Origin of the sequence: Xylanibacter ruminicola Ga6B6, assembly GCF_000687715.1 — a bacterium.
Lineage (GTDB): Bacteria > Bacteroidota > Bacteroidia > Bacteroidales > Bacteroidaceae > Prevotella > Prevotella ruminicola_B.
This window is the reverse complement of sequence record NZ_JHXD01000010.1, coordinates 1-57,671: the sequence shown is the minus strand read 5'-3', so window position 1 is coordinate 57,671 and position 57,671 is coordinate 1. Positions and strand designations below refer to the sequence as shown.

At 46.3% G+C, this 57,671-nt stretch carries 44 protein-coding genes and 1 pseudogene (1 of these 45 running past the window's edge); 21 read left to right on the top strand and 24 right to left on the bottom strand.

The features are described from left to right. Together rhaD and T500_RS0107765 are read left to right on the top strand one after the other, a co-directional pair. On the top strand, positions 1-126 hold the final stretch of the coding sequence (rhaD, locus tag T500_RS0107770) for a rhamnulose-1-phosphate aldolase (protein WP_036908833.1). The gene continues 708 nt to the left of window position 1, outside the view; the window shows 126 of its 834 coding nt (coding positions 709-834); its start codon lies beyond the left edge, outside the window; the stop codon is at positions 124-126. Then, a complete protein-coding gene (locus T500_RS0107765) occupies positions 126-2,939 on the top strand; it encodes a lipoprotein (RefSeq protein ID WP_028907643.1) in 2,814 nt (937 codons plus the stop codon). Before rhaD ends, T500_RS0107765 begins: the two co-directional genes overlap by 1 nt. A gap of 98 nt (positions 2,940-3,037) precedes the next feature. Here the strand turns inward: T500_RS0107765 and T500_RS0107760 are convergent, their stop codons facing one another. The 12 genes and pseudogenes from T500_RS0107760 to T500_RS0107705 all read right to left on the bottom strand — a co-directional run. Then, positions 3,038-5,152, bottom strand: coding sequence for a RagB/SusD family nutrient uptake outer membrane protein (locus T500_RS0107760; protein ID WP_028907642.1), 2,115 nt, complete (start codon positions 5,150-5,152; stop codon positions 3,038-3,040). Positions 5,153-5,173: 21 nt separating this feature from the next. Next, positions 5,174-8,194, bottom strand: coding sequence for a SusC/RagA family TonB-linked outer membrane protein (locus T500_RS0107755; RefSeq protein WP_028907641.1), 3,021 nt, complete (start codon positions 8,192-8,194; stop codon positions 5,174-5,176). A gap of 201 nt (positions 8,195-8,395) precedes the next feature. Then, positions 8,396-13,198, bottom strand: a complete 4,803-nt coding sequence (locus T500_RS17445) for a glycoside hydrolase family 88 protein (protein WP_196243487.1) — start codon at positions 13,196-13,198, stop codon at positions 8,396-8,398. 107 nt (positions 13,199-13,305) lie between these two features. After that, positions 13,306-14,082, bottom strand: coding sequence for a tryptophan synthase subunit alpha (gene trpA / locus T500_RS0107745; protein ID WP_028907640.1), 777 nt, complete (start codon positions 14,080-14,082; stop codon positions 13,306-13,308). 28 nt (positions 14,083-14,110) lie between these two features. Beyond that, a complete protein-coding gene (locus T500_RS0107740; protein WP_028907639.1) occupies positions 14,111-14,749 on the bottom strand; it encodes a phosphoribosylanthranilate isomerase in 639 nt (212 codons plus the stop codon). Further along, positions 14,746-15,534, bottom strand: coding sequence for an indole-3-glycerol phosphate synthase TrpC (gene trpC / locus T500_RS0107735; RefSeq protein ID WP_028907638.1), 789 nt, complete (start codon positions 15,532-15,534; stop codon positions 14,746-14,748). The genes T500_RS0107740 and trpC overlap by 4 nt, the downstream gene beginning before the upstream one ends. Before the next feature lie 31 nt (positions 15,535-15,565). Next, entirely contained in the window at positions 15,566-16,564 is a 999-nt protein-coding gene (gene trpD / locus T500_RS0107730; protein WP_028907637.1) for an anthranilate phosphoribosyltransferase, read from the bottom strand. 54 nt (positions 16,565-16,618) lie between these two features. Then, entirely contained in the window at positions 16,619-17,182 is a 564-nt protein-coding gene (locus T500_RS0107725; RefSeq protein ID WP_028907636.1) for an anthranilate synthase component II, read from the bottom strand. A 33-nt stretch (positions 17,183-17,215) separates the two neighbouring features. After that, positions 17,216-18,607 (bottom strand): anthranilate synthase component I family protein, encoded by a 1,392-nt coding sequence (locus T500_RS0107720; protein ID WP_028907635.1) that lies wholly within the window; start codon positions 18,605-18,607, stop codon positions 17,216-17,218. Between the two features lie 16 nt (positions 18,608-18,623). Continuing rightward, on the bottom strand, positions 18,624-19,829 hold the full coding sequence (gene trpB / locus T500_RS0107715) for a tryptophan synthase subunit beta (RefSeq protein ID WP_028907634.1): 1,206 nt from the start codon (positions 19,827-19,829) through the stop codon (positions 18,624-18,626). Between the two features lie 367 nt (positions 19,830-20,196). Next, positions 20,197-23,037 (bottom strand): excinuclease ABC subunit UvrA, encoded by a 2,841-nt coding sequence (uvrA, locus tag T500_RS0107710; protein ID WP_028907633.1) that lies wholly within the window; start codon positions 23,035-23,037, stop codon positions 20,197-20,199. Beyond that, positions 23,021-23,317: pseudogene (locus T500_RS0107705) on the bottom strand (gliding motility-associated C-terminal domain-containing protein); the annotation flags it as partial. The pseudogene T500_RS0107705 and the gene uvrA, both read right to left, overlap by 17 nt. A gap of 244 nt (positions 23,318-23,561) precedes the next feature. On the opposite strand from T500_RS0107705, the gene T500_RS0107700 reads away from it, so the two are divergent. From T500_RS0107700 to T500_RS0107680, 5 genes are read left to right on the top strand one after another with little or no spacing between them, the layout of a single operon-like run. After that, positions 23,562-24,914, top strand: a complete 1,353-nt coding sequence (locus tag T500_RS0107700) for a LysM peptidoglycan-binding domain-containing protein (RefSeq protein WP_028907631.1) — start codon at positions 23,562-23,564, stop codon at positions 24,912-24,914. A gap of 18 nt (positions 24,915-24,932) precedes the next feature. Continuing rightward, positions 24,933-25,742: a porin family protein gene (locus T500_RS0107695; protein ID WP_028907630.1), complete on the top strand. Its 810-nt coding sequence runs from the start codon at positions 24,933-24,935 to the stop codon at positions 25,740-25,742. Between the two features lie 10 nt (positions 25,743-25,752). After that, positions 25,753-27,285 carry a peptide MFS transporter gene (locus tag T500_RS0107690; protein WP_028907629.1) on the top strand — a complete coding sequence of 511 codons (1,533 nt, stop codon included), beginning with the start codon at positions 25,753-25,755 and terminating at the stop codon, positions 27,283-27,285. Beyond that, entirely contained in the window at positions 27,286-28,683 is a 1,398-nt protein-coding gene (locus T500_RS0107685; RefSeq protein WP_028907628.1) for a Na+/H+ antiporter NhaC family protein, read from the top strand. Further along, on the top strand, positions 28,680-29,615 hold the full coding sequence (locus T500_RS0107680) for an endonuclease/exonuclease/phosphatase family protein (RefSeq protein WP_028907627.1): 936 nt from the start codon (positions 28,680-28,682) through the stop codon (positions 29,613-29,615). The genes T500_RS0107685 and T500_RS0107680 overlap by 4 nt, the downstream gene beginning before the upstream one ends. Here T500_RS0107680 and T500_RS0107675 read toward each other — a convergent pair. The 5 genes from T500_RS0107675 to yidC are packed head-to-tail and all read right to left on the bottom strand — an operon-like array spanning position 29,605 to position 38,143. Next, a complete protein-coding gene (locus T500_RS0107675) occupies positions 29,605-30,990 on the bottom strand; it encodes an MFS transporter (protein WP_028907626.1) in 1,386 nt (461 codons plus the stop codon). The two genes, T500_RS0107680 and T500_RS0107675, sit on opposite strands and share 11 nt — an antisense overlap. Then, a complete protein-coding gene (locus T500_RS0107670; RefSeq protein ID WP_028907625.1) occupies positions 30,966-32,429 on the bottom strand; it encodes a DUF1846 domain-containing protein in 1,464 nt (487 codons plus the stop codon). The genes T500_RS0107675 and T500_RS0107670 overlap by 25 nt, the downstream gene beginning before the upstream one ends. Before the next feature lie 2 nt (positions 32,430-32,431). After that, positions 32,432-34,054: an MFS transporter gene (locus T500_RS0107665; protein WP_028907624.1), complete on the bottom strand. Its 1,623-nt coding sequence runs from the start codon at positions 34,052-34,054 to the stop codon at positions 32,432-32,434. Between the two features lie 28 nt (positions 34,055-34,082). Then, on the bottom strand, positions 34,083-36,248 hold the full coding sequence (locus T500_RS0107660) for an alpha/beta hydrolase family protein (protein WP_028907623.1): 2,166 nt from the start codon (positions 36,246-36,248) through the stop codon (positions 34,083-34,085). A 5-nt stretch (positions 36,249-36,253) separates the two neighbouring features. Beyond that, positions 36,254-38,143 carry a membrane protein insertase YidC gene (yidC, locus tag T500_RS0107655; RefSeq protein ID WP_028907622.1) on the bottom strand — a complete coding sequence of 630 codons (1,890 nt, stop codon included), beginning with the start codon at positions 38,141-38,143 and terminating at the stop codon, positions 36,254-36,256. A gap of 232 nt (positions 38,144-38,375) precedes the next feature. Between yidC and T500_RS0107650 the strand changes: the two genes are divergently transcribed. Next, positions 38,376-39,431 (top strand): DUF3078 domain-containing protein, encoded by a 1,056-nt coding sequence (locus T500_RS0107650; protein WP_230580872.1) that lies wholly within the window; start codon positions 38,376-38,378, stop codon positions 39,429-39,431. On the opposite strand, the gene T500_RS0107645 is transcribed toward T500_RS0107650, so the two are convergent. Then, positions 39,428-39,814, bottom strand: a complete 387-nt coding sequence (locus tag T500_RS0107645) for a DUF1573 domain-containing protein (RefSeq protein WP_028907620.1) — start codon at positions 39,812-39,814, stop codon at positions 39,428-39,430. The two genes, T500_RS0107650 and T500_RS0107645, sit on opposite strands and share 4 nt — an antisense overlap. A gap of 140 nt (positions 39,815-39,954) precedes the next feature. Here T500_RS0107645 and aspS point away from each other — a divergent pair, with 140 nt between their 5' ends. The 3 genes from aspS (at position 39,955) to T500_RS15485 (ending at position 42,491) form a co-directional block, all read left to right on the top strand. Further along, positions 39,955-41,715 (top strand): aspartate--tRNA ligase, encoded by a 1,761-nt coding sequence (aspS, locus tag T500_RS0107640; RefSeq protein WP_028907619.1) that lies wholly within the window; start codon positions 39,955-39,957, stop codon positions 41,713-41,715. 120 nt (positions 41,716-41,835) lie between these two features. Then, a complete protein-coding gene (locus T500_RS0107635) occupies positions 41,836-42,144 on the top strand; it encodes a winged helix-turn-helix domain-containing protein (protein ID WP_028907618.1) in 309 nt (102 codons plus the stop codon). A gap of 65 nt (positions 42,145-42,209) precedes the next feature. Beyond that, entirely contained in the window at positions 42,210-42,491 is a 282-nt protein-coding gene (locus T500_RS15485) for a hypothetical protein (RefSeq protein ID WP_013063982.1), read from the top strand. On the opposite strand, the gene T500_RS0107625 is transcribed toward T500_RS15485, so the two are convergent. The 5 genes from T500_RS0107625 to T500_RS0107605 all read right to left on the bottom strand — a co-directional run bounded on the left by T500_RS0107625 (position 42,458) and on the right by T500_RS0107605 (position 47,723). Continuing rightward, positions 42,458-43,600 (bottom strand): glycosyltransferase family 4 protein, encoded by a 1,143-nt coding sequence (locus T500_RS0107625; protein WP_028907617.1) that lies wholly within the window; start codon positions 43,598-43,600, stop codon positions 42,458-42,460. The two genes, T500_RS15485 and T500_RS0107625, sit on opposite strands and share 34 nt — an antisense overlap. Then, positions 43,597-44,187: an acyltransferase gene (locus tag T500_RS0107620; RefSeq protein ID WP_028907616.1), complete on the bottom strand. Its 591-nt coding sequence runs from the start codon at positions 44,185-44,187 to the stop codon at positions 43,597-43,599. Before T500_RS0107620 ends, T500_RS0107625 begins: the two co-directional genes overlap by 4 nt. Further along, positions 44,156-45,355 carry a glycosyltransferase gene (locus T500_RS15480; protein WP_051611950.1) on the bottom strand — a complete coding sequence of 400 codons (1,200 nt, stop codon included), beginning with the start codon at positions 45,353-45,355 and terminating at the stop codon, positions 44,156-44,158. The genes T500_RS0107620 and T500_RS15480 overlap by 32 nt, the downstream gene beginning before the upstream one ends. A gap of 89 nt (positions 45,356-45,444) precedes the next feature. Next, entirely contained in the window at positions 45,445-46,614 is a 1,170-nt protein-coding gene (locus T500_RS0107610; RefSeq protein WP_028907615.1) for a glycosyltransferase, read from the bottom strand. Further along, the gene (locus T500_RS0107605; RefSeq protein ID WP_028907614.1) at positions 46,611-47,723 is read right to left on the bottom strand and encodes a glycosyltransferase; all 1,113 of its coding nucleotides are present in this window, start codon (positions 47,721-47,723) and stop codon (positions 46,611-46,613) included. The genes T500_RS0107610 and T500_RS0107605 overlap by 4 nt, the downstream gene beginning before the upstream one ends. A gap of 140 nt (positions 47,724-47,863) precedes the next feature. Between T500_RS0107605 and T500_RS0107600 the strand changes: the two genes are divergently transcribed. The 10 genes from T500_RS0107600 to T500_RS16385 all read left to right on the top strand — a co-directional run bounded on the left by T500_RS0107600 (position 47,864) and on the right by T500_RS16385 (position 57,245). After that, positions 47,864-49,018, top strand: a complete 1,155-nt coding sequence (locus tag T500_RS0107600) for a glycosyltransferase family 4 protein (protein WP_051611955.1) — start codon at positions 47,864-47,866, stop codon at positions 49,016-49,018. After that, the gene (locus T500_RS0107595; protein WP_036908823.1) at positions 49,018-50,046 is read left to right on the top strand and encodes a glycosyltransferase family 2 protein; all 1,029 of its coding nucleotides are present in this window, start codon (positions 49,018-49,020) and stop codon (positions 50,044-50,046) included. The genes T500_RS0107600 and T500_RS0107595 overlap by 1 nt, the downstream gene beginning before the upstream one ends. Before the next feature lie 68 nt (positions 50,047-50,114). After that, complete coding sequence (locus T500_RS0107590; protein WP_028907611.1) at positions 50,115-50,915, top strand: HipA family kinase; 801 nt, start codon at positions 50,115-50,117, stop codon at positions 50,913-50,915. After that, positions 50,908-51,258: a hypothetical protein gene (locus tag T500_RS0107585; protein WP_028907610.1), complete on the top strand. Its 351-nt coding sequence runs from the start codon at positions 50,908-50,910 to the stop codon at positions 51,256-51,258. Before T500_RS0107590 ends, T500_RS0107585 begins: the two co-directional genes overlap by 8 nt. Before the next feature lie 5 nt (positions 51,259-51,263). Continuing rightward, positions 51,264-52,121, top strand: coding sequence for a glycosyltransferase family 2 protein (locus T500_RS0107580; RefSeq protein ID WP_028907609.1), 858 nt, complete (start codon positions 51,264-51,266; stop codon positions 52,119-52,121). Beyond that, positions 52,118-53,239, top strand: coding sequence for a glycosyltransferase family 4 protein (locus T500_RS16390; protein ID WP_051611949.1), 1,122 nt, complete (start codon positions 52,118-52,120; stop codon positions 53,237-53,239). The genes T500_RS0107580 and T500_RS16390 overlap by 4 nt, the downstream gene beginning before the upstream one ends. 82 nt (positions 53,240-53,321) lie before the next feature. Continuing rightward, complete coding sequence (locus tag T500_RS0107570) at positions 53,322-54,083, top strand: glycosyltransferase family 32 protein (protein WP_028907608.1); 762 nt, start codon at positions 53,322-53,324, stop codon at positions 54,081-54,083. A gap of 9 nt (positions 54,084-54,092) precedes the next feature. Continuing rightward, the gene (locus tag T500_RS0107565; RefSeq protein WP_028907607.1) at positions 54,093-55,247 is read left to right on the top strand and encodes a glycosyltransferase family 4 protein; all 1,155 of its coding nucleotides are present in this window, start codon (positions 54,093-54,095) and stop codon (positions 55,245-55,247) included. 7 nt (positions 55,248-55,254) lie between these two features. Further along, positions 55,255-56,223 carry a glycosyltransferase gene (locus T500_RS0107560; RefSeq protein WP_028907606.1) on the top strand — a complete coding sequence of 323 codons (969 nt, stop codon included), beginning with the start codon at positions 55,255-55,257 and terminating at the stop codon, positions 56,221-56,223. Further along, positions 56,217-57,245, top strand: coding sequence for a glycosyltransferase family 2 protein (locus T500_RS16385; protein ID WP_028907605.1), 1,029 nt, complete (start codon positions 56,217-56,219; stop codon positions 57,243-57,245). Before T500_RS0107560 ends, T500_RS16385 begins: the two co-directional genes overlap by 7 nt. 252 nt (positions 57,246-57,497) lie before the next feature. On the opposite strand, the gene T500_RS16660 is transcribed toward T500_RS16385, so the two are convergent. Then, a partial coding sequence (locus tag T500_RS16660) for an ATP-binding protein (RefSeq protein WP_196243486.1) occupies positions 57,498-57,671 on the bottom strand: 174 nt, incomplete at its 5' end.

The window sequence follows — 57,671 nt, the reverse complement described above, 5'->3', positions numbered from 1 at the left end:
CTCTGTAAGGCAGCCAACATCTATATGTGTGCCAAGTCGATGGGTTCGGAGCCCGATGGCATGACCGACGCACAGATGAAGGAAGTGCAGGACGCATTCAATCTGCCCAAGAAGCGCCCCTGCTAATGAATAAGCTACAGATAGCTATAGTCGGACTAGTGGGCATGGTCCCGCTATCCGCTATGTGCCAAACCCATGGCACACCCGCTCCTCGCACCTTGCAATACCAGCCAGGTGCGGGGGGCGCTTTTGTTTGTACAGATGGTAACAACCGTTACACGCGTGCTCTCTACGGCAGTCATACCGATTGGCGCCTGGAAACCAGCGACCGCCCTATCTTTGCCGTGGTAAAGAAAGGCTATCATCGCAACATACGACTAGTGGCTCAGGTGGATGGCATCGACTATCCGCTGGAGCAGGTGAGTCCTTGTACGGCCAGCTATGTAGATGGTCAGCGCACCTATCAGTTTACGGGCTGGGGTGGGGCGCAGCTAACTATCCGTGTCATTGCCTTGCCCGATAGCGAGGCGGCCATCTGGCAGTTCTCGTCACCCGCATTGGCTGGCAGGTCTCGTATCAAGGCATTGGTGTGCGAGATTGCACAGCCTAAGCTCAGTCGCAATGGCGATATCGGTGCCGATAAGCCAGGCGTGCTGGAACCCAAAGGCGAGGTGCTGCAAACTGCCGAAGTGGCGCTGGATGGCAACACGGCTTACATGCTGGTGGATGTGAACGTGATGAAACCGCTGGCGGCTGCCGATGGTGCCAAGCAGTTTGCCGCTGCCCAGCAGTATTACGAGCAGTTGGCTGCGCGCATACAGTTTACTACCCCCGATGCCTACATCAATACCTTAGGTGGTGCCCTGGTGCTGGCTGCTGATGGCGATTGGGACGGACAAACATGGTTGCATGGTTGCATAGGTTGGCGTATGCCGCTGGCTGGTTGGCGTGCCGGTTACTTGGGCGATGTGTTAGGTTGGCAGGATAGGGCGGTGAGTCATTTCGATGCCTACGCCAAGAGTCAGGTAACCAATGTGCCTGCCACCATCCCGCATCCCTCGCAGGATTCAACGTTAAACATGGCGCGTGCTGAGAAGCGTTGGGGCACGCAGATGTACAGCGATGGCTACATCTGCCGAAACCCTGAACGTAATGATCAGATGCACCATTACGATATGAACCTGAACTATATCGACGAACTGCTGTGGCACTTCCAATACGATGCCGACACCGCTTATATGCGTAAGATGTGGCCTGTACTCAAGTCGCATCTGGCATGGGAGAAACGCAACTACGATGCCGATGGCGACCATCTGTACGATGCTTACTGCTGCATCTGGGCCAGCGATGCACTCTACTATAGTGGTGGTGCCGTTACACATAGTTCGGCCTACAACTATCGCGGCAACAAGTTGGCTGCCCGTATCGCTGAAATCATCGGCGAGGATGCGCAGCCCTATCGTGATGAGGCCGAAGCTATCCTGCAGGCCATGAACCAGCGTTTGTGGCTGTCGAAAGCAGGTGTGTGGGCCGAGTATCAGGATGGCATGGGCTTGAAACGCACCCACGACAATCCTGCCGTGTGGAGCATCTATACCCCCATCGATTGTGGTGCCTGCACCCCCGAACAGGCTTACCAGGCTACCGACTGGGTAACCCGTAACATTCCGCACATCCCCGTGGAGCAGTCGGGTTTGCAAACGATAGCCACCAGCAACTGGATGCCCTACAGCTGGAGTATTAATAACGTGGCTGCTGCCGAGGTGATGCACACGGCGTTGGCTTACTTTGAGGCTGGACGTGCCGACGAGGGTTATCAGCTGATGAAGGCCAACATCATGGATCAGATGTATTACGGACAGAGTCCTGCTAACTTCGGTCAGATTAGTCATTACGATGCGGCCCGTGGTGAGTGTTATCGCGACTTTGGTGATTGCATCGGCATCAGCAGTCGTACGCTGTTGCAGGGCTTGTTTGGCATCATCCCCCAGGCGCTTGATGACAAGTGCATCATCCGTCCAGGATTCCCTGCTGAGTGGGATAGTGCCAGCGTAAAAACGCCCTACCTGTCGTACAAGTACACGCGTAAGAATGGTAAGGTGCGTGTAGAAATCACCCAGAACTTCCGTCAGCCCCTGCAAATCATCATCCGTCAGAACTTAGGTGGTGGCGTGTTCAAGGATGTGGTTGGTTCAACAGCCAAAACGCAGGTTCTTGAATATGATGTGGAGTTGAATCCCGTTAAGCTTGCGAAGTATTACAATGCCAATGTAACTGATATCTTCAAGAACCAATATCTCAGTCCGCGTCCTCAAACCACCACGTTGCAGATACCCGTTCAGGGCATTGGCGAGTGGTGCCATCCTAAGAAGACAGCCGAGATTAACGACTCGGTGTTCCGTACCAAAATCGTGAACGGTGTGTTTAACATGGCTGGCTTCCCCTTCAGTACCCCGCAAAAGGGACAGAATATCATCTACACCAGTTTGTGGGATAACTACCCCGATGCCGTTACCATCCCTTTGAAGGGCAAGGCTCAGAAGGCTTATCTGCTGATGGCTGGTTCTACCAACCACATGCAGAGCAGGATTGACAACGGCTTGGTGATTGTGACCTATACCGACGGTACGGCCGACACGCTCGCCTTGCGCAACCCAGATAACTGGTGCCCCATCGAGCAGGATTACTATGTGGACGGCATGGCGTTTAATGCGCCGCAGCCCCGTCCGTATCGTGTCTGTTTCAGCACGGGCGATGTAAGTCGTAACTTAGGTAGCATCATCCAACTTGGTGGTGAGTACGGTAGAGAAATCCCCGGTGGTGCTGGTCAGATGTTAGAGATGCCGCTCAATGCGCAGAAACGCTTGCAGTCGCTCACCATCCGTACGCTATCCAACGATGTGGTCATCGGCTTGATGGCCGTAACCCTGCAGCCCTGAAAAGTAACTTTTTGATCAGTAAAAAGTAACTTATTGATAAACGAAAAGTAGCTTCCCGATGTTCGGAAAGCTACTTTTTATTTGAGGGTTATTATGGATTAATAACCTGGGTTCTGCCACATGGTTTCCTGTGTTGCGCTGTACTGCAGTACGCCGTTAGCGTCCTGTGTTACAGCTACATCGCCACGGTTGGTAACCGACTCCAACTCAGAGAGTGGGATAGGACGGTAGTAGTGCTTCAGGGCAATGTTGCCACTGGCCTGGGCATTGTACTTCTTCACGTGGTCGATCAGGGTGTGAGTACGCTTCAGGTCGAACCAGCGCTGGTACTCACCGCACAGCTCGATGGCGCGCTCCTTCAGGATAGTCTCGATAGTAACGGTACCGCTGATGGTATTGTCCTTGCCAGCGATGGCGCGGGCTGCGCGCAGCTGGTTGATGGTCTTCAGGGCATCGCCGCCTGTTGCCAGCTCAGCCTCGGCCTTAATCAGGTACATCTCGGCTAAGCGCAGTACCATGATGTCGCGGTGTGAGATATCGAAGGTAGGATAATCCTCTTCGTACTGATCATCAAGGAACTTCTTGATGCCAGGGAACGAGCGGCGACCCTCAATCTTCTCGCTCTTGTAGCGGGCGTCGCCATATACATCGCTCTTAGCCTTTCCACCCTCGGTAGGCAGGGCTGTAGCAGGATCGCCAGAGGTGTAAACAGGAATGTCGCCACCGAATGCGAACTGCAAGCGATACTTGTCCTTGGCCTCGGCCTGCAGAGCCTGACCCTCGGCTGAGTTACCATCCATCAGGGCGTACTGGATACCAATCACACCCCCGTTGAAGTAGTTACCATCCTCAGCGTAAGCCTCGTCGTAGGTCTTGTAAGTCTGATCGGCCATCTTAGGATAGTTGGCAGCATTGCCAGCCAGGTCGGGATGTACGCGATATTCGGTGAGCAGGGTGCCATTGTAACGCTGGTCGGTACCCTTGATCTCATCCAGAATCTGCCAGAGATAGAGTGAAGGCAGGTAGCGGGTGAAGCCACGGCCGTAAGGAGAGTAGTACTTACCTACCTCAACATCCTTACCTGTGCTCTTGCTCTTGATGGTGGTCTTACCGGCTGCCATACGGAAGAAGATAGAGTTGTTCTTCTGTCCGTTAGGACCGATATCGTCGCAACCGTTGTTCCAGAGTGATACGAACATCAGCAGTGAGGCACTACCACCGTTACGACCATAACCGGTACGGGTGATGAGTGAGTTGAAGTTGCCTGTGCCACCGCTTGAGAAACGGTAAGGTACGCAGTTGTCGCGACCGGCGTTCAGGTCGTTAGAGTAGTGAACGGCAAAGAGGTTCTCGGTATTGGTGGTTGCCTCTTCATTGTTCATATTCCAAGTGTCGCTGAAACGGCTGTAGAACTTCGCGCCAGAGTTGTTGATCACATCATTGGCAGCATTCAGAGCCTCGGTATAGAGATTGCCATAACCGCTGACGGCATTGGCACCCAACCAAGATGCAGCGTAGAGGGCTACGCGGGCATAGAGGGCCTCGGCAGAATAGTAGTAGGCACGACCATCGGCAGTGGCCGACTTGCCATCCATGATGTTTGCCTTCTTATAGTTGTCCATGGCCTGCTTCAGGTCGGCCAGGATGTTGCCATAAACCTCAGCCTCGGGCACACGAACAGGATTGTTGTTAATCGCGTTGATAGGCTCGGCATTGTAAGGGATTGGGCCCCACATGGCTACCATCTGTGAGTAGTAGAGTGCGCGCAGGAAGTAGGCATCGGCCAGGTAGGCAGCCTTCTTGTTGTCATCGATCACGCTGCACTCGGGCACATACTTCAGGGCGTTGTTACATACATCCACGCCAGCGTAGAACATCTCCCAGTACTCGTCCAAGCAGGGGTTGTCGGCTACGTTGCTACCAAGAGCCTCGGCAGAGATATCGTATTTCAGCATCGACTTCTGCTTGTTGTCGTAGCCAAAGTAGAACAGGTCTGAGCCCATTTCTGCAAGACCCAGTGATGGCTCCTTACCCCACCAACCGTGTGTGTAGGTATAAGCCGACTGGATGAGTCCGTCGATACCCGAAACGGTGTTGTAGGCCAGGTCGGCAGTCTCACCGGTCTTGTTGTCCTCGTCCAGGAAGTCGGAGCAGGAGGTTGCGCCGAAGCTGATGGCAGCGGCAGCAAATAACATACTATATATCTTTTTCATATCGATAATCAATTATTTGATTTAGAAAGTTACGTTAAGACCTACTACAACCTGCTTCATCAGTGGGAAGTTGACTGAACCGCCACGCTCTGGGTCGTAGTTGTCGAAGTGACTGAATGTGAAGTAGTTCTTGAGTGAACCGTAAATGCGAACATTGCTCATGTAAACCTTCTTGATGAGGTTCTTGGGAAGGTTGTACGACAGGGTGATGTCCTTAATCTTGAAGTAGTCGGCCTTCTGAATCTCAATGGCGCTCTTGTAGAATGTAGGCGTAGTGCCTGCACATCCTGGTGATGGGATGTCGGCCCCCTGGTTGTCAGGTGTCCAGTAGCTCAGGTCGCCCCAGTTGGCGTTGTCGTACAGGTAGAGGCCATAGCCGCTGTAGCTCAGGTAACCACCCAAGCGAGCCATGGTCTGAACGCTCAGTGAGAAGTCCTTGTAAGTGAAGGTGGTGTTCAAACCAAGAATAGCCTTGGGCGAGCGGTTGTAGATAATCTTATCGCCATCATCAATCTTGTCATCACCATTCACGTCGATAACCTTTGGCGTACCAGGATCACCGAAGTCACTATAAGGTTTCTCGAAGTTGGGGTGAGCAGCCAGATACTTGTCGAACTCGCCAATGCCCCAGCAGCCGTCCATGTCGTAGCTGTAGAAAGCTGAAACAGGCTCGCCAACCTTCAGGATGCTGGTGCCATCTACTACCTGCTGGATACCGTCGGCCAACTCAGAAACCTCGTCGCGGGCAAAGGTAGCCGATGCGCTCAGATCCCAAGTAAAGTCGTCGGTCTTAACGGGTACTGCACCGAGTGAAATCTCGAGACCGTGGCCCTTGGTCTTACCAACATTAGAGATAGTGCTGGTGAATACCGATGAGGCAGGAGCGGTCTTGTAGTACAACAGATCGTAGGTCTTGCTGTTATAGTAGTCGATGCTACCATAGATACGACCATTCAGGAATGAGAAGTCGAGACCGAAGTCGAGGGCGGCGGTCTTCTCCCATGTCAGGTTAGGATTAGCCATGGTCATAGGAGCCTTGTCGGTAGAGTTAGGCACGATGCTCTGGATGGTGGCCAGTGTCTGGTAGGCAGAGATGGCTGAGTTGCCAGAGAGACCCCAAGATACGCGGAACTTCAGGTTGTCGAGCCATGACTTGGTGCCCTGCATGAACTTCTCCTCGGAGATACGCCAACCGGCACTTACTGATGGGAAGTAACCCCACTTGTGACCTTCGGCGAGTACTGAAGAACCATCGGCACGAACCGATGCCTGCAACAGGTACTTGCCATCGTATGAGTAGTTGGCACGGGCAAAGAATGAAAGCATAGAGCTCTTGGTGTAGCCTGTGCTTACAAGAGGTGACAGAATCTTGCTGACATCGTAGAAGCCGCTCTTCTTGTAGCTCTCAGAACCGGCAACACCAGAGATGCTGCTGCTCTCAGATACGTACTGCGACATCTCATGACCCAGCAGGAAGGTCATATCGTGCTTAGCAATGGTCTTGTTGTAGTTAGCAGTGTTCTGCCATACATACTTGGTACCAGTGCTGCGGTCGTTGGCAATATAAGTAGTGGTAGGCGACTGATAGCGTGCCTGGCTGTGGTAGTCCTGATAGGTACCTGTGCGCGAGGTGCTGCGGTCGAGTGTGAACTGCGACTTCACGATCAGACCCTTGATAGGATTGAGCTGCAGATAACCACTGCCGAAGAAACGGCTGCTCTCGATATTGCGCTGGTAAGCGCCATCCTCGTCGAGCAGAGGTGAGCAGTGAGCTGCATACCATGGGTTAGGAGTAGCGTTGATAGAACCGTCATTCAGATAGGCGTGAGTGATGGTGGTCATCTTCTGAGCCTGGTTATAAACACCGCCGTTACGCTTGTCGTTGCTCTTGTAAGCGTAAGAGAGGCTGGCGCCAATCTTCACGATGCGGTTGATATTGTGATCCAGGTTGATGCGGCCGGTGTAGCGGTTGAACTCATCACCCTTCATCAAACCTTTATCATCCATAGCGGCCATTGACACATTGAAGTTGGTCTTCTCGTTACCACCCTGAACAGATACTTCATAGTTCTGAGATACGCTGTTGTCAAGAATCATATCGAGCCAGTCGGTATATGACTTGTCATTGTAGATAGACAGGGTCTCTGTACCATCATCCAGTTTGAAGGTCAGCACGTCGGCAGCAGTAGCTGTGTTGCTGAAGCTCCAGCCATTGGCAGCAGCAGTCTCGTAGTTCTTCTTGTCAATCAGGCGCTGTACTTCCTTGTCGCCATACATAGGCTTAACAATACCTGTAGCACCATTGAATGAGAGGTAGCCATTGAAGCTAACCTTGGTCTTACCGGCCGAACCACGCTTGGTGGTAATCAGGATAACACCGTTAGCACCCTTGGTACCATAGATAGCTGTTGAAGCAGCATCCTTCAGAATATCCATCGACTCGATGTCGCTGGCTGGAATGTCGAGGGTAGAACCATACTCTACACCATCCACGATAACCAGTGGTCCGTTACCTGCCAACAGTGAACGGTTACCACGCAGGGTCATGCTCACACCGGCACCAGCCTCACCACCGCCACTCTGCTGGAGGTCAACTCCAGGCACCTTGGCTTGCATAGCCGAAAGGGCGTTGGCACCTGCCACCTTAGCCAGATCCTCGGTCTTAACCGAAGCAACCGAACCGGTCAGGTCCTTCTTCTTCATCGTACCATAACCTACTACTACCACCTCGTCGAGTGCAGCAGCATCTTCCTGCATGGTAACGTTAAAACTGTTCTTACCGGCTACAGAAATCTTCTGCTCCTTGAAACCGATGTAAGAAATCTTCAGGACGGCTTTTTCAGATACGTTCTGAATGGTGAAATTACCGTCGAAGTCGGTTACACCACCGATAGTGGTACCATCGACAACTACGCTTACACCAATCATAGGTTCACCTGATGCATCCTTTACTGTACCTGTGATAGTCTTCTGGGCATAGGCCACGAAGCAGAACACAGACAAAAGCAAAGCCATAGAGGCTCTTTTGATTTGATGATTCATACGAACGTTAGTTTTAGTTGTACTTAATATTATTATAGAGTTAAATATTTAGCGTTTTAAGCTCACCGAAGAACTTTCGGGTGCAAAAGTATTATTAATTGTGAAACAATGTATACTTTTTTATAAGAAATCCCCTGCAAACGTTTACGTTATGCAGGGGTGTTATCGCACACAGCAAAATAGGGCTGTCAAAATACGCAATTATTGCATTTTTTGTAGTCCTTCCCAACGTACGTTCCAATGGCCATCTTGGGGGAATCCAGGGTTTAGCGGCTGACTGCATCCATCCCATCCGGCGCACATCATGGCCACGGCTGTAAGCAGGGCACCATTGCCTGGCAGGTAGATACGCAGACGGTCGGCGGTCTGGAAATTATGACCGCTAGGCAGATAGGTATTCTTCTGGGTATCGATGAGCAGGGCCTTGAGGGCTGTCTCGGGTTCGCCTAAGCGGGCGGCGGTCATGGCTATCATACCGTAATCCCATCCCCAGGTGGTTTGCCAGTTCCAGTTCTGCATCACCCAGTTGAGTGTGCGCTGCATCTGCTCCTTATTATATAAAGAGGTGTATGGCAGCATGCCGCAGGCACCCAGCACGGCAGGGTGATCGTTACGGCACTTATCGGCAAAGGTCTCAACTTTCTTGCTGGTAGCATCAAAGGGGTCGAATGCCTCGTGGTTCTTGTCGCTGCCTATCTGTATGCCAGCGGTATAGATGCCATCGGTGGCGGGCAGGGGCGACAGCTTGGCAATGATATCATCCCATTTGGCGATACGTGCCTTGCCTTGACGTTCGCGCCACTGCTGGGCTACCTTCAAGCCGTACTGCCAGTAGGCTAACTCAAAGGGCTGGTTATACGAGATGTCCTTGGTCATGCACTCCTGCATGGCGGTGGCACCTTTCAGGATGTAACGCTTCTGCTGGGCATCGTAGGTAACGTAATCGGCCATAAACTCGGCGGTGGCTTCTACCTGCTCGCCGTAGGTTTTCAGTGTCTCGGCTGTAGGATTGGCGCGATACATCTCCTCGGCCAGATAGATGTAGTGTGGTTGCTGCCAGATCAGGAACGAGCCGGTGTTAGATGGAGCCTCGCCAGCCCATGGATCGGTCATTTTCATCCAGCGCACACCCTTAAAGCCTTGTCGCTCGGCAATCTGTCGGGCCACGGGATAGGCCACCGTGTTGTACCACTGCAGCATCTGTGCAACCACCTCCGGACGGTTCCAAAGAGTAAAATCTACGGCATGCCACCAAGTCATCTCTAAGTGTGGGCGACCGAACCAAGAGTTGTAGGTAAGTCCTGTTTCCTGTGGCGGCATGTTGTTGGCACAGTTAATCTGGGTGAGGTATTGCGAGAGTACCACGCGGCGCTCCAACTCCTTGGCACGTGCATCGGTACACTGCGAGAAATCCACGATGGCACCTACCTTCCACCAGGCGTTCCAATGGCGCAACGTGGCTTTATGATACTGATCGTACTCAAAGCTGGATGAACTAGATATGCTAGATGGGCAAGGTGCTTTCGGCAGATATTCTGCCGAAACGGTAAGTACATCGTCCTGTGCTGATAGCTCAAGCTCGTGGGCATCGCATTGGCTCAGTGTAGCTTTTCCTTCCCACTGCAACAGTACGTAATAGGTGGTAGCATCGAGGGTGCGCTTAATCAAGGCTTTCTGTGCACCTTGCTCTATAATCTCCGACTGGTGCTTCTCGGGCTTGGTCCAGTCGCTGGCATCATCGGCATGCTTACCGGTGGGGTAGGGAAAGCGCAAGCGGATGGTGGCACGCTGGTTCTTGAGCAACTGACTGACGATACGGGCATACACCGCATCCTTAGCTGGATGAACACCTGTAGTCACCTCAACCTTCTGACCATCGGCTGTAAACACCGATTCAATCTCGCCATCCAGGAGTTTCTGCTCCTGACGGATGCTGGTAAGCTGCTGCAGGGGGATAGGGTTGCCGCTGCCATCGGTGAGATGCAATCCCAGTGCGCCTAAGTTTAAGCGGTGGGGGTTAATACGAAAAAAATCGGTTGCCTCTTTGTGGCGACCGTCCTCTGCTTTCTTGTATTCTACGGCATATACCTCAGGATGCCCATGCCCAAAGTCGAAGGCTTTCTCCGACTCCGATGGTTTCAAACCTTTGGTGTTTGGAAACTGGTGCCAGCCCCAATCGCTCATGGCGCAGAGGGGCACGCCCTGTTTGTAAGCCTCGGGGTACGACTGCAATCCGGTGACATCCACGGTGGTTACAAAGTGACCGTTACCAACCGACAGCGACGACAGGGCATCGGCTTTGGTGATAATTGGGTTATTGCGATTAACAACAGCGTGACGGTCTATAGAGGCCGTCACGTTGTTGATATTGTATCCTAACTGTTCCATTTCGAGCGAGGCCCAGATAAACGGGCCAACACCTTTGGCATCGTTGTCACGAATGGGTTCCGACAGATAATAGTTGAAACTGCCATCACGTCGGGTATTCTCGTTTACCGTTGCCTTGGGGTTTATCTTTTTCAAGGCCGCCTGTACCTCGGGTGTGGCTGCCGGACCGAGTCCTGCTACCGAACAACACTGAGTGAGCGAGATGGTCTTATTCTCGTTTACGCGGATAAAGTTGTTGATGATACCTTTATAAGCTTTGATACCGGCATCGCGATATTTGGTGCCCAGGTAACCTTTGTTGTAGGCCTTGAGCAGCACATAGGCAAACATCGACGAGCAGGTTGACTCTAAGTAGTTGCCCTCGCGACCAGGCTGATCCATCACCTGATACCAAACACCTGTTTTCTTATCCTGCCATTTGATAACGGCATCCAGATCTTTCTTCAGCAGGTCGATCACTTCCTGGCGACGGGCGTAATCCTCGGGCAGGGCATCGAGCACCTCTATGAGTGCCATTGAGTACCAACCCTGCGCGCGGCCCCAGCAGTGCTGCGAAAGACCGGTTGACTTGTCGGCCCAGAAGGTGTTGCGAGTCTCGTCGTAAGCATGACGGTTCAAACCTGTCTTGGGGTCGAGTGTGCGCTCGTAGGTTATCTTCAGCTGGTTTACAGCATCGTCGTATATCTTGTTGATGGCACCTTTCTTAGCCTCCTTGGCGGTGGTGGTGATAGGTGCGGTAAGGGTGCGGAATGGCAGACCCATAAAAATACCATCCAACCATACCTGGTAAGCATAGATGGCCTTGTGCCAGAATACCTTGTCGGCGATGGTGCGGGGCTGGTTCTGCAACTGTTTCATCATGGTCTTCATGGCAGCCAGGTTCTTTGCCTCGGGCCACTGCTGATACATGCGGGTTACGAAATGACCGGTACGCACGTTATCGAGGTTGTACTCCAGAATATCATAGTTGCGAATGCCGCCTTTGGCGTTAATCATCGTGTCGGTATATTCCTGACAGTACTTGCGGATATCCTCACCACCATATTTAAGATAGGTGTCGAGCATACCTTCCAGTTCAATACCCATCACGTAACTCCACTTGGGTTTCTGTGAGAAGTCGAGCAGGTAGCTCTTAGGGGTGCGCTGCATCTCGCTGTAGGTCATCCACTCCGAGTAGTTCTGGTATGGGGCCTTGAGCAGTGCCAGCGAACCATTGATAAACAAGCGGTCGAAGTTTACGTTACGGGTCTTACCGCTCATAAAGTTGCCACTCTTTACGCCATTGAAGTGACAGTTTTTAACGTTGATGTCGTAAACAAATGTATCCTCGTCCAGTCCGATAATCTGCACACCGTACTGTGACTGCTGACTGGTTACATTCTCCATATATACATTACGTACAATGGGGTAGTAGCCACGGCAGCAAATCTCGTTGTGCTCGTAGTCGAGGTTAATCTTCAGCACGCTCTCCTTACACTTACCAACGGTAATGTTACGCATGTTGATATTCTCGATGATACCACCACGGCAGCTGTTGGTCTTGATACGCAGCACGCGCTCCAGCTCTGGCGAATCCATTACACAATCGTGGGCATACACATTCTGGCAACCACCCGAAATCTCTGAGCCCACTACCACACCACCGTGTCCGTTCTTCATCTCGCAGTTGCGGATGATGATGTTCTTTGATGGCATGTTACGCTCACGACCATCGCGGTTACGTCCGCTCTTGATAGCGATACAGTCGTCGCCGGTGTTAAAGAAACAGTCCTCAATCAGCACGCGGTCGCAGCACTCTGGGTCGCAGCCGTCGCCGTTAGGTCCGTCGTTAATCATTTTCACACGACGAACAGTGATATCTGTTGAGTGCAGGGGGTGAATCACCCAGAAAGGCGAACGCAACAGCGTAACATCCTCCAACAGAATGCCTTCGCACTTGTTAAAGCTTACCAGCTGTGGGCGCAGACCATCCTGAGCTGTAAACACGCGCTCGGGGGTACGCTCACCTTTCTCATTATACATTGGTACACCATCCTCACCATTCTTAAGCAGGCGCGCACGTGAGCCGCCACGCTGACTGATGGTACCCTCTTTCCAACCAAAACGGGGATTACCATTCCAAGGCCACCAGGTGTCGTTGCTGCCGCCACCATCAATCGTACCCTTACCGGTAATGGCAATATCCTTAGCCTTGAAAGCATATACGCAAGGCGAGAGGTTGAAGCACTCCAAACCCTCCCATGAGGTTTCTACGATGGGGTAGAGCTCGGGCTGGAAGGCGAACTCGAGTACGGCACCTTCCTGTACCTCCAGGTTTACACCACTCTTCAGCTGGATGGCACCTGTCAGGAACTTCTGATTTGCGGGAATTACTACGCGGCCGCCGCCCTTCTTCGAGCAGAGGTCGATGGCTTTCTGGATAGCCTTCTGGTTCTTGGCGGCTGTGTTGGTAGTTTTGGCGCCATACTGGGTAATCACATAAGCCTTGTCGGCAAAATGCGGTGTGCGGATACTCTGCTCAATCTGTCGGTACTGAGCCTCGTCCCACTGCTGAGCTGCTGCTAACAGGGGTGTCAGCACACAGAGCATCGCAATCTGAAAAATTCTTTTAATCATCTGTATTTAGTAACGTTTATTAGTTTGCAGTCTCGCAATTTTGCTGCAAATATACAACAAAAGCGCTAAACTACAAACTAATAGCAACGTAAAAATCTACGTAAACGTTATCTTTCGAGGGCGTCGAAAAGCTTGTCGAGGGCCTCGTCGGCATTCTTGCTTTCGCTTAGCAAGGTTACGAACTTTGAACCGATGATGGCACCTGCGGCATTCTGCTGGGCGGCTTCGAGCGTCTGTTTGTTGCTGATACCGAAACCAATCATGCGTGGGTTGCGCAGATTCATGGCGTTGATACGACGGAAGTACTCCTGCTTGGCATCGTCGAAACTCTGCTGGGCACCAGTGATGGCAGCACTCGATACCATATATACAAAGCCGTCGGTATTATCATCGATAAAGCGGATACGCTCCTCGCTGGTCTCGGGGGTAATCAACATAATGATGCGCAGGTCGTACTTATCAGCAATGGGTTTTATTACTTCCTGATAATCCTTGAATGGCAGGTCGGGGATGATGGCACCACTCACGCCAGCCTCTACACAACTCTGACAGAAAGCCTCGATACCGTAGTGCAGAATGGGATTCAGATAGCCCATCAGTACCAGTGGAATCTGCACCTGATCCTTGATTGCTTTCAGCTGATCGAAAAGGATATGCAGGTTCATACCGTTTTTCAGGGCCTGGGTGGCGGCACTCTGAATAACCGGACCGTCGGCCAATGGGTCGCTGAACGGAATGCCAACTTCAATCATGGCAATACCACGACGCTGCATGGCGAGAATCACATCGCCTGTGCCCTCGAGTGTGGGGCAGCCTGCGCAAAAGTACAGCGACAGGAGTTTCTGGTCCTGACTGTTTGCGAAAAGTTGATTGATCTTATTCATCTTATTACATTTTTACATTATCTCATTTTTACATTTTTACATTCTGAAGGAATGCCTTGAGTTTTTCGGCATCCTTGAGAGCAGGGGCTGATTCGAAGCGTGAGTTCAAGTCGATACCAATGCATTTGTCGTGCTGGAAGTTGCGAACACGCTCGGCATCATCAGGACCGATACCACCACTCAGCAAGAAAGGTGTGCTGCCTGTGTAGGCATCGAGTACTGTCCAGTCGAACTTTTCACCATTGCCACCCACGCACTTTCCTTTCGTGTCGAATAGAAAGATATTTGCCAATCCTTCGTAGGGTTCGGTTTGTGCCAGGTCGTCGTTAGTGGCGATGTTAAAGGCTTTAATAATTTTTACATCGGCGGGTAGATGTGGCTTCAACTGGATGATGTAGCTGGGTGACTCCTGACCATGCAACTGGATATAGTTGAGTGCAAAGCTATCAACGGCCGACATAATGTCGCCGATGCTAGCATCAACAAACACACCCACGCGCTGGCAGTGCTCTGGCAAGTAAGCTGGCACTTGGCTCACAAACCTACTCGACTTAGGCCAGAAGATGAAGCCCATCCAATCAATTGAACATTGAGCATTTAACATTGAACATTGCTCAACCTCGCGGATGTTCTCCGCCTCTCTCATACCACAAACCTTGATTATCATAGCTTCTCAATAAATTCACGTAATGCTGATCCTGGATCGGCTGTCTTCATAAAGTTCTCGCCAATCAGGAAACCACGGAAACCAACCTCACGTAAAGCCTTCACCGTATCGGGGTTCGAAATACCACTCTCGCTCACCTTTACGGCATCCTTTGGTAATAGCTCTGCCAAGCGGAATGAGTTCTCTACGTCGGTCACAAACGAACCTAAATTGCGGTTGTTGATACCGTACATATCTGGCTCTAACCCAGCGTATTCCAATTCTTCGTTGGAGTGCATCTCTAAAAGAACTTCCAGACCTAACTGGTGGGCGGTGTTCAGCAGACTTTTACACTCGGTTATCGTCAAGTCGGCGGCAATCAGCAGTACTGCCGAAGCCCCACACAAGCGTGCCTGGAACAGCTGGTACTCATCTATCACAAAGTTCTTGTAAAGGATGGGGATGTTTACACCGCTGTGACGGGCCGTGCGAATAAAGTCGTCGCAACCGCCAAAATACTTCTGGTCGGTAAGTATGCTCAGTGCAGCAGCGCCATTCTTTTGGTAACTCAATGGGATGATGTCGGGTTGGCCCTCCTCTTTGATCCAACCCTTTGAAGGTGACTTGCGTTTGAACTCTGCGATGATGCCCGAGTCGGATGCGGTGAGGGCATTTTTCATCGAAGCCACGCTAAAGTCGAGAATCGCCTCCACCTGTTTGTGCAGCACTGCTGGTGCTACAGCCAACTTGGCTGCTTCAACTTCCACGCGCTTGTTCGCTACTATCTCTTGCAATATGTCTTGCATAAGTTTATCCGTGTTATCTGTGCGAAAAATATTAACTATTCAGTTCGACAAACTTCTTGAAGGTGCGGAGGGCGGCACCGCTGTCGATACTCTCGCGGGCAATCTCTACACACTCTTCGATGCTTTTCTCGCCCTTTTCCAGAACCTGGATACCGAAGGCGGCATTGGCCAGTACGATATTCTTCTGAGCGGGCAGGGCACGGTTCTCCAGTACGCTGTCGAAGATGGCTGCTGCCTCCTCCTCGGTAGCACCGCCAACCAACTCTTCGGGCTTGGCAATCTCAAAGCCAAGGTCGCTGGGCTTAAAGATACGCTCGTAATGCTTGGTGGTTACCTTGAAGTCGCCTGTCAGCGAGATCTCGTCGTAACCATCGATAGAGTTTACAATACCGTAGTCGATACCAATCTTCTGATATACCTGGTTGTACAGGCGCATCTGGTCGAGGTTGGCTACACCCAGCAACTGGCACTGTGGCTGTGAGGGGTTAACCAGTGGACCTAACAGATTGAAGATGGTAGGGAACTGCAGGGCCTTGCGGATGGGGCCTACAAACTTCATGGCCTTGGCAAACAACTGGGCGTGCAGATACACGATGCCAGCCTCGTTCAAGCTGCGGTTCAGTTTGTCGATATCATCGGTAAACTTAATGCCATGGTGCTGAATCACATTCGAGGCACCCGATACCGATGTGGCTGCGTAGTTACCATGCTTAGCTACCTTGTAGCCAGCACCAGCAATCACAAAGCAGCTGGTGGTCGAGATATTAAAAGTGTTCTTGCGGTCGCCACCTGTACCTACCACGTCGATGTAGCGGTCGGCATTCAGAATGGCTGGCACGCCTGTTTCCAAGATACCATCGCGGAAACCAAGCAGTTCGTCCACAGTCACGCCACGCATCTGCAAGGCAGTGAGCAAGGCTGTAATCTGCTCTGTAGGAAACTCACTTTGGGTGATACCAATCAGAATATTCTTCATTTCTTCACGAGTCAGCTCCTCGTGGTTCAGCATCCTGTTCAGGATGTCCTTCATTGTCTGTGCCATATCTCTAATTTTTACATTTTCTAATTTTTACATTTTTACATTTTACAAGAACATCCAGTTCTGCAGCATTTTCTTGCCATCGGGTGTGAGAACACTCTCGGGGTGGAACTGTATGCCGCGGATGTTCATTGTTTTGTGGCGCAAGGCCATAATCTGCCCTTCGTCAGAAACGGCTGTGATTTCCATACAGTCAGGGAAATTCTCTTTTGATACCACCCATGAGTGGTAACGACCGATGGTGATGTCGCGTTCGATACCGCTGAAAATGGGGTCGTCGCCGATGATGTGACAAGGTGTGGCTACACCATGGAACACATCGCTCAGATTCTCCAGCTTACCACCGAAGGCTTCGCCGATGGCTTGGTGACCTAAGCACACTCCTAAAATGGGTTTGGTGCCTGCGTAGGTCTTTATCACGTCGAGCAGTAATCCTGCTTCGCTGGGGATGCCAGGGCCAGGACTCAAGATGATTTTGCTGTATGGCTCCAAATCCTCAAGCTTAAACTGGTCGTTACGCAGCACCGTTACCTCTGCGCCCAGTTCCTTTACCAAATGACTCAAGTTGTATGTAAACGAGTCGTAGTTATCAATAATGACTATTTTCATAATAAATCCGTGTTAATCCGTGTAATCCGTGCCTTACATCTTCTCCGCCATCAGTATGGCCTTGCGCAGGGCGCCAAGCTTATTGTTTACTTCCTGCAGTTCGTACTCCACATCGCTCTTGGCTACGATACCACCACCTGCCTGGAACCACAACTCACCATTACGCGATACAAAGGTACGGATGGTGATGGCCTGATTCAAACTGCCATCCAGTCCGATGTAGCCGATGCAACCGCCGTATGCACCGCGGTTATGTGGCTCATACTCGCTGATAAGCTGCATGGCGCGTACCTTGGGTGCACCAGAAAGGGTACCTGCAGGGAAGGTGTCGATGAAAGCCTTGATAGGATCAGCGTTGTTATCGAGCTCGCCTGATACACGCGATACCAAGTGGATGACATGACTGTAATACTGCAAATCCTTATAGAAATCTACCTTTACACCATGACAGTTGCGGCTCAGGTCGTTACGTGCCAGGTCAACCAGCATCACGTGCTCGGCATTTTCCTTAGGATCGTTGCGCAGGTACTCTGCACCCTTGCGGTCGGCCTCGGCATCACCTGTACGTCTGGTGGTACCGGCAATCGGATCGATATAAGCATTCTTTCCTTCGATGCGGCAGTGGGTCTCAGGACTTGAACCGAAGATACGGAAACCACCAAAGTCGAAGTAGAACAGATAGGGACTTGGGTTGATTGAACGTAGGGCACGATACAGTTTGAAATCGTCGCCCTCGTATTGCTGAATGAATCGGCGGCTCAGCACAATCTGGAATACATCGCCACGCAGACAGTGCTTAATGCCTCGACGGATGTTCTCACGATGTTCATCATCAGTCAAGGTAGAGCGCACATCGCCTACAGGGTGGAAATCGTATGCTTTTACATTGGCCTTGTTCATGGCCTTTACTACATCATCGAGCTTGGTCTCGCCTTCCAGCGAAACAAGCTTGATGGTATTATTAAAGTGGTCGAACACAATCACCACCTTATATAATATGTAGAGCAAGTCGGGGGCGTCGTTCTTAGCCTGAATCTCGTCCTTTACGTTGATATCCTCAAAATAGCGTACGGCATTAAAGCTGGTATAGCCAAACAGTCCGCAAAGCTTGGCATCATCGCCCTCTACGTGTATGCGGTCAATCAGTTCGTGGATAGCCTTGTCGCTGCGGTAATCCTTGGTTACCTCGTGCTGCAGAGTGCTGCCATCAGGGTAAGTGATGGTGGCCACGCCGTGCCCGATAGCCACGCTGGCCATAGGGCCGATGCCGATAAACGAGCGCGAGTTATCCTTCTCGTGATAGTCCGAACTCTCCATCAGGGCACTCTGTGGGTACAAATCTCTCAGTCGCATATATACTCCCACCGGCGTGTACAAATCCGCCAGAATGGTTTTGCTTGTAGTTGTATAATTATAAGTAATCATAGTTCTCAATTCTCAATTAAAAATCTCCGTACTCACCAGCCATCGCTTTATTTTTCAGATAAGTCTCTACATCCTTATCGCCGCGGCCCGAAACCGTCAGTACCACTACATCTGTGGGCTTGAATGTGAGTTTCGAGAGTGCAGCAATGGCGTGGGCACTCTCGATGGCGGGGATGATACCCTCCATACGTGTCAACTCGTAACCGCCACGAATGGCCTCGTCGTCGTTGATACTCAGTACCTGTGTGCGGCCTTTCTTCGCCATGTTGCAGTGCATAGGTCCTACGCCTGGGTAATCCAGACCAGCCGAGATGGTGAATGCCTCCTGTATCTGTCCGTTTTCATCCTGCATCACCAGCATTTTTGAGCCATGCAGAATACCGGTTGTACCTTTGTGAATGGTAGCCGCAGTATGGTTGGTCTGCCAACCGTGTCCACCAGCCTCGGCCAGTACTATCTTGGTACGCTCCTCGTTTACGTAGTGGTAGATGGTGCCGGCTGCGTTGCTACCGCCACCGATGCAGGCGATGAGATAGTCGGGATAGTCGCGACCAATCTGGGCCTCTAGCTGCCATTTGATTTCTTCGCTGATCACGCTCTGCATGCGTGCCACCAGGTCGGGGTAGGGGTGTGGCCCCATGGTGCTTCCTACAATATAGAAAGTATCAGATGGGTGACAGCACCAGTCGCGTATAGCCTCGCTACAGGCATCGCTCAGCGTCATGTTACCTGTACGTACGGGGTGAACCTCGGCACCCAGCATCTTCATGCGCTCCACATTGGTGTGCTGGCGCTCCACATCGGTAGCTCCCATAAACACCTCGCACTTCATATTCATCAGCGCACATACAGTGGCGGTGGCCACACCGTGCTGCCCGGCACCTGTCTCGGCTATGATACGTGTCTTGCCCAATTTCTTGGCCAGCAGAATCTGACCGATAGTGTTGTTAATCTTGTGGGCACCAGTGTGGTTCAGGTCCTCGCGCTTCAGGTACAGCTGACAGCCGTACTTCTCGCTCATACGCTTGGCGTAATACAGTGGACTGGGGCGACCAACGTAGTCTTTCAGCAGGGCATGGTATTCTGCCTTAAACTCTTCACTCTCAATGATGGGCAGGTAAGCCTCCTGCAGGTCGTGTACACACTTGTAGAGTATCTCGGGAACATACGCACCGCCAAACTCTCCGTAAAAACCGTTTTCGTCAGCAAAATAATTTTCCATATAATGTTCAATTTTCAATGTTCAATGTTTAATTAAAAAAGGCCCGTCGCTGTCGCGACGAGCCTTTTTATACTATATCTATAGGTATACGGCATTAAACCTCGCGACTATTTAATCTCGAGCTCTGCCACCACCAATAGTTGTTCTGAATTCTGTTCATATTCTATGTTGTCTTTATAACATTTCGGCTGCAAAAGTATATATTTAATTTCAAACCGCCAAACATTTTGCCAACTTTTTAATAAAAAAGTAAGCAAAAGTTGCTATTTACTTACAAATTTACCCTAATACTAACCATGCTTTACCCTGATAGTAGAACAAGGTTAGTGTTAGGGTAGAGGTGAAGTTGCCTTCCGCTTTTCAATTCTTATTTGTCTAATATCTCCTTGATAAAGCGAGGTGTGTAGCCTCGCTTACTTTTTGCTACTTGCTGGGGAGTGCCGGTGCAGAGGATTTCGCCACCGCCGCGACCGCCTTCGGGACCGATATCGATAATCCAGTCGGCCTGGCGGATTACATCAAGGTTGTGCTCAATGATAATCACTGTGTTACCACGATCAACCAATTGCTGTAGCACCTGCATCAGAATACGGATATCCTCGAAGTGCAGACCGGTTGTAGGCTCGTCGAGAATATACATGGTTTTACCCGTGTCGCGTTTGGAGAGTTCGGTGGCCAGTTTGATTCGCTGACTCTCACCACCAGAGAGGGTGGTAGAGGGCTGACCTAATTTGATATAACCCAAACCTACATCCTGAATGCTCTTGATTTTTCGCAGAATTTCGGGCACGTTCTCGAAGAACTCCACAGCCTGGTTGATGGTCATATCGAGCACATCGGCAATCGACTTACCTTTGTAGCGCACCTCGAGGGTTTCGCGGTTATAACGTTTGCCATGACAATCCTCGCAAGGCACCTGGATGTCGGGCAGGAAATTCATCTCGATGGTCTTATATCCATTACCGCCGCAGGTTTCGCAACGACCACCCTTGACATTGAACGAGAATCGGCCAGGTTTGTAACCACGAATCTTAGCCTCTGGCAGGTTCACAAACAGCGAGCGGATATCGGAGAATACACCAGTATAAGTAGCTGGGTTAGAGCGTGGTGTACGACCGATAGGACTCTGATCCACACTCACCACCTTATCTATCAGGTCGAGCCCCTCGATACTCTCATAGGGCATAGGGCGTTTGAGTGAGCGATAGAAATGGTGCGACAGGATGGGTTGCAACGTCTCGTTGATGAGGGTACTCTTACCTGAGCCGCTCACACCGGTTACCACGATGAGCTTACCTAATGGGAATTCGGCATCGATATGCTTGAGGTTATTACCTGTACAACCGCGCAGTACCAGACTCTGCCCAGAACCCTTTCTCGGGGTGAGCGGTGCAACGTGAGTGGTGAGCGATTTGTTGAGGTATTGCGCTGTGAGGGTATTGGTCTTTAACAGCTCGGCAGGGGTGCCTTGGAATACTACCTCGCCACCTTTACGACCGGCACGGGGACCGATATCCACAATGTAATCGGCACTACGCATCATATCCTCGTCGTGTTCTACTACAATCACAGTGTTACCGATATCGCGTAGTTCCTTGAGCGAGTTGATGAGTCGCTCGTTGTCGCGCTGGTGCAAGCCGATAGATGGCTCGTCGAGAATGTAGAGTACATTAACAAGCTGCGAGCCAATCTGAGTAGCCAGTCGGATGCGCTGACTCTCACCACCCGACAGGGTTGCCGACTGGCGGTTGAGCGACAGATAGTCGAGACCTACATCGAGCAGGAAATCCAAACGAGTTTTGATTTCCTTCAGAATCTCCTTGGCGATGGTAAATTCTTGTTTCGATAAGTTATTGCCAATTTCCAGTTCGTCGATCCACTTACGCAAATCAATCAGGTCCATATTGGCCAAATCGGCGATATTGCGACCACCGAATGTGTAGGAGAGGGCCTCGCGATTGAGTCGCTGACCATGACATTCTGGACAGGTGATTTCGGCCAGGAACTGGTCGGCCCATTTCTGTCCGGCTGATGAGTCGTCGTTCTCCATTACACCACGCAGGTATTTAATGATACCATCGAACGATACAAAATAGTCGCTCGATGTGCGTACCAGATCCTTATCGATACGTACATCCTCTAGCGAACCATAGAGTAGTTCGGTCATTGCATCGTCGGGGATGTCGGCGATAGGGGTATTTAAATCACACTCGAACTTCTTCAGGATAGCCTCTACCTGCCAGAATATCATCTGGTTTTTATATTTGCCAAGAGGCACGATACCGCCCTCACGGATGGTGGCCTGCTTGTTGGGAATCACCTTGTCGAGGTCGATCTCGTTGATAACGCCCAAACCCTTACAATGCGGACAGGCGCCTTGGGGCGAGTTGAACGAGAAGTTGTTTGGGGCAGGATCGCTATAGCTGATGCCTGTGGTGGGGCACATCAGGCGCTTTGAGAAATGCTTGACAGAGCCCGTGTCCTGATCAAGAATCATAATCAGTCCGTCGCCCTGTTTCATAGCCAGGGAAATCGACTTCTGCAGTCGCTCTACATCTGGGGTATCGGGTACTTTAAGCTTATCAACCACTACCTCGATATCGTGATTCTTGTAGCGATCCACCTTCATGCCCTGTACAATGTCGAGCATCTGGCCATCTACACGGATATGCAGATAGCCTTTGCGGCGCATACTCTCGAACAGTTCGCGGTAATGACCTTTACGACTACGAACGAGTGGTGCCAGGATGTAGATTTTATGACCGGCATAGTCGTGCGTAATCATATCCAGCACACGCTCTTCGGTATAGCGTACCATCTCCTCGCCTGTAGCAAAGCTATAGGCACGACCGGCACGGGCAAAGAGCAGACGCAGATAGTCGTAAATCTCGGTGGTAGTACCAACAGTTGAACGTGGGTTCTTGTTGGTGGTTTTCTGCTCGATACTGATAACTGGCGACAGGCCGGTAATCTTATCTACATCGGGGCGCTCCATACCACCCAGAAAGTTGCGGGCGTAGGCCGAGAATGTTTCGATATAGCGGCGCTGACCCTCGGCAAAAATGGTGTCGAAGGCTAACGACGATTTGCCGCTGCCACTCAATCCCGTAATCACCGTGAGCGAGTTGCGGGGAATCTCTACATCAATATTCTTAAGGTTGTGTACGCGTGCGCCGTACACATTTATCTTTTCATCTTCTCTGTTCATCTCCTCTTAGTAAGTTTACGTCTTTGCGTATGTTGTATATCACATCGTCGGTGCCACGGGCTTTTACCAGCACAAAGTAAACACCGGGTTTCACATCGTTTCCATGATACTTGCCATCCCATCCCTCGGCAGGATCGTTCCACTCGTAGAGTTTCTGTCCCCACCTATTAAATATGTACGCGCGAAATTCGGATAAGTTGCGGTATTCCTTGGCCTTGTAAATATCGTTATGTCCATCGCCATTAGGGGTAAAGGTATTGGGCATAATGAGCTTGCTTTCGACGCCTGTATTGGTAGTCGAGTCGATGGCAGCCGAATCGGTCTGTGCGCTGACCGAAAGCGATGCAAACAAGGCTAAAACGGTAGGAATTATCTGTCGAAATATCATTTTTTACTCATTTAAAGTGCAAAGATACTAAAAAATTGATAATTGGCAATTCTTTTTTAAAAAAAGCGGTAAAACCGAGCGGATATTTGATAATTATTTAGTACTTTTGTACGCGAAATGACTAAATTTTGAAAATATGACGCGAGTTTTAAGATATTTTTTGTTCTTAACTGCCCTCTGTCTGACAGTTGGTGTGGCCTCGGCTCAAGAGGGTGAACAGATACGCGGATTGCATAAAGTGAAGAAGAAGGAAACCATCTTCGGCATTTCGCGTATGTATGATCTCACCATCGAACAGCTGATGAAGGCTAACCCCGAGATGAATGAGCCTGGCTACGAACTGAAGAAAGGCGACGTGCTGAAGATTCCGTTTGCAACCCTGCAGGTAGCAGCCCCCGTGGCCAAAGAGCCCGATATGGATGTTACCGATGATGTACGTAAGCGTGCCATCCGACTGGGTGTGATGCTGCCGCTGCACAATGTGAATGGCGACGGCAAGCGCATGGTAGAGTACTACCGTGGTGTGCTGATGGCTTGCGACAGCTTGAAGCAGCGTGGCGTTTCGGTTGATATCCATGCCTGGAATGCTGCTGAGGACGGCAATATCAACGAGATTCTGAATGATGAGGCTGCTGCCAAGTGCGACCTGATTATCGGTCCGCTCTACTCTAAGCAGATGGCAGCCTTGTCGGCTTTTGTCGAGAAACACAAGATTAAACTGCTGATCCCATTCTCTATCAATGCGCCCCAGTTGGCCGATAATAAGTACATCTATCAGGTGTACCAGAGTCATATTACTCAGAACTCGGCCACTATCGAGCATTTTGTGAAGGGATTCAAGAACTACCATACTGTGATTATCGACTGTAACGACTCTACCAGTAATAAGGGTGAGTTTACCACAGCCCTGCGTCGCCAGTTGGAGCAGCAGAAGATGACATGTAACATTACCAATCTGAAATCAGGTGAGAGCGATTTCTCAAAGGCATTCAGTCGTACCAAGCCTAATGTGGTGATACTGAATACCGGTCGTTCGCCTGAACTGGGTGTTGCTTTCTCAAAGTTGAATGGCTTGAAGGTAACCGATCCCGATCTGGCTATTACGATGTTCGGTTATACCGAGTGGTTGATGTACACCCGTACGCACTTAGAGAACTTCTATAAGTTTAATACCTACATACCGTCGGTGTTCTACTATAATCCGCTGTCGGCATCAACTAAGCGTCTGCAGCAGAAGTTCCGTTGGAATTTCCATACCGATATGCAGAATAATCTGCCTCGCTTTGCACTTACCGGTTTCGACCATGCTTACTTCTTCCTGATGGGCTTGCACCGCGAGGGACGTAAGTTCTTGGGTGCAGAGAGTAATCCCGACTATGTGCAGACACCATTGCAGTTTGAGCGTTATGGCAATGGCGGATTGCGTAACCATACACAATTGTTTGTTCACTACACCCGCGATAGCCGCGTGGAAACGATTAAGTTCTAAAGAATGAGGGATGTAAGGATGATAAAGCGTATATTTGTAATTTTTTCATTTTTCCATTTTTTCATTGCAACGGCAGTTGCTCAGGTAGGCGACTATCGTAACGACTTGGCTGTTGGTGTGAACGGCGGTTATGTAATGAGTAATGTATCGTTTGTGTCGAAGGTACCACAGTCGATGTTAGGTGGCATTACCGGTGGTATCACGGCCCGTTACACATGTGAGAAATATTTTAGCAGTATCTGTGCCGTAACCGCTGAGTTGAACTTTGCACAGATAGGTTGGCAGGAAAAGATATGGGATATGAACGATCAGCCCGTGCCCCTGCATACCGATCCTTCGCAGAATCTGGAGTATAAACGTAAGATGACTTACGTGCAGATACCACTGCTGGCCCGACTGGGCTGGGGCCGTGAGCGCAATGGCGTGCAGGCCTTTATCCATCTGGGTCCTCAGATTGGATTCTATCTGAACGATAAGGTGGAGAGCAATTTTGATGTGCATGATCCTGCCTTTAACCCAGCTATCAAAGATGGAAAATTCGGTCCCGACTACATGTATGGTGACCTGCGTGCATCGCATGTGGTGGCACAGGATACCATGGCCATCGAAAATAAGTTTGATTATGGTATTGCTGTAGGTGCAGGACTTGAGTTCAGCAATCGCCACTTTGGACATTTCATGATAGAAGGCCGCTACTACTACGGATTAGGTAACATATATGGCAACACAAAACGCGACTATTTTTCGCGATCTAACTTCGGTAACATCGTGATTAAGTGTACTTATCTGTTTGACATCATCAGAACAAAGAATTCTAAAATCAAATAAATAATTAATTATGTTCGAAAATCAACCCAAAGGTTTATTTGCGTTGGCTTTGGCCAATACAGGCGAGCGTTTCGGTTATTATACCATGCTTGCCGTGTTTGCTCTTTTCTTGAGAGCTAATTACGGATTGTCGCCAGCTATGGCAGGCACAATCTACAGTTCGTTCCTTATGCTGGTTTACTTCCTGCCCTTGATTGGTGGTATTCTGGCTGATAAGTTCGGTTTCGGAAAGATGGTTACCACAGGTATCATCATTATGTTTGCCGGCTATCTGTTGTTGTCGGTGCCCCTTGGTGGTGATACCGTAGCGCTGGTAGTGATGCTGGCTGCCCTGTTGCTGATTGGTTTTGGTACCGGTTTGTTTAAGGGTAACCTGCAGGTAATGGTGGGTGACTTGTATAACGATCCGCAGTATAAGGATAAGCGCGATGCCGGTTTCTCTATCTTCTACATGGCTATCAACATCGGTGCCCTGTTTGCACCTACTGCTGCCATCCGTATCAAGGAGTATGCCGAGACTGTGCTTGGTTATTCATCTAACGATGCTTACCACTTCTCGTTTGCTGTGGCATGTGCATCGCTGGTACTCTCGATTGCCATCTATTACATGTTCCGTTCAACCTTCCGTCATACCGAGGGTGGAACCAAGAAGGCTGTTAAGGCTGATGCAGCAAGCACCGAGCCTGAGCTCACCAAGGAGGAAACCAAACAGCGTATTGTGGCTCTGTGCCTGGTATTTGCTGTGGTAATCTTCTTCTGGATGGCCTTCCACCAGAACGGTTTGTCGCTCACATACTTTGCCGATGAGTTTACTGCTCAGAGTGCTCAGGGCCTGCAGGCCATGTGCTTCGACGTATGGAACCTGGTAGCCATCGTATTCATTGTGTATGCTTCGTTCTCACTGTTCCAGTCGAAGACTCCAAAAGCAAAGGGTATCTCACTGGGTGTGATTGTGTTGGCACTGGCTTTCCTGTTTATTCAGTATGATGCTGAGGGTACAGTAACAGTTTCTGCTCCTATCTTCCAGCAGTTCAACCCCTTCTATGTAGTAGCCCTCACACCAGTATCGATGGCTATCTTCGGTTCGCTGGCAGCTAAGGGCAAGGAACCATCTGCTCCCCGTAAGATTGCCTATGGTATGATTGTGGCCGCTATCGCTTATGCACTGATGGCCTTCTCATCATTCGGCCTGCCAATGCCTCAGACCGAGGTTGGTGCTGATGGTAACCCTGTTGCTGTTCATGTAGCTGATGTTACACCAAACCTGCTGATTATGGTTTATCTGGTGCTGACATTCGGTGAGCTGCTGCTCAGCCCAATGGGTATCTCATTTGTATCAAAGGTTGCACCTCCAAAGTACAAGGGTATGATGATGGGTGGCTGGTTTGTTGCTACTGCCATCGGTAATCAGCTTGTTGTAGTAGGTGGATTGCTGTGGGGTGCAGTACCCCTCTGGATCTGCTGGAGTGTGTTCCTGGGCGTTTGCTTGGTAGCTGCAGTATTCATGTTCGCTATGATGAAGCGTCTCGAAAAGGTTTGCTAAATGATTTCATTTATCCCATTCATAGTACTGATAGTACTCATTACATGTTGCGTTGCCGTTTTTGGCAACGCAACTTTAGATGGTGCCAGTCAGGTGTCGTTGTTGGCAGCATCGGCAGTTAGTGTGTTAATAGGCCATTTCTCCAAACGACTGGAATGGGAGAATCTGGAAAAAGAGATAACGGATAAGATAGCCAGTTGTACACCGGCTATCATTATCCTTTTGTTGATCGGTGCCATCGGTGGAACCTGGATGGTATCGGGCATTGTACCTACGATGATCTACTACGGCATGCAGATTATCCGCCCCGAGGTGTTCTTGGTGAGCAGTAGTGTGCTGTGTGCATTGGTGAGTTTGATGATCGGTTCGTCGTGGACTACCGTTGCTACCATCGGTGTTGCGCTGATGGGTATCGGTAAGGCACATGGTTTTGATGATGGCTGGATTGCCGGTTCTATCATCACAGGTGCTTACTTTGGTGATAAGCTGTCGCCATTGAGCGATACTACCGTGCTGGCTTCGAGTGTATCGGGTACGCCGTTGTTTACGCATATCCGTTATATGCTTTATACCACGGTGCCATCGTTCTTGGTATCGCTTTCGATCTTCCTGATTGCAGGACTGATGATGAACGTATCGGGGCATGGCAATGTACAGGAGTTTATGGACGGCTTGCAGCATACGTTTGTGATTTCGCCTTGGCTGTTGATAGTACCTGTACTGACGGGTGTGATGATTGCACGCCGTTGGCCATCGATGGTGGTACTGTTCCTGGCCATCCTGTTGGCAGCTGTGGTAGGATTGTTGGTACAGCCCGACCTGATCCGACAGATTTCGGGTCACGATGGTTTCCTGTCATCTTACAAAGGTATGATGCAGGTATGTTACGGCAGTACGAATATTGAGACGGGTGTGCCGATGCTGAACGATCTGGTGCAGACCAGTGGTATGGGTGGTATGATGCCGACCATCTGGCTGATTATTTGTGCACAGACTTTCGGTGGCGCGCTGACGGCAACCGGACAGTTAGCCGATTTGATGAAGGTGGTGCTGCGCTGGGTGCGTGGTACAGCTTCGTTGGTAGCTTCGACGGTTGGCACCTCGCTGTTCTGCAATATCGCGATGGCCGATCAGTACCTGTCGATTATGCTGGCCAGTTCGATGTTTAAGGATGTATATAGGAAAGGTGGCTACGAGGCCCGTTTGCTGAGTCGCAGTTGCGAGGATGGTGCAACGGTAACCTCGGTTCTGGTTCCTTGGAACACTTGCGGACTTACCCAGAGCACCGTGCTTGGCGTGGCTACGCTCACTTATCTGCCTTATTGTTTCTTCAATATCCTGTCGCCTATCACGAGTATCCTTGTGGCAGGTCTTGGCTGGAAAATCAAGCGTAAATGATACTCAGTCTGCTTTTATCAGGTTTCTTGACGTTTGTGGAGTTGAACTGTGAAAACTTGTTCGACTATACCCACGATGCTGGTAAGCAGGATACTGAATTCTTGCCTGAGTCGGACAGACATTGGACGTCGAAACGTTATTGGCATAAACTGAATATGGTGGCTCAGGAACTGCTTTCGTGTTCGGATGAAGGCAATGGTATCCCTGATTTGGTGGCATTATGTGAGGTTGAGAACGATTCGGTAATGCATGATCTCACGCGTCGTTCGCTGTTGCGTAATGCCGGCTATCAGTATCTGATGACTTCTTCGCCCGATGAGCGCGGCATTGATGTGGCGCTACTTTATGCGCCAGCTTCGTTTGCACCCATCCGTAGTTATGCTATTCGTGTGAATCCAGTCGAGGGCATGCGTGTTACACGAGATATACTGTATGCCTGTGGCGAAACTGTTTCGGGTGATACACTCCATGTGTTTGTGGTGCATCAGCCCAGTAAGTTTGGTGGCGAGAAACATAGTCGTCCATTCAGATTGGCTGTGGCAGATCGACTTTGCCAATCGATAGATTCGATCCGTGCCATCTCTCCTGACGCCAAATTGATGGTTGCAGGCGACTTTAATGATGGTGCCCTTAGTCCAAGTCTGTTACAGTACGAGCAACATGGTTTGGTGAACCTGACCAAACATGCCAAGGGTGCCAATGGCGTTCGTGGCACCTATCGCTACAAAGGCGAGTGGGAGAGTATCGATCATATATTAGGCAGTTCCTCTATTAATAATAAGGTGGATACCGCTTTTATTCACGCACCTAAGTTCTTATTAGAAGAGGATGACAGATATGGCGGGTATCGACCACGAAGAACGTATATCGGTCCTCGTTACCAAGGTGGTTTCAGCGATCACCTGCCATTAGTTGTACGACTTATTTTTTAATATTCGGCAGTTGCAACCCGTAGTTCTTTTTCTTGTCGATTACCAGCATGGCAATCGCTGTTACAGCTGCGCCTAATGCCGTAAATCCAAAAATCAGCATCGAGGTAGTGTAGGTAGGATCAGTTTCATTAGCTCGTCCTACACACATGGGAATCACAGCTCGTCCAAAGTTCTGGATAAAGAAAATCATAGAGTAAGCTGTGCCTAAACACTTCAGTGGAATAATCTTTGGTACGCAAGGCCATAAAGCGGCAGGTGCCAACGAGTAGCCAATGCTGAGTGTGACCATCAAAGCGATAGCGATGGTGCTGCTGTGCATAGGCAGTGAGAAACCAAAATGAACGGCTGTAAGCATAAGTGCACCTGTAATCACTAAGGTTACGCCTTTGCCATAGCGGTCGTATATCAGTCCGAATAATGGTGTCATCAGAATGGTACCGAAGGGTGCAATCGATGAGAAAAATCCTGCAATATCGGGATCAACACCATATTTCATCACCATCAGTTTTGTTGAGAATTTGAGGAATGGCGATACGGCCGAATAGAACAGAACGCAGAACAGTGTAATGAGCCAGAAACCGGGATTACGAAGGGTGATGCCGATATCTGATAAGCGGAATTCTTCGCCCTCCTCGGTTGCGCGATTCGCGCAACTAGAGCTACTAGATATACTAGAACTGCTAGATATACTAGCCCTACTAGCATCCAACTTACGATCCATGATACAGAATACCAGGAATGCCAGCAAACCAATGATTAAGAATGCCAGCGATATTAATAGTGGCATGGAGAGTGTGTAGTGGCGGGCGATGGGGGCTGAGATGCTCAGGGCTGCAGCGGTGCCCAAACGAGCCATGGCCAACTGGATGCCCATGGCCAAGGCTAACTCATGACCAGTGAACCATCGTACCATAGCTTTTGATACGCTGATGCCTGTCATCTCGTAACCTACACCGAATATAGCAAATCCCAAGGATGCCCAAACGGCTGAGGCGGGCAGCTGATAATCGAGAAATGCTATGGGCTCATTACCGAATTCGGCCGTTACGGCATAATACTTAATGAGTGTGCCTAAGGCCATCAGCGAACAGGCTAACGTGCCTGTAAAACGGATACCCATCTTGTCGAGAATCAATCCCGAGAAGAAGAGCATCAACAGAAATACATTGATAAAACTGCCTGCGCCTGAGAAGAAACCATAGTCGGATGGTGTCCAACCTAAGCCTCCCTGCTCCTTGGGCAGTTCAAGGAGCGTTTCGAGTGGCGACATGACGTCGTTAACGAAATAGCCCATCATCATGGCGGTTGCCACGATGATGAGCACAGTCCATCTCGCAAAAGGCGAGTTATTTATTTTTTCTTTATTGGGTCGCATGTCAATCCACAACCTAATTTCTTGAAGATCTTGCGGTCAACCTCGCTCAGCATAACGGTGGTGTGTACCTGACAGCCACGCAGCTTGGGCAGCTGCTCCAAGGCTTTGCGACATTTCTCGTCGTCGTTAGAGAGTACGCTCAGAGCTACCAGTACCTCGTCGGTATGCAGGCGGGGATTCTTACCACCTAAATAATCAATCTTGGTCTTCTGTACGGGCTCGATCAGACTCTGTGGAATCAGCTTCTCCTCGTGATTAATCTCTGCCAGATGTTTCATGGCATTGATAAGCAGAGCAGCACTGCAACCTAACAGTGGCGATGACTTGGCGGTGATGATAGTACCATCCTCAAGCTCGATAGCAGCAGCCTGCAGACCTGTCTCGATCTTCTTCTCGTAGGCAGCTGTGGTAACCGGACGGAAGGCGGTAGTAATCTTGGCCTGATTAAAGAGCATACGTATCTTGTTTACCTCGCTCTCGTTATCGGCACCGTCGGCCATCTTGTTGGTAGCATCGTAGAAACGGCGGATAATCTCATCTTTCGAAGCCTTGCAGCAAATCTCATCGTCGCTGATGCAGAAACCAATCATGTTCACACCCATATCGGTGGGCGACTTGTAAGGATTCTCACCGTAGATGCCCTCGAAGAGTGCATTGAGTACGGGGAAGATTTCGATGTCGCGATTGTAGTTCACGGCTGTCTTGTTGTATGCCTCCAGGTGGAAGGGATCGATCATGTTCACATCGTTCAGGTCGGCTGTAGCAGCCTCGTAAGCGATGTTTACAGGATGCTTCAAAGGAAGGTTCCATACGGGGAAGGTCTCGAACTTAGCATATCCGGCACGGATGCCACGCTTGTTCTCGTTGTAGAGCTGACTCAGGCAGGTAGCCATCTTACCGCTACCAGGACCAGGAGCTGTTACAATTACGAGTGGACGTGAGGTCTCTACGTAATCGTTCTTTCCAAAGCCCTCGTCGCTGGCAATCAGCTCCACGTTGTGTGGGTAGCCGTCGATGGGGTAGTGGATGTACGATTTGATGCCTTCGCGCTCCAGACGATGACGGAACTGATCGGCAGCATGCTGACCGTTGTAGTGGGTAATAACCACACTGCCCACCATGAAGTTGCGGCCCATGAACTCATCGCGCAGGCGCAGAACATCCTCGTCGTAAGTAATGCCGAGGTCGGCACGTACCTTGTTCTTCTCGATGTCCTCGGCGCTAACCACGATGACAATCTCGATGCTGTCGCGCAGCTGGCCCAGCATGCGCAGTTTACTGTCGGGTTTGAAACCTGGCAATACACGCGATGCATGGTGATCGTCGAACAGTTTGCCACCTAACTCCATGTAGAGCTTGCCATCGAACTGAGCAATGCGCTCCTTGATATGCTCAGACTGAATCTTGAGATATTTGTCGTTATCGAATCCTATCTTCATAATTATTCTGTGATGTTGGGAAGTTCAAGACCAATACCTTTCTTCTTATCTACCACCTTGAGTACGAAGCCCAGGATGAGTGCTGCTACACCAAGCGAAGCCAGCATAACCAGAGGTGCAGTGTAATCGAACTGTGTTGGATCGGTTACGCCAGGGTTTGTCTGGTCGAGTACCTTACCGATGAGCAATGGGAACAACCACAAACCGATGTTCTGAATCCAGAAAATCAGAGCGTAGGCCGAACCGATTACCTTGGCATCAACCAACTTGGGTACTGAAGGCCAGAGGCTTGCAGGTACCAGTGAGAACGAAGCACCCAGCACCAGAATAGTGGTGTAAGCGATGATTATACCACCTACAGCATTGCCCTTGAACATTGGCAGTACGAAGGCGAAAGTAAGGTGACAGGCAATGAGCAGGATTGAGCCCAATACCAACATGGTGGCTGCCTTACCGTGGTGGTCGAGATAGCTACCAAGGATAGGTGTGATGAGCACTGCCAGCAGTGGGAATACAGCAAAGATACTCTCGGCCGACTGACGCATGAAGCCCATATAGCAGTAAGTGATAAGTGCTAAGATTGAAAGAGCCAGCAGACCGAACTTCAGGTTGGCTTTCTTCTGGAAGTTTGAAGCGAAACCTGCAGCAGCCACAATCAGCATGATGATGTACTGAACGATGGTAACATCGGGCTGTGCCCAGAACGAGTTAGCATCGGGGGCTGTAAGAGTCAGGTTACACTGCAGCATGTTTACAGCATACTTCTGGAATGGGAAGATGGCTGAGTAGTAAAGCACGCAAAGCAGAGCTACAATCCAGAAACCTGCATCGGTAAGAATCTTACCCAGGTCGCTGATCTTAAAGGGATCGTCCTTCTCCTCAGCCTCACCTGTCTGTGCATCCAGCTTCTGGTCCATGAAGAAGTATACGATGGTCATGATGAGAGCGATACACATCAGTACCACACCGAAGGCTACTGAACGGCTTACTGAAACCTCGCCACCCAGACGGGCAAAGAAAGGCGAGAAAATCATACAGGTAGCAACACCCAGACGGGCGAGTGCCATCTCTGAACCCATAGCCAGAGCCATCTCACGACCCTTGAACCATTTTACAATACCACGACTTACGGTGATACCAGCCATCTCACAGCCACAACCAAAGATCATGAAGCCGCAGGCAGCAAACTTAGCCGAAGCAGGCATGCCGGCATAGAATGGCGATACACCCAGTTCGTCGAATACGGGGATATAATTAAGATGGTTGTTAAACCAAGTCTCGAGTCCGGTTCCCATGAAGCTCTCGCTTACGGCATACCATTTTACGCAGGCACCAACCACCATTACAGCAGCTGAAAGCACAGCAGTGAAACGAACGCCCATCTTATCGAGGATGATACCTGCGAAGATGAGGAAGAACACGAACACATTAAGGAATACCTCAGAACCCTGCATGGTACCGAATGCGGTAGAGTCCCAACCACGGGTCTCCTGCATCAGGTCCTTGATAGGTGAGAGGATGTCCATAAAGATGTAGGCACAGAACATGGCCAGTGCCAGCAGTAAAAGCGCAGTCCAGCGCATACCAGCGCTGTCGCGAAGGGTCTTTTGAATTGCTTGAGTCATTATTTCAATTTTTTAATTCTTCAATTTTTTAATTCTCCTTCAGCCAGCGGTCCAACCAGTTAAAGAAGGTGCGCTGCCACAGTACACCGTTCTGTGGTTTCAGCACCCAGTGGTTCTCATCGGGGAAGATGAGCAGCTCGGCTGGAATACCCTTCATGCGGGCTGCATTAAATGCCGACATACCCTGAGTCGCGTTGATTCGGTAGTCCTTCTCGCCGTGGATAACGAGGATTGGAGTATCCCACTTGTCAACAAACTGATGAGGTGAGTTCTTATAGGTCTTGTCGGCATTAGCTGTACGATCCTTATTCCAGTAGGCATCGTCGTACTCAAAGTTAGAGAACCAGTTCTCCTCAGTCTCGGTGTACATAGCCTCCAGATTGAATGCACCATCGTGAGAGATGAATGCCTTGAAACGCTTGTCGTGATGACCAGCCAGATAGTAAACAGAGAAACCACCGAATGATGCACCAACGGCACCCAGATGATCCTTATCTACGTATGGCAGATTGTTGGCAGCGTCGTCGATAGCTGCCAGATAGTCCTTCATGCACTGACCAGTCCAGTCACCAGAGATCTCCTCGAGCCACTCCTGACCGAATCCCGGCAGGCCACGGCGGTTAGGTGCTACTACTACATAACCCTGCGAAGCCATGATCATGAAGTTCCAACGGTAGCTCCAGAACTGTGATACTGGACTCTGAGGACCGCCCTCGCAGAACAGCAGGGTGGGGTACTTCTTGTTCTCGTCGAAGTTTGGTGGCAGAATTACCCAAACCAGCATCTGCTTGCCATCGCTAGTCTTTACCCAACGCTGCTGTACGGTTGGCTTAGCCAGCTGATCAAGGATGTGCTTGTTCTCGAAAGTAAGCTGCTTGGTCTGTGTCTTCTCTGGCTTCTTGAAGTTTGGAGTAACAATATACAGGTCGGCAGGTGATGTGTAGTTATGACGCTCCATCAGCAACTGCTTACCGTTGTTCATCAGATGAATCTGTCCAAAGTCGTCCCAAGTGTTGGTCAACTGCTTCAGTTCACCCTTCCAGTTTACGGCGTAGAGGTTGATGGTAGCATGCCAAACGCCGATAAAGTAAATCATCGCGTCCTTAGAATCGCTCCAAACAAAGTCCTCAACACTTGAATCAAAGCTCTCGGTTACGTATTTCTTCTCTCCAGTAGCCAGGTTGTAAACACACAGGCGCAGACGATCAGCCTCGTAACCATCGCGCTCCATCGAAGTCCAGGCAATGTACTTGCCATCAGGCGAGAACTTAGGATTCTGATCGTAACCTACGTTATTTTTCAGGTTCTCCTTGGCATTCACACTCTGATACTTCAGGGTCTTGGTTGGATTAACCTTTGGTGCCTTGTAATCGGCAGGCTTGCAAAGGTTCTTGGTCTCGCGCGTACCTATTATATATAAATAGATATCTGAGTCGGTTGAGATAGAATACTCCAGACCGGTCTTCTTACGACAGGTATAGGCAATCGACTTAGAGTCGGGTGCCCAGTCTAACTGCTCGATACCACCGAATGGCTCCATGGGGCACTCGTAGGGCTCGCCCTCCAGAATGTCGATACCATCCTTGATGCCATCCTCTGTTACATCAGCAACAAAGGGGTGCTGGATGCTCTCTACATAGTGATCCCAGTGGCGATACATCAGGTCGGTTACCAAGCGGCCGGTAGCCTTTGGCAGATCGTCGGGATTCTTCTTGATAATTTCGTTGAACTCGAGTGAGTGGAGCAGAATCACCTTCTTGCCATCAGGCGAGAACTTGAAACCCTCGATAGGTTTCGAGGTGTTCGAAATCTGCTTGCGGTCAGAACCGTCGGGGTTCATGGTCCACAGCTGTCCACCTGTCAGGAAAGCAATCTTTCCGTTATACCAGGTAGGATCGGTCTCGCTCTTGCTACCAGTGGTCAGAGTGGTGTTGCCTGTACCATCAGCGTTGATGATGGCAATCTTCTGCTGACTCTTGTTAGCCTTTACGCTGTAGTAGCCAATCTGGTAAACAACCTGCTTACCATCGGCCGAAGCCTCGGCAGCACCTACACGACCCATGGCCCAAAGTGCCTCGGGTGTCATCAGGTTGCTGGCAAGCTTGATATTCTGTTTCCCTATCTTCACGTTTTCTGCTTTAGCTGAAGTGGCTAGCATCGCTAGCCCTACTAGAATAACTAGATATTTCTTCATAAGTTTTATCTTTTTTGTTGGTTCATTCTCTGTTTCTGCAGTTCCTCTGCCTGCTTCTGCATAGCCTCCAGACGGGCTGCCAGACCAGAAGTCTTCTTCTGAGGATTGTTCTTGTTCTCCTTGTATTTGGCCTCCAGGATGGCGAGCAGTTTCTCGTCGTTGGTAGTCTTGCGGAGTGTCCACATGATGGCAGCCGAGAAGAACAGTGAGATAAAGTAGTAGAAGTTCAAACCTGATGAGTAATCGTTGAACATGAAGAAGAACATTACTGGCATCAAGTACATCATCCACTGCATCATCTTCATCTGCTCAGCCTGCTGACCAACCATCTGGTCGCGCTGCTGGCGCATGGTCATATAGCTGTAAAGCACGTTGGCTACACAGAACAGGATACAGGTGAGCGACAAGTGATCGCCGATACCCCAGATCTGAGTGCCCCATTCGATGATTGGATCGTAAGTAGAAAGGTCGCTGATCCACAGGAACGACTCGCGACGCAACTGGATAGCGTTAGGTACGAAGAAGAACATAGCCATCCAGATTGGGAACTGGATGAGCATAGGCAGACAGCCACCCAGAGGCGATACGCCATACTGTGAGTAAAGCTGCATCATGGCCTGCTGTTTCTTCATCTGATCCTCGGGTTTGTCGTACTGCTTGGTAGCCTCGTCGAGTTTTGGCTTCAGCACACGCATCTTGGCAGATGACATGTAGCTCTTCTTTACCATTGGGAAGGTGATGACCTTCAGCAACAGGGTAATCAGAATCAGTACGATACCCATTGAGAAGCCCCATGAGGTGAGCCAGTCGAATACGTAGATGGTAAACCAGCGGTTAATCCAGCGTACCAGCCACCATCCCAGGTTTACTAACTGCTCCAGGTCGAGGTCCTTACCGAATGCGCTCTGCTGCTCAACATCCTGAATCAGACGGAAGTCGTTAGGACCAATATACATTTCAAACTCAGTTGCCTTAGCGCCTGTGGGGTCGAAAGCTGTCTTCAGCTTGGCACCCATCTGCTTCAGATAGCCACTACCTTTCTGCTGTGGAATGCTTGTCAACAGTGAGTTGGCAGCAAAGTTATCCTTCGAGATAAGGGCTGCTGAGAAGAACTGGTTCTTGAAAGCCACCCAGTCGAGCTGCTCCTCAATCTCCTTGTCAATCTCTTCTGAACCCTCATCAATATTCTTAGTACCACTGTTAGCCTTCTTATAGGTAACCGATGTATAGCGGTTTTCGAAAGTAAAGCCCTTCTCCTGCTGACGAACAAGGTCGTTCCATTCGATGCTCATCTCCTGATAGTTAGGAGCAAACATGCCCTGCAGACCATTGGCCTTTACATTAAAGTGCAGCATGTAGTCCTTTCCCAGAACGTAGTTGAATTCGATGCTACCACCATTGCCAGCCTGAGCAGTCATGGTGAGGGTAGAATCGGTAACGTTTGATGGAGTGAAGAACAGGTCTTTGGTGATGATGTTCTCCGACTTACCAGCCAGCATGAAGTTCATCTGCTGGGTGTTCTGGTCGAAGAGAGTTACCCCCATCTGGTCGTTCAGATTCTCGAAGTTCTTAATCACTGCTTTAGCAAGTGTACCACCTTTTGTGTTGAAGGTCAGCTCAACCTTGTCGTTCTTCAGAACAACGGGCTGGTTCTTGCCGTTCTGTGCGGCATAGAACAGTGCTGTTGTGTCACCCTGAGCAGCTGCTGCAGCCTGTGCTTTACGTGCTGCCGCTTCGGCTTTCTGCTTCTTGGCGGCATCCTGTTGCATCACTGTAGCAATGCTGTCTTGTTTTCTCGCAGCTTCCATTTCCTCCTGCGAAGGCTGGTTGTACCAGCTGAAGCCGATAAGCACCAGCGCAATGAGGACGAAGCCGATAATAGTGTCTTTATTCATTTCTATTTTGCTTTTTTATTAATGTACGCGTAAATCAAGGTGCAAAATTACGAAAAAAATGCGAAAAGAATGCATACTATAGGCAAAAAATTGTATCTTTGCACCAGATATGAGAAAAGTTGCATTATTATTCGCAGCATTTTGGGTGCTTAGCGCCTCTGCTGCTCAACCAAAAGATACATTAGACGGACGCTATTTTCGTTTGTTTGCACCAGTCACTTTTTACCATAATGTGGCTAATAAATCACTTTCAATCCAGCCCGATTCGGCTGGTCAGGACCCTGTGGCTGATGCTATCGACGAAGCCTTGTTGCATATTTATCTGAACCGTCCTGATCTGGTGAATACCACCGAGTCGGAACTTCAGCAAACTGGTAATATCCGTAAGGATGTGGATCAGCCCATTAAGAACCAGGTAAAGCTGGTTGAGAAGGTTGAAAGTCCTGTTATCGATACCCCCGACGATGTGCCTACTACCATTCTGGTTCAGAAACCCGATTTCTGGACAAAGAAAGGTGACGGCTATCTGCAGTTTATGCAGAACTACGTAAGTGGCAACTGGTACAAGGGTGGTGAAAGTAACTACTCGATGGTGGGTTCGCTGACCTTAGAGGCCAACTATGATAATCGCAACAAATGGAAGTGGGATAATAAGTTGGAGATGAAACTGGGTTTCCTGCGTTCACGTACCGATTCGATTCATAAGTTCAAGTCGAACGAGGACCTGATTCGTTTGACCAGTAAGGTTGGTTTGCAGGCTGCCAAGAACTGGTACTATACTTTGCAGGTTCTGGCTTACAGCCAGTTTACACAGGGTTTGAAGTCAAACGATCGTAATGTCTATTCTGATTTCATGTCGCCATTCAACCTCAACTTCGGTCTTGGTATGGATTACAAACTGGCTACCAAGAATAAGAAATGGTCGGGTACTGTCAACCTGTCGCCATTGGCTATCAACTACCGTTATGTTGATCGTTTAGACCTTTCTACCAGTTATGGTTTGGAGGAAGGACGCCATTCATTGGTTGACTTTGGTTCGCAGTTAACAGCTGATGTAAGCTGGAAAATAAACGATGTGATCACATGGAAGTCGCGCCTCTATGCATTCACATCGTATAAGCGTACAGAGATTGAGTGGGAAAACACTTTCGCTCTGCGTGTATCAAAGTATATCTCAGCTAACCTGTTTCTCTTCCCTCGATTCGACGATACTGGTACGAAGGACGACGACCTGGGTTATCTCCAGTTCAAGGAGTATAGCTCTATCGGATTCTCTTACAGCTTTTAGTTTTCCGTCATTTCACCCTCAATATAGAGGCGGGTCATCTCAACTACACCGTTGGTACGGATAGTGATCGACTTCTTGAAATGGCCGGGGAACTTACCAGCGCCGTTATAGGTTACTTTAATCTCGCCCTTCTCGCCTGGCTTGATGGGAGCCTTGGTGTACTCGGGTACGGTGCAGCCACAGCTGGCTACAGCCTGATTGATAACCAATGGCTGCTCGCCTACATTGGTATAGGTGAAGGTGTAAGTTACAACAGGACTCTTCTCTGAGAAACTACCGAAATTATGTGTCAGTTTATCGAACTTGATTTCAGCAGGTTTCTGTGCCAATGCGGCTGTCAATCCGCAAAACAGCATCAATGCAATAAATGCAATCTTTTTCATCTTTTTGTCGTTTAAATGATTAAATCAGTGCAAAGTTACTATAAAAATATGAATTAATGACGAAGAATTAAGAAATATGTTTGTCTATTATCAATTTTTTATGTAATTTTGCACCTTAAATGAATAAATAGCAATTAAATATGTACAGAAGTAAGACTTGTGGAGAGCTTAGGCTCCAGGATGCCGGTAGTGTTGTAACACTGGCCGGATGGGTACAGCGAAGTCGTAAGATGGGTGGTATGACCTTCGTTGATCTTCGCGATCGTTATGGCTTGACTCAGCTTGTTTTCAACGAGGCTGACGATGCTGAACTGTGCGAGCGTGCCAACAAACTTGGTCGTGAATTTTGTATTCAGATTAAGGGTGAGGTAAGCGAGCGCCAGAGTAAGAATCCCAAGATGCCAACTGGTGACATTGAGATTCTGGTAAAGGAACTGAACGTGCTGAGCGAGAGTCTCACACCTCCATTTACCATCGAGGATAACACCGACGGTGGTGATGATATCCGTATGAAGTACCGTTATCTCGATCTGCGTCGTGCTGCTGTTCGTAAGAATCTCGAACTGCGTCACCGCATGACCATCCTGATTCGTAACTTCCTCGATGCTCAGAACTTTATCGAGGTAGAGACCCCAATCCTGATTGGTTCTACACCAGAGGGTGCTCGCGACTTCGTGGTTCCTTCACGTATGAACCCAGGTCAGTTCTATGCCCTGCCACAGTCACCACAGACCCTGAAGCAGCTGTTGATGGTATCAGGTTTCGACCGTTACTTCCAGATTGCCAAGTGCTTCCGTGATGAGGACCTGCGTGCCGACCGTCAGCCTGAGTTTACTCAGATCGACTGTGAGATGTCGTTCGTTGATCAGGAGGATGTTCTCCAGATTTTCGAGGATCTGGCTCGTCATCTGTTCAAGGAGGTTCGTGGTATCGAGTTGCCTGCTCTGCAGCGTATGACATGGCACGAGGCTATGCGTCGCTTTGGTAGCGATAAGCCCGATTTGCGTTTCGGCATGGAGTTCGTTGAGCTGATGGACCAGCTCAAGGGTACTGGTACTTTCCCTGTATTCAATGAGGCAACTTATATTGGTGGTATTTGCGTACCTGGTTGTGCTAACTATTCTCGTAAGCAGCTCGATGAGCTTACTGAGTTCGTTAAGCGTCCTCAGGTAGGTGCTAAGGGCTTGGTATATGTTAAGTTCAACGAGGATGGTACTGTTAAGTCGTCTATCGATAAGTTCTATACTCCTGAGGTTTGGGCTCAGGTTAAGGAGGCATGTGGTGCTAAGGATGGCGACCTCGTGCTGATTCTCAGTGGCGACAATGCCAACAAGACTCGTGTACAGCTTTGCACACTCCGTCTGGAGATGGGCGACCGTCTCGGACTGCGTGATAAGGATAAGTTCGTATGCTTGTGGATTGTCGACTTCCCACTCTTTGAGTGGAGCGATGAGGAGCAGCGCCTGATGGCTACTCACCACCCATTCACTATGCCTAACCCCGACGATATTCCTCTGTTGGATACCGATCCTGCTAAGGTTCGTGCCGTGGCTTACGACTTTGTTTGCAATGGTGTTGAAGTTGGTGGTGGTTCACTGCGTATCCACGATGGCAAACTTCAGGAAAAGATGTTCCAGATTCTGGGCTTCACTCCCGAGCGTGCTATGGCTCAGTTCGGATTCCTCATCAATGCCTTCAAGTACGGAGCACCTCCTCACGCAGGTCTCGCCTTCGGTTTGGATCGTTTCGTAAGTCTGATGGCTGGTCTCGACAGCATTCGTGATTGCATCGCATTCCCCAAGAATAACAGCGGTCGCGACGTGATGCTCGATGCACCAGGTGAGTTGGATCAGAAACAACTTGACGAACTGAACCTGAAGGTTGATATACGTCAAGAATAATTTACATTCTGCTAAAAAAGCCTAAAAATCAGTAAGTTGTCCGGAATAAAAGCGGTATTTTTGCATTCGAAAATTAACAGAAGTATAACACTTCAAATAGAGTATTAATTTTTTAGAACTATGGCAGAAAAGAAAGCAACAGCAAAGAAGGCTACCGAGACAAAGGTAGCCGCAGCTAAAAAAACAACCGTAAAGAAGGCCGCAGCTCCTAAGGCAGCTGCAAAGGCAGTTCTCGCAATCAACGCTGAGAATGTAGGTTTCAAGGCAGGTGATGTATATCAGGCACTTGCTGCAGCAGGTAAGGCTCTCACTGTAAAGGAGATTGCTAAGGCTGCAAAGATTTCTGAGGAGGAGACTCTTCTCGGTTTGGGTTGGCTCTTCAAGGAGGGCAAGCTCGCTAATGATGGTGAAAAAGTTACATTGGCTTAAGCCTTTTAACGAATGATAGAAAAAGGTCGGTAATCGCTTTTACCGGCCTTTTTTAAGCGAATATAATGACATACGATCAGCAGATACTAAGTATACTTACCAGTGTGGGTGATAAGGGCATCAGCGTTATGCAGGTGTCCAAGCATGTGTATAATATGAATTTGAGTTTTTTCTATACACCCGATCTCAATGAAATCCGTGCTTATGTGCAACAGTATCTGCTTAAGAATTCCAAGTCGCCTCAGTCGCTTATCGAGTCAACAGGTCGTCGTGGGTATTACCGTTTAAATACCCAGAACAATCCCGATGCCCGTCAGCTGATGTTGGAATTCGGTAGTTCTTTGTAAACCGTCTCGTATAGTTTCAGCAGTTGTTCCGCGGTTTTGCGCCATGAGAACATACCGGCTCTTTTTAGTCCTATCTCTTTTTGTGTCTCATAGTAGGCTTTGTCGTGTTCCAGGCGTAACATCTGTGCCGCAATCTCATCCGGATTCTCTGGGTTGATGAGAATGGCTTCGCTGCCACCTATCTCTGGCATCGACGAGGTGTTCGATGTAATTACAGGTGTGGCGCAGGCCATCGCTTCAAGGAGTGGAATACCGAAACTCTCTCGGAGCGAGGTGTACAGGAAGGCAAAGGCACTGTTGTAGATGTAAGGCAAATCGCTGTTTACGATATAGCCCGGCATTACAATATTCTGTCTGATATTCTCTATGTTGTTGCGTTCAATAATACCGTTCAGATACGTCTGATCTAAATCGGCCATCAGCAGTTTGCGCTTTACGGTAGATTTCTGTAAGTATTTCGAATAGGCTATCAGCGTACGTTCCGTATTCTTCTTGGGGTCGGTGTTGCCCAGGAAGAAGAAGTAGCCAGGCTTCTCTATATACGACTGGTAGATATCGGCCACATCTCTTAAAGGCTTGAACCAATCGTTATAGCCATTATATATCATCGCCATCCGCTCTTCTGGAATGTGCAGTTTGTTGATGATATTCTGTTTCTCAAAGTTCGATACTGTGATGATTCGCTTGCATTTCTGCAGAATCTTTGGCACCACCTTACGTCGGTACAACCATCCCAAATTCTGGTAGATGGATTTATTGTTCTTGTCTCTTGGCTCTAAGAAGATAATGTCGTGCAGTGTCAGTACCAATGGCACGTCGCAGAATATCGGCGCTGTGTTACTAGTGCAGTGCAGTAAGTCGAGATTGTATTTCTTGACGGCTCTTGGCAGGGTTATCTGTTCCCAAACGGGGTAGAAACTTTCGCCAATCACGATGATGTGTACGTTTTTGGTATCTTTCAGGCATCTATCAATACCAGGTGCCACAAACACAAAGTATTCGTTCTGCGTGTCTATCAGCTGTAGCTCTCTGATCTCCTGCAGAACCACATAGTCCATACCGTGCTTGTTACGGCGGAACACCCTTTGTGCTTCGATACCTATTCTCATATTTGTTTGATCACTTTTGCTGGCACACCTGCTACAAGCGAGTGGGGTGGTACATCTTTGGTTACTACTGCACCTGCTGCCACTACGCAATGGGTGCCTATTGTTACACCTGGCAGTACGACGGCATTTGCGCCAATCCATACGTCGTCTTCTATGGTTACGGCATTGGTGCTTACACCTTGCTCGTCTATCCGTTTGTTGGTGTCGTCAAAATTATGGTTCAGTGCCGTTACGGTTATGCCTTGCGCTAAGTTTACGTTATTTCCAATTCTTACCGGACCGATAATCGTATTGTGCAAACCTATTCTGGTGTAATCGCCAATCTGTACATCGCCCACAGCATTGTTGATGCAGGCAAACGATTCTACTACCGAATAATCGCCAAGTGAGAATTTGCGGTAGGGTGGTGTGTCCATCCTGGCCGATCGGTGAATCACCGAGTGCTTGCCGCGGTGCTGGTATAATGGAGCCAATAATCTTATAAACCAGCGCGGTCTTGTCTGCACCTGGTTCATAATTACCCAGTCAATCAGCTTTTTCAGCTTGGGGCTATGATTAAATTTTGCTCTTACGGTTTCGTTGTCCATCACTCTCAATCAGCGTTCTCCATTGCTCGGCAATCACATTAGCGTTGAAACGTTGTGATATCATAATAGCCTCGTTCGATTTTAGCTGCCAGTCCATGTAAGTGGCCTCTTCCAGACGTAGGGCCAGATTATCCACATCACCATTCTTAAAGTACATGCCGAAATCGCCCAGAATCTCTTTGCTCGAAGGCAGGTCCGACGAAATCACTGGTAGTCCGTGCGCCATTGCCTGTACCAATACCAGTCCGAAGTCTTTCCATCTTGCACTCGATACATAGATGCTAGCTTGCGAGTAGAACATCTGGATGTTTTCGGTAAATGGGTGTATCTTAACCTTTTTGGTCAGATAACGGTTCTCAATCATTGCGTTAAGTTTCTCCTTTTCAGGGCCATCTCCCACAATATCCAGATACCAGTCAGGGTTACGCTGCGCAAACTTATCAAAAGCTTTAATCAGCAGGTCGAATCCCTTATGCTTAGGATTCAATCTGCCTACAGCTAAGAAACGTTTGTTCTTTCCTGTTGATGGGGCGCCTGGCTTCAGTGTAAGTGGGTTTGGAATCACAAAGGGCGAGAATCCGTAGGCATGATAGTACATCTCCGAATCCTGCAGGTACAACAGCACGGTCTCGTCCAGTTTCTGCAACTGTCTACCGTAGTGGTATTTCAGCTCAGTGCCTAAGTAAGGTGAACCCTCTCTCAGGAAAGCATTGAACGAGTTGTAAATCCATCCTATGGCTTTTACACCACCCAAATCTCTCTTAATAGTTGCCAATCGCATAGAGAGATACGAGTTTACGGCAATAATCGTGTCGAAATCGCCTTCTTTTAATATCTTCACCACAGCCTCACGCTTCTGTCTTGGGAAAGAGCTGTGTGCATATAAATCGGATGTGATGGCTGTTTTAGGTAGAATGTTTTTATACAGGTAGCTATAGAGATTGTACGACATACGTTTCCATTTTCCTATTTCAGGAAAGTGCGTAAACACCACCTTCACAGGATAGTCTTTCAAACTATACATCGATAAGTCTTGTTGCTTCGGATCCTCAAAACTTACGATGGTCACATCATAATATTTTGTTAGCTCCTCAGCAATCACGGCAGTCACTCTCTGCATACCGCCCGACTTAAAAATACTATCTGTTATAAAACAAATTCTCTTCATACATGTATAATCAGCCAATTATCGTTGACAAAAGTACAAATATTTTTGGATTTTTCCAAATTTTATGCTTTATTTCTCCGAAAAATTGTTCATTCTATCAGTTGCTTCCACTGCGTAATGATATTTTTAATATCAAATCGTTGCGCAATAGCTATGGCTTCTTTCGATTTTGCCTGCCAGTCTATGTGAGTAGCCTCTTCCATCCGCTGTGCCAAATCCTCTATGTCGCCATTCTTAAAGTACATGCCAAAGTCGCCCATAATCTCTTTACTTGTTGGCAAATCCGATGAAATGATAGGTAATCCATGAGCCATTGCTTCAACCAAAACTAAACCAAACCCTTCCCATCTTGAGCTTAATACGTATATTTGTGCGTTCGAATAGAACGACTGGACATTATTTGTGAACGGATGAATGGTAATCCGCTTCTCTAAATGGTATTCTTTAATTAATTCCTTGTATAGCTTCTCCTCTGGTCCCTCTCCAACGATATCAAGATACCAGTCATTATTCTTCTTGGAAAACAGATAGAAAGCTTTAATTAATAAATCAAAGCCTTTGTGAAGGTGAGAAAATCTTCCAACTGCAAGAAACCGTTTCGATGTTCCTTGAGACGCTGCGCCAGGCTTCAATGTAAGCGGATTGTATATTACGGTCGGCTTGAAATTGGGGTCATAGTCGTAATATTTCTTGGCATCATGATTACACAAAAGCACTACGTCGTCGAGTTTCATGAATTGATATACATAGTGTCGTTTTCTAGCTGCGCCAATATACCTAAAGGTCTCCCCAAAAAGGGCCTCGTATGAATTATGAATCCATCCAATTGTTTTAACGTTATGAAGATTATTCTTCATGGTGGCTAATCTGCCAGCTAGCGGCGCATGGACTCCAATTATGATGTCATAATGTCCATTATTAAGTTCTTGTGTAAGTGCTTTCCTTAATGGATAAGGAAAAGAACTATATGCATATATGTCTGATAATAGTTTTGATTCTGGTCTGTATTTTTGATAGAGGCCACTATATGCTTTACATATTTTGTTCAAGATAAGTCCAATAGTTGGATATGAGAAGAAACGGTAATGAATATTTGTTTCGTGAAGTCCATAAAGAGAGGTGTCTTTTTTGTCTGGACTATCAAAGGTAAGAATAGTTACATTATTGTCTTTTGCCAAATCCTTGGCAATTACAGCTGTTACTCTTTGCACACCTCCAATGCTGAAAATGCTATCAACTACAAAGCAAATGTTCTTCATGGTTTAATACTATTCAATACTATCTTCATTTGATGTTTCCATGAAAGATCTATAATAGAACTTCTTATCTCCATAGGTGTTATGGATATCCTTTTGTAGAACTCAACAATACTGTTGATATCTATTGCTGTTTCGTTTGCTGGAACTTTAAACACATATGGCTTTTGGTCGAAATCACTATCGGTTTCTGAATATATAAAAGGAATACCTCTTGCTGCATATTCTCTGTTCTTAAGTGTTTTAATCTTGTCAATACCAACGCGATGTCTACCAAGACTACCTATGCCCATATCACATTTGTCAAATATAGAATCAAGTTCTTTTCCATGTTTTTTTCCATAAAGTATCACATATTTCTCCAACTTATTAGTTGAAATAAGATTATTGAATTCATTTTCTATCTCTTTGGAGAAGAAATATCCAACTACATGAAATTTGACTAAATATTTTTGCGTCTTAGAGTAGTAATCTGCTAATCCTTTTACTAATCTGTCAAATCCATGCCATTCGTGAATCTCTGCGACTCCGATTAAATTTAGCTCATTCGATGTATCATTAACATTATTCTTCATTTTGACGCTATCGAAATCAATACCATTAGAGATTCTGATGGTTCTTTGGCCAAATATCTGATTGTAATCGGAGAAAGTAACGATTGCGTCCAATTGCTTTGCAAGCGTTCTTCTAAATATTTTGTCGAAGAAGATTTGTTTGCTCATTCTTTGTGCCTTATATTCTGAGTCATATGGATATGTGGGAATTTCCATAACGACTTTTGTTCCGTTCTTCTTTATTCTCTTTACAAAGTTTATTGTAAAAGGATTAGCATTGTGGTTAGAACGAATATATACTAAATCAATATGTTTGTCTTTTGCGTACTTTATAATAGGTGAGAATTCTATTCTTTTACGTATCTTGCTCAAGATTCCATTGCCGAAATCTGCGATTTCTTTTCCATCAACGATTCTTTTTTTTGTTTCTATCTCATCCATGTAGCATAGATGTACGTTTGTACAGCATTTTTTTAATGCTTCAACTTGGTATGATATCTTTTTGCTGATACCATTATTGGGATCGAACCCATGGAATATGAGAAATAGAACATTCATATTATTATTTTTGGCAAAAATACGAAAACTTGCCGATATTACCAAATTAATAAGTTCTTTTCTTGATATTTTATTAATTTTTGCAAATCTTGTTAGAGTTTGCTTATTTATTTGTATCTTTGTAATCAAAATCGATGATAATGGATAATGAACGTTACAAAGTTGTATTCTGCACCCCTGCACTTTATTCTGCGGGAGGAGTGGAAAGAATTGTTACTGTTAAGGCGAACTATTTTGCTGAACAGTTAGGCTATGATGTAACCGTTATTGTAACAGAGGGAAAAGGTCGAGATTGTTTTTTTTCTATTTCAAATAAAGTCGATATTATAAATTACGAATTAAACTTTGAAGAACTATGGAGATTGCCTTTTTGGAGGAAAATCTTAGTATTTGTTCGTAAACAATATTTATTTAAGAAGAAGTTAACAGCAGATTTGTGTCATATTGGCCCTGATTTTACCATTAGTACATTACGACGCGAAATTAATTTTTTAACGCAGGTTAATGATGGTAGTGTAAAAATTGGCGAACTGCATGTAAACAGAGCAAATTATCGCAACTTTGATGAGAGAAATGTTAGTTTTGTCAAGAAATTGTTTGCAAAATATTGGATGAAGAACCTTGTCTCAAATCTTAAGAGGTTAGACAAAATGATCGTATTGACGAACAATGCTTTAGCAGATTGGCCCGAGATTGATAATATTGTGAAAATTCCAGATACTCTTCCTTTTAAAATTACTGGTAAATCAGAGTTGACAGACAAACGTTTGATTTCTATAGGTCGTTATGCGTATGATAAGGGAAATGATTTACTGTTACAGGTTTGGGCTATTGTTGAAAAAAAAGTCTTTGATTGGAAATTGGATATATATGGCAATGGCAACATAGAGCCTTATAGAGAACAAATGAAAAAGTTAAATTTGGATCAACAGCGATGCCATTTGTTCGGTTCAACTGTTGATGTGAAAAGAGAATATATGTCAAGTTCAATATTTGTTTTCCCTTCTCGTTTTGAGGGGTTCGGCTTAGTGTTGATAGAAGCCATGGCTTGTGGTGTTCCTGTTGTTTCGTTCGATTGTGAGAATGGTCCTCGTTCTATTATTACAGATGGCGATAATGGCTTCCTAATTCCGCCATTTGATATTAATCTTTTTGCTGAAAAGATAATGCTGTTGATGAAGGATCAAGAACTGAGATGTAAGATGGGGGCGAATGCTCAGAAGACTGCTTCTCAATATGAGATAAATAAAATTGGTTTACAGTGGAAACAACTATTTAATGACTTGAAAAGATAATGAAGAAATATGATGTAACCATAGGAATTCCGATCTATAATTCAGTTGATTGTATTCAGGCATCCCTGATGTCAGCTTTGTCACAATCTTATTCTTCAATAGAATTTTTGTTAGTTGACGATGGCTGTACTGATGGTTCTATGGATGTTGTTAAGCAAATTATTCATAATCATCATCGTAATAACGACGTTCATATAGTAACACATATAGTAAATCGAGGCGTTTCTGTGGCTAGGAATCAAATTATTGATGAGGCCCTTGGTGAGTATTTATATTTTATGGATTCTGATGATCAGATTACTGAGGATGCTATAGAATTATTGATGCGGAACGCACGACAATATGATGCAGAATTGGTTCTCGGATCATATCAGAAAATAGAGGTTTCTGGAGATAAAACTGTTTATAAATATCCATACAAATTATTACTTGGTAAAGACCAATTGGCATATTTCGCTTATCGAAAATATGCAGGTATCCAAGCTTCTGCATGTAATTATATAGTTAAGACAGAAATTCTTCGATTAAACCATCATCGCTTTGTAAATATTAATTATTGGGAGGACTTGGTTTTTACTTTTGATTTAGTTGCAATTATAACTCGTGCTGTCTTGCTTCCTGATGTCACTTACATGTATATATGTAGAGAAAATTCACTCTCGCATTATCAAGAACGTATAAATATCCTAAAGGCCGAAATAATGCGGAATGTTGAAGCTATTAATTATCTTAAGGAAACTTCGATGCCATTATCTAATGAAGGGTATTTTCCCAACCGCTGCTATAATATAGTTATGACCGATTTCTATATCGCAAGTTCAATTTTGAGAAGACGAAAGGCAATTACCTCTAATATCTCTAACGATGAGATTAAGGCCATCATGAAACATCCAGCCACATGGCAGCAAATCTGTTCATTTCGAAAATGTCGTTTTAAGAATCAAATCTTGTATATTATAGGAAAATTGCCATCACTGTTATGCGTTTTTGTAATAATGTGTATGGGTAAACTAAAAAAAATAATTTAAAAAATGTGGTCTGATTTAATGATATAGTATTTTTTTTGTATATTTGCAGCTGGATAAATACAAGGAGAATGGCAATACCTATTTTAGATAGTGTTAAAACTATAGAATATCAATACTCTACGGGAGAGACTCCTGTGTTGGTAATGTGCTCTGATAAGAATGCTTATATTTGTAAGTATGTGCGTTCGCGAGAGAGTGCCTTGAAACTTGTTTGTGAGTTAATTGGTGCTAATATGGCAAAGGCTTGGCAGTTATTAACCCCTGATATCGCTTTTGTTCAAATAAAAAATGAACATTGCAATGGAAAATATGTTAAGAATTTGACTTCTTCTTTGTCCTTAGGTAGTAAGCTCCTAGATAGGGTCGTGGATGTTACTCCAGGTACCGATACAAATATAAATTTGTCAACAACGGTTCTTCGACAGTTGTTAAAAATAGCTTTGTTTGATTTTTGGATCGCAAATGAAGATCGTAATATGAATAATGCGAATCTTCTTTATGATGTTGGACATGGGAAATTGGTTTCAATAGATTATGGATGTATCTTGAATACTGCTTCTTTTGATTGTTCAATGAGTCTTCTTACTTCAAATGAATCGATAATTTGCACAAGTATGTTTCAAGAACTTATCAAGGATAAGAAAATATCTATCGAATCAATTATTGATGAATTTAAACAGGAGTATAAGCCCTGTTTGAATCGTGGAAAAAAACGAATCAAGATAATCTTGGAAGAACTACCTGATTCATGGAATGTTCCGAAAGATGATGTTAAAACAAAGATGTTGCAACTTTTTGAAGAGCGTTGGACAACTATAGTGTGGAATTGTTTTGTTGAATGTATAAGAAATAATGTAGAAAATGGATAGTTTGAAATATAGTATAATATATGTAGTAATACGTCCTGAAATTTCGGAAAAGATAAGTATTGGAATGATAATTTATGATGGTGAGAGTATTGATGTTAGATATTCCCGCCTAAAAATTAACGCTCTAACGGGACTCCTTCCCCAGAAAGAGTGTGTTTTTGTTACAAAGGTTGTGAGTCAAATTAAACGAAAAAAGCGTTTGAATACTTTGGATGATGTGAATTATTTGGCTCGTTACTCAAATAATCTTATTGCATTTTCTCCATTAAAGAGTATAGATGTTCCCCCGACTGCTTATAGTAAAAATTGGCTTTATAAGAAATATGTTTATACACGTGTTTAACTATTATGGAAAACTGGTACAATAAATATCTGTCAATATATGGGAAATCCATGGATGATATTTCTGATTCTGTTTTAGATGAGATTAAAACCAATCTTGCAAAGAAACAGAGTGTAGAGCCTTTGGTGTCGGTAGTTGTGATAGCATATAATGAGGAACGCAGATTGGCTGCCTGTTTGTGGTCATTAAGTGAGCTTCGAACCAAATATCCCATAGAGATCTTGGGTGTTAATAACAACTCCAAGGATAGGACTGAAGAAGTATATAAGCGCATAGGGCTCCCGTATTTTAATGAGTTTAAACAGAGTCCTGGTTTTGCAAGGCGATGTGGGTTAGAGAATGCTAAAGGTAAATATCATTTTTGTATTGATGCAGATACTTTTTACCCTCCTCGTTATGTTGACTTAATGATGGCCAAATTGGTGAGACCGGATGTGTCTTGTGTCAGTTCTTTCTGGAGTTTCTTCCCAGACGAAAACCATTCGCGTTTTGGCTTGTTCCTTTTTGAGATGATTCGTGATATGTTCCTATTTGTACAGCATTTTAAGCGTCCAGAACTTTGCGTACGCGGAATGGTATTCGCGTTCAATGCAGAATATGCTCGTCAGGTAAAGATTCGTACAGATATCCGCCGTGGTGAGGACGGGTCTTTGGCATTATCATTAAAACCATTTGGTAAAATTGTGTTCCTTTATAATCGCAAGGCGCGCCCCGTCACGGGCTATGGAACTATAGGCTCACAATCTCTATTGCAGAGTTTTGTTCAGCATGTAAAAATACAAGGTAGGGGTCTATCTCGTATTTTCTACAAAAAAGAACATTACGAGGATAAGCGTGATAATATTATTAATCCAACGATATGAGATTGTTGTATATTACTGATGCATTAGCCATATGGGGCGGAATAGAACGTATTCTGGTTGAGAAGGCTAATTGTTTGGCTGATAACTATAACTATGATGTACATCTCGTAACAGTGAATCAGGGGGCGCATCATATTATTTTTCCACTTAGTGAAAAAGTTCATTATGTAGATTTGGATATTAGATTTCATCAGCAATATTATTTTCGTGGTTTCTCTCGACTAAATAAAAGATGGGAGCTGAAAAAACTGTTTGTTGATAGGCTGAAAACATATGTGGACAAAGTAAAACCAGATATAATTCTTACTGCACGTACAGAATTAATTCCTGGAATTATAGCTGTAAAAGGGGATGTTCCTTTAGTCTATGAGTCGCATTCTTCGTATATCGCTCATCAATATTTGTCTGATGGTTTCTTTTCTTTAATGAAATCAGAATTACGAAATCGAAATGTTAAGCATGTAGATATGTTGGTTACTTTGACTAACGGCGATGCATTCGAATGGAGAAAGTTAACGAAAAATGTTTGTGTTATACCAAATGTTGTTCATTTAAACACCAGCGGAAGTTACAGCGACTGTAAAAATAAAACCGCGATTTTTGTTGGCAGGTATTCGCGTCAGAAAGATATTGGTAGTCTCTTGAAAATATGGCGTATTGTACATTATAGATTTCCAGATTGGGAATTACATATTTATGGGGGCTTTGGTGAGGAGCAAGAGTCTATAATTGATGCCATTGATAAAATGGATATAAATATCAAAGCATGTCCTCCGACTTCCGCTATATTTGAAAAGTATCGTGAAAGTTCAATTTTGCTTTTGACATCACTTTTCGAGCCTTTTGGTTTGGTGTTGCCTGAAGCTATGAGTTGTGGCTTGCCTGTTGTGGCTTTTGATTGTCCCTATGGACCACGTGATATTATCCGAGATGGAATAGATGGTTTTGTTGTTGGTAATCGTGATATAAACTTGTTTGCGGAAAAAGTTTGTCTGTTGATGGGTAGATATAATCTTCGTGTCGAAATGGGTAAGAATGGTATATTATCTTCAGCTCGTTACAAAGACACAAGTATTATGCCTCAATGGATAAAACTGTTTATGTCTCTTAAGAAATAATATTTCATTTTTATTTGGAAATGTCATTTATTTGTCTTATCTTTGCAGAAATTATTAGTTTCATCAATACTCATATAGAATAATGATACCTAAGATTATACATTTATGTTGGCTGAGTGGCGATCCTTATCCACCAAAGATTTCAAGATGTTTGGCTTCTTGGAAAAAGTTTCTTCCAGAGTATGAGGTTATTCTTTGGGATACTAATCGTTTTAATCTGGATTCATCAATTTGGGTTAGACAAGCATTCGAAAAGAAAAAGTACGCTTTTGCTGCAGATTATATTCGCTTCTATGCCTTGTATAACTATGGTGGTATTTATTTGGATTCAGATGTGGAGGTATTAAAGAGCTTTGATGATTTGTTGGATTTACCATATTTTATGGGTGCTGAGAAAGCACAAACCCCAGAGGCTGCTATTATTGGAGCTGAGAAAGGGTGTGACTGGATTAAGGCATGTTTGGATTATTATCAGGATCGCCCTTTTATCAATGAGGATGGAAGCCTGAATATTCAAACGGTACCTGATATTATGATTCGACAGATTGAGCAGCTCAAACCTGTTCGAGTACTTTCCTTAGAGGATAGTTTGAGTATTAGGAATTTGGATATGCAAAAAGAAGTGTTAGAGTTTGATGACGTATTCTTCTCTCCAAAAGTCTTCGATTCACGCTTGGTGGAAATAACACCATATACATACGCCATTCACCATTATCAAAACTCCTGGTTCTCTCCAAAGGCAAAAGCATATTACCGTACTCGTGCTTTCCTGGTGAAGATTTTGGGACAGAAATTTGTCCGTAAGGCAGAGGTAACATTTATGCCTTGGAAATTTAAGAAATAAACAAGTTGAATGAGAATACTTATCATACATCGGTCTTTTGCATTAGTCGGGGGCGCAGAACGTGTCATTACCGATAAGGCAAATTATCTGGCTAACGAAGGTCATCAGTTGATGCTTATCAGTTATGAACAAGGTAATCATCCTCTCCCTTATAAACTTCATCCGTCTGTACAATTTCAGGATCTGGATTGCCGTTTCTTTACTTTGTCTAAGTATTCGGCTCTCAAACATCTGTATCTATATTTTCGTTTGAAAAAAAAATTTAAGAACAATCTACGTTTGGTTGTTAATAAATTTAAACCCGATGTAGTTGTGTTGGCTTCTGATTGGCAAATTCTGATAGGAACTGTGGTTGATTCTGTTTATCCTATACCTGTAATTGCTGAATTTCACAATACATACGACTATGTTATGCGGGAAGTTGGTACATCTGGGGGGTGGTTGAAGACTAGGTTGACTAAGCTGTATTATCGTCAAACAATTATGAACTTGAGACAGTGCGCTCAACTTGTAACTTTGACAGATGGTGATGCAAAATGTTGGAGACGTTATTTTAATAACGTCACGGTTATTCCTAATCCGTTGACATTTTATCCATACGTGATAGATAATATACCAAAGGATCATGGACGTATTATTTTTGTCGGTCGATTTAATCACGAGAAGCGTATAGATAGGTTAATATCAGCTTTTTCAATGATTGCAGACAAGTATCCGGATTGGCATTTGGATATCTTTGGTGAAGGCAATGAGAAAAGAAACTTATTAACTCAGATATTAGAGCTGAACTTAGAAGGCCGAGTCGTAATTCATGAACCAACTAATGCAATCTATGATGAATATAAACGTAGTGAAATGCTAGTTCTATGTTCGGAACATGAAGCTTATTCGTTGGTTTTGGTTGAAGCAATGTCTTGTGGTGTTCCATGTGTTTCTATGGATTGCCCCCGTGGCCCTCGTGAGATTATTAAGGATGGTGTTAATGGTCTCTTGTCAAGGGATGGTGATGTAGAAGACTTGTCTGTTAAAATGGAATGGATGATTGTTCATGAAAATGATCGTAAAAGAATGGGACAGGCAGCAAGGGATTTTGCTGCAACACGCCAACTTCATGTGGTTATGACAGAATGGATAAGGTTGTATAATAGTTGTATAGCTAAATGATTTATAGATGAAGTTATTAAGCATAATAATACCTGTATATAACGTTGAAAGATATATACGAGATTGTTTGGAATCCATCTTCAAGCAAGGGTTGTCGGATAATGTTTTTGAAATAATCCTTGTTAATGATGGTACACCTGATAATAGTATAGGTGTAATTTCTGATTTTGTTGATGACCATGATAATGTTATTGTTTTAAATCAGAAAAATCAAGGTGTGTCTATAGCTCGTAATGCAGGTCTTGAAAAATCTCAAGGGAAATATGTGTATTTTATGGATCCTGATGATTTGTTGGTTGATGATGCTCTTTCAATTCTTCTTCCTAAAGCAATTGAATCGTCTGTTGACGTTTTGATGACAGATCATCGTCGTTTTAATGATGGTGATGATTATGAGAGTCTAATACATGTAACTCAACAATACTCAGGTTGTAAAAAAACAGGGGAACAAGCTTATATTGAAGATTTAAGTCCGTATGAATGCTATATCTGGAAAATGATTATTAAACGTAGTTTTTTGTATGAAAAAAATATTTTCTTTAAACCGTTTGGATACGAAGATACTCTTTTTTGTCAGGAATGTTTAATTCAAGCCAGAAATGTTATTAAAGCAGATCTTTTCTTATGTGCTTATCGGTTGCGTTCAGGATCCTTTACATCATCTATGAATCTTAAGAAGATGCTTGATTTGAATAGTTGTCTATCGGCTTTGATTAGGATAAAAGAAAATACGAAGATTTCGATTCCCGTGAAAAGAAAACTTGCGGATAATATCCTCTCCTCGCTTTCGTATGGGATTTGGTGTATTGCAAATACTGAAACATTATATCATGAAAGAAAGATAATCGTTTCAGATTTAAAATCGAAAATCCCTCCTTCGAGGTTGTTTTTTTATGGGAGTATTAAACAGTTTCTGATTTCTGTTATGTTTCGTTTTTTTCCGTATATTTATTTGCATCTTCATAGATTGTGGTAAAGGTCTCTATCATAATTCCGGTATATAAAGTAGAACAATATATAAAGAGATGTATTTGCTCTATTTTGGCTCAGGAGAGTGCTAATTGTAATTTAGAGTGTGTTGTTGTCAATGATTGCACGCCAGATAATAGTATGGAAATCATAAATGGTGTTTTGTCTGATTATGATGGAAATATTCATTTTGTATTCTGTAAACATGATGTGAATAGAGGTCTTTCTGAAGCGCGTAACACAGGAATTAAAAAAGCTACTGGTGACTTCGTTTTTTTTGTTGATTCTGATGATTATTTAAGTGACGATTGTTTGAAATTAATGATAGGTGCTCTGGAATCTTATCCAGGTGTTGATGTTGTGCTGGGGAATGCATACTCTTGTAAATATGGGCGTCCTTTCTTTCCACCAGTTTCTGTACCAACATTATTGACCGATAAGAATGATGTATTATTAAAGATTTTTTTTGCAAATCTTCATTTCCATGCATGGAATAGATTGGTTCGTCGAGATTTGATAGTAAATAATGATTTATATTTTGTGGAAGGATTATTATATGAAGACATGCCGTGGACATATAAGTTGGTCACTGTAATGTCATCTATGTTGGTTTTGCCGAATAATACTTATATTTACGAGTACAACGAAAACTCAATAATGAATACAACTGAAGCAAAGATTAATAGAGTGGTTTATAGTTTCTGTTATATTATTAATTATATCTTGGATAATATATCTAAAGAAATCCGAAGCGATTGCCGAATCTATTGTTTCGGAATCCTTTTACGAACGATAGATATGGTTTCTCAATTTCCTTGTACTGACGAGATGGGAAGATTGTTGTATAAAGTTAAGGTTCGTTTAGTTAAAGAGGCCTTATGTTCAGGCCGTTTGTTGTTGTCGTTGTTTTTTATAACAGGCTTTAAGCCTATTGTTAATATCTATAAGATTTCTGTTGTCAGAAACCAATACCACAGAATGACTGTGGTATTAGGTGGAATTGAAAGAGTTTTGGATAGGATTATTTGAATCCCGATTATATAAGCACTCAGTATAATGATTTTTAATCATAGAAACACGACATAAGAACTGTCGTCTTTATTTGCACTATTGCACTGCAAAGGCACAACGAAACTACAATACAATTGCTAAAATGTGTTTTTATCGAATGCTTGCATAAATATAAATTGAGTGCAAAAAACGGTCGATATCCACCCACCCAAAACGGGGATATCCGTTCACTTTTCTGACTCGTTCATCCTAATGGCGCTGCAAATTTAATCATTTTTCTGTAACATCACTCTTTTTTGTCGATTTTTTCTTCCGCATACTCTCTCCTTTGAGGTCAAAACGTACAGCTGTGTGCACGATTCTGTCAAGGATGGCATCAGCAGCAGTGGTATTCTTCTTAAGCACGTCGTACCAGTTTGAAACTGGCAATTGAGACACGATGAT

Coding starts and splice junctions, on each gene's coding strand:
- T500_RS0107695 (WP_028907630.1), top strand. CDS start 24,933: ATGATAAAGCGTATATTTGTAATTTTTTCATTTTTCCATTTTTTCATT.
- T500_RS0107685 (WP_028907628.1), top strand. CDS start 27,286: ATGATTTCATTTATCCCATTCATAGTACTGATAGTACTCATTACATGT.
- T500_RS0107580 (WP_028907609.1), top strand. CDS start 51,264: ATGGAAAACTGGTACAATAAATATCTGTCAATATATGGGAAATCCATG.
- T500_RS0107610 (WP_028907615.1), bottom strand. CDS start 46,614: ATGAAGAACATTTGCTTTGTAGTTGATAGCATTTTCAGCATTGGAGGT.
- trpB (WP_028907634.1), bottom strand. CDS start 19,829: ATGGAAAATTATTTTGCTGACGAAAACGGTTTTTACGGAGAGTTTGGC.
- uvrA (WP_028907633.1), bottom strand. CDS start 23,037: ATGAACAGAGAAGATGAAAAGATAAATGTGTACGGCGCACGCGTACAC.
- T500_RS0107665 (WP_028907624.1), bottom strand. CDS start 34,054: ATGACTCAAGCAATTCAAAAGACCCTTCGCGACAGCGCTGGTATGCGC.
- T500_RS0107560 (WP_028907606.1), top strand. CDS start 55,255: ATGAAGTTATTAAGCATAATAATACCTGTATATAACGTTGAAAGATAT.
- T500_RS0107725 (WP_028907636.1), bottom strand. CDS start 17,182: ATGAAAATAGTCATTATTGATAACTACGACTCGTTTACATACAACTTG.
- T500_RS0107590 (WP_028907611.1), top strand. CDS start 50,115: ATGGCAATACCTATTTTAGATAGTGTTAAAACTATAGAATATCAATAC.
- trpC (WP_028907638.1), bottom strand. CDS start 15,534: ATGCAAGACATATTGCAAGAGATAGTAGCGAACAAGCGCGTGGAAGTT.
- T500_RS0107765 (WP_028907643.1), top strand. CDS start 126: ATGAATAAGCTACAGATAGCTATAGTCGGACTAGTGGGCATGGTCCCG.
- T500_RS0107670 (WP_028907625.1), bottom strand. CDS start 32,429: ATGAAGATAGGATTCGATAACGACAAATATCTCAAGATTCAGTCTGAG.
- T500_RS16390 (WP_051611949.1), top strand. CDS start 52,118: ATGAGATTGTTGTATATTACTGATGCATTAGCCATATGGGGCGGAATA.
- T500_RS0107600 (WP_051611955.1), top strand. CDS start 47,864: ATGGATAATGAACGTTACAAAGTTGTATTCTGCACCCCTGCACTTTAT.
- T500_RS15485 (WP_013063982.1), top strand. CDS start 42,210: ATGACATACGATCAGCAGATACTAAGTATACTTACCAGTGTGGGTGAT.
- trpD (WP_028907637.1), bottom strand. CDS start 16,564: ATGAAGGACATCCTGAACAGGATGCTGAACCACGAGGAGCTGACTCGT.
- T500_RS0107620 (WP_028907616.1), bottom strand. CDS start 44,187: ATGGACAACGAAACCGTAAGAGCAAAATTTAATCATAGCCCCAAGCTG.
- T500_RS0107760 (WP_028907642.1), bottom strand. CDS start 5,152: ATGAAAAAGATATATAGTATGTTATTTGCTGCCGCTGCCATCAGCTTC.
- T500_RS0107585 (WP_028907610.1), top strand. CDS start 50,908: ATGGATAGTTTGAAATATAGTATAATATATGTAGTAATACGTCCTGAA.
- T500_RS0107680 (WP_028907627.1), top strand. CDS start 28,680: ATGATACTCAGTCTGCTTTTATCAGGTTTCTTGACGTTTGTGGAGTTG.
- T500_RS0107645 (WP_028907620.1), bottom strand. CDS start 39,814: ATGAAAAAGATTGCATTTATTGCATTGATGCTGTTTTGCGGATTGACA.
- T500_RS17445 (WP_196243487.1), bottom strand. CDS start 13,198: ATGATTAAAAGAATTTTTCAGATTGCGATGCTCTGTGTGCTGACACCC.
- aspS (WP_028907619.1), top strand. CDS start 39,955: ATGTACAGAAGTAAGACTTGTGGAGAGCTTAGGCTCCAGGATGCCGGT.
- trpA (WP_028907640.1), bottom strand. CDS start 14,082: ATGAATAAGATCAATCAACTTTTCGCAAACAGTCAGGACCAGAAACTC.
- T500_RS0107635 (WP_028907618.1), top strand. CDS start 41,836: ATGGCAGAAAAGAAAGCAACAGCAAAGAAGGCTACCGAGACAAAGGTA.
- T500_RS0107690 (WP_028907629.1), top strand. CDS start 25,753: ATGTTCGAAAATCAACCCAAAGGTTTATTTGCGTTGGCTTTGGCCAAT.
- T500_RS0107625 (WP_028907617.1), bottom strand. CDS start 43,600: ATGAGAATAGGTATCGAAGCACAAAGGGTGTTCCGCCGTAACAAGCAC.
- T500_RS0107720 (WP_028907635.1), bottom strand. CDS start 18,607: ATGATTACTTATAATTATACAACTACAAGCAAAACCATTCTGGCGGAT.
- T500_RS0107565 (WP_028907607.1), top strand. CDS start 54,093: ATGAGAATACTTATCATACATCGGTCTTTTGCATTAGTCGGGGGCGCA.
- T500_RS0107605 (WP_028907614.1), bottom strand. CDS start 47,723: ATGAATGTTCTATTTCTCATATTCCATGGGTTCGATCCCAATAATGGT.
- T500_RS0107700 (WP_028907631.1), top strand. CDS start 23,562: ATGACGCGAGTTTTAAGATATTTTTTGTTCTTAACTGCCCTCTGTCTG.
- T500_RS0107755 (WP_028907641.1), bottom strand. CDS start 8,194: ATGAATCATCAAATCAAAAGAGCCTCTATGGCTTTGCTTTTGTCTGTG.
- T500_RS0107740 (WP_028907639.1), bottom strand. CDS start 14,749: ATGATAATCAAGGTTTGTGGTATGAGAGAGGCGGAGAACATCCGCGAG.
- T500_RS0107570 (WP_028907608.1), top strand. CDS start 53,322: ATGATACCTAAGATTATACATTTATGTTGGCTGAGTGGCGATCCTTAT.
- T500_RS0107660 (WP_028907623.1), bottom strand. CDS start 36,248: ATGAAGAAATATCTAGTTATTCTAGTAGGGCTAGCGATGCTAGCCACT.
- T500_RS0107595 (WP_036908823.1), top strand. CDS start 49,018: ATGAAGAAATATGATGTAACCATAGGAATTCCGATCTATAATTCAGTT.
- yidC (WP_028907622.1), bottom strand. CDS start 38,143: ATGAATAAAGACACTATTATCGGCTTCGTCCTCATTGCGCTGGTGCTT.
- T500_RS15480 (WP_051611950.1), bottom strand. CDS start 45,355: ATGAAGAGAATTTGTTTTATAACAGATAGTATTTTTAAGTCGGGCGGT.
- T500_RS0107675 (WP_028907626.1), bottom strand. CDS start 30,990: ATGCGACCCAATAAAGAAAAAATAAATAACTCGCCTTTTGCGAGATGG.